We start from the raw sequence: 57,671 nt of genomic DNA on the forward strand, positions 1-57,671 counted from the left end.
CACCCCCCAGGTCATGCCTTCGACAGGGGGCAACAGTCATGCCGGGCCCGGAGGCCAGCGGCCCTCTTGCAGGACCGCGAAAAACATAACGGGGCAGTCCGCCCCGGGCTCGCCGGGCGCCGAGGCCCCGCCGAGGACCGGGCCCGGTGCTCCGTGGGCGGTCGGACCCGCCGAGGACCGGGCCGGTGCTCCGTGGGCGGTCAGACCCGCAGTGCCTGCATGTGTCCTTCCAGGCGGCTCAGCAGGTCCCCGAGCAGCCCCGCCAGCTCACCCTGCCGGTCGGCGTCGAGGGCGGACAGGACGGCGGTCTCGTAGGCGAGCTGCTCGGGCATGATGCCGTCGACCAGGTCACGGCCGGCGTCGGTGAGGCGGACGTGGGCGACGCGGCGGTCTCGGGTGTCGCCCCGGCGCTCCACGAGGCCGCGTTCGGTCAGCTGCTTGAGGCGCTTGGTGACGGCCGCGCCCGACGAGAAGGTCTCGCGGGCCAGGTCGCCCGGCGTCAGCTCGTGACCGGTGCGGCGCAGCGCGCCGAGCAGGTCGAACTCGGCACGGCTCAGACCCGCCCGGCGCAGGGGGGCGTCCTCGGCCTGCTGGAGCAGGGCCGCGCAGCGGTTGACGCGCCCGATGATCTCCATGGGGGCGGTGTCGAGGTCCGGGCGGACGGACCGCCACTGCCGTACGACCGCGGCGACGGTGTCGCCGCCGGCCGGGTCGCCGGTTCCCCCGTGGCGGACGGCGGCGGACCGTCCCCGTGCTGCGCCGTCCCCGCCGGCAGGCCGTCCCTGCGTCGCCGTCATGGCCGTACGCCCTCCGCTCTCGTGCTGGTGTCCCGGGCCGGGAGGAGTCCCTGGCGCCGTACCGTCGCGGCGAGCGTACGGTGTCCGGACTGTTCGGCCGCGACGACCCTCTCCTGGGGCAGCGCCCGCTGCCACCATTCACCGGAGGCCGCGTCGGCGGTGGCGCGCAGGTCGACCAGGGCGGCGGCCAGAGAGCGGCGGGCGGACTCCAGGGCGCCGGGGGCGGGACTCGGCTCGGCCAGCAGGCGGGCGGCCCGTTCGCGGGCGCGTTCGGCGGCCGTCAGGGCGTGTCCGAGGCGGTCGCCGGCGCGGCGGTTGGTGACGACGACCGCGGCGGCGAAGCCGACCAGGGCACCGACGACGGTGTCCACGACCCGCTCGGTGATCAGCGTGCCCGCGTCCTGGTAGTGGGCGAACTCGGTGATGAGCAGGGCCATCGGGGTCACGCAGACGCTGCCGAGCCAGTAGTTGCGGCCGATCAGCGCCTCCGCGCCGAAGTTGAGCGCGAGGCAGACGACGACCAGGGCCGCCTGGTGGAGATGGGCGAGCGGGACGAGCACGGCGAAGGCGAGCACCCCGACGAGGTTGCCGACGACGCGCTGGACGCCGCGGCTCCAGGTGAGGCTGAGGTTCGCCTGGTAGAGGGAGGCGGCGGTGACCAGGGCCCAGTAGGGACGGCCGATACCGAGGGCGAGGGAGGCGTATCCGGCGAGGGCGCAGCCGAGGGCGGTGCGCACGGCGAGCGGGGTGAGCGACCAGAGGCGGCTCCACAACGGGGGCCGCCCGGCGGCCCGCTCGACGTCGACGCCGAGCAGTTCGTCGTCTTCCCCGAGGCCGCCGTTCCCGCGGCTGCCGCCGGGGCCGTCGTGCCCGGGGCGGCCGTCGGGGGACGCGAGGTCGTCGGGGCACGGGACGCGGCCGGTGCCGCGCAGTGCGCGCGCCCAGGTGCGCAGGCGCTCCGGGTCGGTGTCCGCGGGGGCCGCGAGGGCCACCTCGGCGCCGATGACGAGCCTCTCCAGGGAGCGGTTCGTCTCCCCCTCACGGGCCGACAGCAGGGTCTGCCAGGCGGCCTGGACCGCGGCCGCCGCGGCGGCGCGGGCCCGGGTGTGTCCGTCGCCGGTGCCGCGGGTGGCGGCGTACGCGGCGGCCGCGTCCAGGGCCTGGGCGGTGGCCCGGCGCTCGGGGCCGTGCGGGCGCAGCAGCCCGGGTGCCATGCCGATGAGCCAGGACCAGGCGCCCGCGGCGAGGGCCAGCCCCAGATGGCCGGGGATCTGTCCCGGAGTCTGGGGGACGAACAGCGACGCGGAGGTGATGAAGGTGAGCACGACGTTGCCGGGCGGGCCGAGGCGGGTGACGTCGCAGAGCACCTTCTGCGCGGCGGCGAGCAGGGCGCCGACGGTGACCAGGACGACGGCGTCCGTGGTGAGCGCGGCGGCGAGCAGGGCGACGGCCAGTCCGCCGGTCATGCCCAGCACGACCCAGGCGAGGACACGGGCGCGTACGGCGTAGGGACGGTTGTGGGCGTACAGCGCGCACAGGGATCCGGCCATCGTGTACATCGCCAGGTCGAGGCGGCCGAGCGCCAGCAGGATCAGGTTCGGCGGGGCGACCGCGGCGACCACGCTGAGGGCGGGCTTGAACCAGATGTCGGACGGCCGGCCGAGGCGCAGCACACCGGCGAGCGGGAGTCGGGTCGCACTTCTCATAGCCACTAATTTAGCATGTGTTTTACTCGTAAAACATCAGTCGTGACGTCCGTCACCCGGCGGCGTGCTCCGCCGAACGCTCCCCGCGTACCCCCTTGCGCTCGCGTGCGCACCGCGTGTCCTGGGCATCGCATCCCTCGACCGACCGTCGAGCGGGGAGGTGCGCGTGCACGGACCGGCTTCGCCCGGCTGGCTGCTGGTCGCGCTGTGTGCGGCGACCGGCGCCTACTGCCTGCTGCGGATGCGCAGCAGCGACGACGAGCAGCGCCGGGCCGCGGGCGGCGAGGCGCTCATGGGCTTCGGCATGGCGGTGATGGCGGTGCCCGCGGCGGCGTTCACCCCGCCGGAGTGGGCGTGGGGGGCGTACACGGCGGTCTTCGGCGCGGCCGCGCTGCACGCCCTGTGGGCGGCCCGCAGCGGCGTCCACCATCTGCACCACCTGGTGGGCGCCTCGGCCATGGTCTACATGGCGGTCGTGATGGCCGCCGCCCCCGCGGCCTCCCCCGGCGCCGGCGGCCACGTCCACGGCGGCGCCGGGAGCCCGCTGCTGACGGGCGTGCTGCTGCTGTACTTCGCCGGGTACGTCCTGGTCTCCGGGGTGCGGCTGCTGCCGGCCGGGGCGGCGGCGGGAGGGACCGTCGCCTGGAGCGACCGGCCCGAACTGGCGCGGGCCTGCCGGCTGTCGATGGGGATCGGGATGCTCGCCATGCTGCTGACCATGTGAGGGACCATGTGAGGTCCGGCCCGTCCGGCGGACTCCGGGGGGTGTCCCCGGCCCGGTGATCCATGCCGGGTCCGGGCCGGGGGCGGGCGGTGGTGGCCTGCGTCACCTGACGGTGGCCTGCGTCACTTGACGTGACAAGCCGTACCGCTGAGCGGTGCGCCGCTCATAGGGTGCTGCCCATGATGGTCCCCGCGGTCCTGCTGCTGCTCGGCGTTCTGACCGCTGTCGTCGCTCCCCGGCCGCTCGCCCGGGCCGACTGGCCGGACCGGGAACCGGTCGTCGCGCTGTGGATGTGGCAGTGCGTGGTGGCGGCGGTGCTGCTGTGCTGCGCGCTGTCGATGACGCTCAGCGCGGCGGCGGCATGGCAGGCGGTGCGCGGGCACGTCTTCGCGCCGGCCCCGCGCGCGGTCGTCGAGGCGTACGCCCTGGGCCCGTCGGGTCCCTGGGCGGCGGCGACCGCGGTGGCCCTGGCGAGCGCCGGGCTGTGGAGCGGGGCGATGCTGGCGCGGGAAGTCGCGCGGGCAGGCTCCCGGCGTCGGCGCCGACGGGCCGAACTGCACGCGCGGGCACCGCTGTTGCCGGGCGAGGAGCCCGCGGCGGGACGGCTCGTGGTCCTGGAGGGCGAACGGCCCGACGCCTGGTGGCTGCCGGGCGGGGCGCCCCGGCTGGTGGTCACCACCGCCGCGCTGCGCCGCCTCAGAGGCCGTCAGCTCGACGCGGTCCTCGCGCACGAGCAGGGGCACGCCCGGGCCCGGCACGACTGGCTGCTGCACTGCTCGTCCGCGCTGGCCAACGGGTTTCCGCAGGTGCCGGTGTTCGCCGCGTTCCGGGACGAGATGCACCGGCTGGTCGAGCTCGCCGCCGACGACACGGCCTCCCGGCGCTTCGGCCGGCTGACGACCGCGCTGGCGCTGGTGGAACTCAACGAGGACCGGGGCGTGTTCGGCCCCTCCCCCGCTCCGCGGGCGCACGTCCCGCAGCGCGTGCACCGCCTGCTCACGCCCCCGGACCGGCTCACCGCGGCCCGTCGGCTGCGGCTGACGGCGGCGGCCTCGCTGGTCCCCGTGATCCCGGTGCTGGTGACGCTGGTGCCGGCGCTGCGGGCGCTCGGCTGACCCGGCCCGGGGCCACGGGCCGCTTTCCGGGTTGGCTTCGATCGCCGCTGTTCGGCAAGGATCACCTCATGCACGACCCGTCCGACGACTCCCCGCCCGCCCCGTCGCCCTTGCGCACCGCCGTCCGCGCCGGCCTCGCCCTGGGGCTGTGCTCCCTGCTGCTCCTGGTCCCGGTGTGGGCCGAGTGGCACCCCCTGCTCTCCGCCGACCGCGACATCTCGCGCACGACACACCGCTGGGCCGTCACCGAGCACGGCTTCACCCACGTCTGCCGCGTCCTCAGCGACTGGGTCTGGGACCCGGTGACGATGCGGCTGCTGTGCGCGGCGGTCGCGGCATGGCTGGTGTGGCGGCGGTCGGCGTGGTGGACGGCGGCGTGGCTGGTCACGGTGTCGGCCGTGGGCACCGCCCTCCAGCAGGGCCTCAAGGCCGCCGTCGGCCGCGAACGCCCCCGCTGGCCCGACCCGGTCGACTCCGCCCACTACGCGGCCTTCCCCTCCGGACACGCCCTCACGGCCACGGTCGTCCTCGGCCTCCTGCTGTGGCTCCTGCACCGCCACGGCGTCCGCACCGCCGTGTGGCGTACGGCGGTGGCGGTGGCCGTGGTCTCGGTGGCGGGCGTGGGACTGACCCGCGTGTGGCTCGGGGTCCACTGGCCCTCGGACGTCCTCGGCGGCTGGCTCCTGGGCATGACACTGGTGGCACTGGCGATCGCGGCCCACCTGCGCTGGCGGCCGTGAGCCCCTACCGGGTCGACGGTCCCTGCGTGTTCCGCGACGCCGGGCTGCCCCGTCCGTGGAACGTCGACGCGGGGCGTCCGTAGGATCCGTGCCATGACCTCCGCCGTGCTGTTCGACTTCTCCGGGACCCTCTTCCGCATCGAGTCCGCGGAGTCGTGGCTGCGGGCCGTGCTCGACGCGGCGGGTGCCGAACTGACCGCGGCGCACCTGGCCGCCGCGGCGCGGGCGCTCGAAGCCGCCGGTGCGCTGCCGGGTGGCGCGCCGCCCGGCCGGGTGCCCGAGGAACTGGCCGGGCTGTGGCGGGTGCGGGACGCGAGCGCCGAGGCGCACCGGGCCGCGTACACCGGGCTCTCCCGTCAGGTCCCGCTGCCCGATCCGACGCTCCACGACGCGTTGTACGACCGGCACATGACACCGGCCGCCTGGGCGCCGTACCCCGACGCCCGGCCCGTACTGGGCGCGTTGCGCGAGCGCGGGATCCGGGTGGGCGTGGTGAGCAACATCGGCTGGGACCTCAGGCCGGTGTTCCGCGAGCACCGCCTCGACCCGTTCGTCGACACGTACGTGCTGTCGTACGAGCACGGCGTGCAGAAGCCGCACCCGCGGCTGTTCGCGACGGCGTGCGACGCACTCGGTGTCGATCCGCGGACGACGCTGATGGTGGGCGACGACCGGCGCGCGGACGGCGGGGCGGCGGCGCTCGGCTGCGCGGTCCACTTCGTGGACCACCTGCCGGCGGCGGAACGGCCGGACGGGCTGCGTCCGGTGCTGGATCTGGTCGGCTGAGACCGCGGGGCCGGCGTCCGCCGTGGGCCCGGAGCCCCGGGCCCACGGCCCCTCGGCGGGAGCACGCCGACTCTGGACGATCCCCCGTGTCGCCCAGAGCAGGCGGCCGCCCGGCCCGGCTCGCACACGGAACCGGCGGGGATGCGCTGAGTATAGTTGGCTGTCGGCCAGTCAACGCAGGAGTTACAGCATGTCCCCGCGCAGCGCCTCGGTCAATGAAGAATTGCGGCGGCGTTCCCGGGAGCGACTGCTGCACGCCGCCGTCGAGTTGGTGAGCGAGCGGGGGTACGAGGCGACGACGCTCGGCGACATAGCGGACCGGGCGGGCTCGGCGCGTGGACTGGTGTCGTACTACTTCCCCGGCAAGCGCCGGCTGGTGCAGTCGGCGGTGCACCGGCTGATGCACCGCACGCTGGAGGAGGCGCTGGAACGGGAGCCGCGCGCGGAGGACGGCCGGGATCGCATGGCGCGGGCCATCGACGCCGTCCTGGGCCTGGCGCGGGACCGGACGGTGCTGATGCGCCAGCACATGGCGGGGCTGCTCCAGGCGGAGGGTTTCGTCCCGTGCACGGAGCAGCGGCGGCTCGCGGACCTGCTGCGGGACACCGTGGCACGGCACGGATCACGGGACGTCGACACCGACTACCCCGTGCTGCGCGCCCTGCTGATGGGCTCCGTCTACGCGATGGTGCTGCCCGCCGCGGGGATACCGCTCGCCCGGGTGCGGGCCGAGTTGTTCGCCCGCTACCGGCTCGACTGGGAGCAGGGGTTCCCGCCGGACGCCGAGGCGCCCGGCGGGAACGGTGACGGCGACCTGTCCCGCTTCTTCGCGACGGGCCGACCCGTCGGCGATCAGCCGAAGTAGTCCGGCTGTGTCTGCACGTTGAGCTCGGGCAGGCGGACCCGCTGGGCCGGATCCGTGCGCCGGTCGTCGATCCTCAGCACGTCGAGGCCCTTGGCGATGTCGTTCGAGTAGATGTAGCCGTTGTAGTAGTACGCCGACCAGGAGCCGGCGGTGGTCAGTTGCTCGGTGTCCACCGGGCCGCGCTCGAAGTAGGCGATCTCCTTCGGGTGGGCGGAGTCGGTGAAGTCCCAGACGGAGATGCCGCCCTGGTACCAGGCCTGGACCATGAGGTCCCTGCCCTTGACCGGGATCAGTGAGCCGTTGTGCGCCACGCAGACCTCGGTGGCCGCCTGGGGCCGGTCGATCTTGAAGTAGCTGCGGAAGACGAGCTTGCGGTGGTCGCCCTTGCCGACGATGTCGTAGATGCCGTCGGCGCCCTTCTCCGGGCCGATCTCCGGGGTGCAGGTGGCCGCGCCGCCGCCGCCCAGTTCATCGGTGAACACGACCTTGTCCGCCGTCTGGTTGAAGGTCGCCGAGTGCCAGAACGCGAAGTTCACGTTGTCCTGGACCTGGTCGATGACCTTCGGGTTCTCCGGGTCCTTGATGGAGAACAGGATGCCGTCGCCCATGCAGGCGCCGGCCGCGAGGTCCTTTTCCGGGAGCACCGTGATGTCGTGGCAGCCGGTCGTCTTGGAGACGCCCGGGTTGGTGGGCCCACCCGGGTTGCCGCCGCCGTCCGGCCCCTCACCGGGGAAGAGGACGGGGAAGTTCACGATCGCGGCCTGCTCCGGCGCCTTGCGCGGCACCTTGATGATCGAGATGCCGTCGTGCGGGGGCTGGCAGTCGGGGTAGGCGGCGTTGGGCGAGTACGAGGAGACGTACACGTAGACGTTCTTGCGCTCGGGCACCAGGGTGTGGGTGTGCGAGCCGCAGGCGGTCTCGACGGCGGCGACGTACTGCGGGTTCCGCTTGTCGCTGATGTCGAAGATCTTCATGCCCTCCCAGGAGGACTTCTCGGTCGCGGGCTGCGTGGTGCTGTTGCAACTGCTGTCGCTGCGCGAGGAGTCGGTGGACAGGAAGAGCAGGTTCCCGGAGACGGAGATGTCGTTCTGCGAGCCCGGGCAGAGCACCTGGGCGACGGTCTTCGGGGACTTCGGGTCACTGATGTCGAAGACGCGGAAGCCGTCGAAGTTGCCGGCGAAGGCGTACCTGCCCTGGAAGGCGATGTCCGAGTTGATGCTGCTGAGCGCGTCCTTGGGCACGTTGGCGAGGTGCTCGATGTTGGCGGAGTGGACGATCTCGTCCTGTCCCGGCACCTCTCCCGCGGCTATCGCCTCGGCCACCTCGGTCCGTACGTCCTGGGACACCTCGGGCTCCGCGGCCGGGCCGTCCCCCGGGTCGGGGGTCGCGGCCGCCGGGACCGCCGTGAGCAGTGCGGCCAGGATGCCGGCACAGGCCGCGACGGCCGCCGTCCGTCTGCGCCGCCTTCGGGGATCGTTCAACAGGGTCACTGCTTCTTCCTCCCTTGCTGCCGTTCACGGGGAACGATTCACGGTCCTCCGAAGTATCGTCTTCATCATGCACATATCAAGAGTTGGAAACACACTCGTCACGAAGGTCCGCGGTCGACCGGGACAGGAATCGTGCTAGGACGGTCACACAGGCCCCTGCCCGCTTCCGACAGGGCGTCAGACCCGCCACGACAGGAGGTCGTTGTGCTCTTCCGCCGCGCGTCCCTCACCAGTGCCTCGCTGCCGGCGCTCCTCCTCGCGGGCTGTCTCGTCCTCGCGGGCTGCGACTCCGGGACGGACAGCACGCCCAAAGCGGCGGGCGGACCCTCGGTGATCGTGCCGGGGAAGCCGGGCGAGGAGAACCGGACGCTGTCCGCCGAGGACGCCGCGGAGCAGCGCGCCGAGGACGACACCCCGAACTCGGCGGACGTCTCCTTCGCCCGCATGATGATCGAGCACCACGGCCAGGCCCTGGAGATGACCGCACTCGCACCGAAGCAGGCGAACTCGGCGCAGGTCAAGGCCCTCGCCTCCCGCATCGCCGCCACCCAGGGGCCGGAGATCGAGGCCCTGCGGAGCTGGCTGTCGGCCCACGGCGAGGACGACGGGAGCACGGCGGACGGCGCCAGTGCGGGGAGCACGGCCGACGGCACGAGTGCGGGGAGCACGGCGGGGAGCGGAAGCACGGCGGACGGCGGGCACGATCACGCCGCGATGCCCGGGATGGCCACGGAGGCGCAGATGGGCAAGTTGCGGGCGGCCCGCGGCAAGGCCTTCGACGAGCTCTTCCTCACCCTGATGATCACCCACCACGAGGGCGCGCTCACCATGGCCGCGGACGTCAAGGCGCAGGGGAACAACATCCGCGTCGAGGAGATGGCGGACGACGTGGTGGCGGAGCAGACGACGGAGATCACGCGGATGAGGGCGATGCTGTGACCCGCCGGCCCGGCCGGACCGACGGAGGACGGGACCGGCCGGGCCCGCACGCCCTCGCCGAAGACTCGTGCCCCTCATGGCCCAGCGGTCCCCCCAGCGGTCCCCCTCATGGCCCAGCGGTCCCCCCAGCGGTCCCCCTCATGGCCCAGCGGTCCCCCTTATGGCCCAGCGGCCCGCGCCGCCACGGGCCCGTGGCCTGCGGCCCAGCGGCCCAGCGGCCCGTGCCGCACGCCACACGCCACACGCCACACGCCGCACGCCGCACGCCGCACGCCGCACGCCGCACGCCGCGCAGAAACGACCTGACCAGCCCGCACGCAGCGTGACCGCGCGATCGTTCCCCCCTCCCGACCGGCATGCACGCGTCCTCGGCGTCCGGCACCTGTCAGCGCGGCGGCAGCGGTGCCATGCTGGAAGCGTCAGCGCTCTCCTGCGCCTGCCGGGGGTAAGGAGTTCTGCCGTGCTCCGTGTCGCCGTCGTCGGCTCCGGGCCGAGTGGGGTCTACACCGCCCAGAGCCTGGTCCAGCGGGACCCCGAGGTGCTCGTGGACGTCCTGGACCGGCTGCCGTGCCCGTACGGGCTGGTGCGGTACGGCGTCGCCCCGGACCACGAGAAGATCAAATCGCTCCAGCAGAACCTGCGCACGGTGCTGGAGCACGAACGGGTGCGCTTCCTCGGCGGAGTGCGGGTCGGGGCGGGCGGGGTGCCCGTCGAGCGGCTGCGGGAGGTGTACCACGCGGTCGTGTACTGCGTCGGCGCCGCGGCGGACCGGCGGCTGGGGATCCCCGGGGAGGATCTGGCGGGCAGCTGGTCGGCGACCGACTTCGTGGCCTGGTACAGCGCCCACCCGGACGCCGTCGTCGACGGCTGCCTGTCGGGTGCCCGCTCGGCCGTGGTGATCGGCGTGGGGAACGTCGCGGTGGACGTCACGCGCATCCTGGCCCGGGGCGCGGCGGAGCTGACCGCCACCGACATGCCGCAGGCGGCGCTGACGGCCCTGGCCGCGAGCGAGGTGACCGAGATCCACATGGTCGGGCGGCGCGGCCCCTCGCAGGCACGGTTCACCACCAAGGAGTTGCGGGAGCTGGGCGGTCTGCCGGACACCGACGTGGTGGTCGACGAGGCGGAGCTGGCGCTGGACCCCGCGTACCGCGACCCGTCCGCCCTGCCGGCGGCGCAACGCCGCAACATCGAGGTGCTGCGCGGCTGGGCGGCCGCGCCGCCACGGGGCCTGCGGCGCCGGATCCGCCTGCGCTTCTTCCTGCGGCCCGTCGAACTCCTCGCCGCCGGCGGCCGGGTGCGCGCGGTGCGCTGCGAACGGACCGCCCTCGACGGGCTCGGCGGGGTGACGGGAACCGGCGTGCACGAGGACGTCGACGCCCAGTTGGTGCTGCGGTCGGTGGGCTACCGCGGAGTGCCGCTGGAGGGGCTGCCGTTCGACGCGGAGCGCGGTACGGTGCCGCATCTCGCCGGACGGGTGCTGCGCGACGGCGCCGTGGCGCCGGGCGAGTACGTGGCCGGCTGGATCAAGCGGGGCCCGACGGGTGTCATCGGCACCAACCGGCCGTGCGCGAAGGAGACGGTGACGTCCCTGGTGGAGGACGCCCCCGTCCTGCTGCGGCGGGAACTCGGGGAGCCCCTCGCCCTGTTGCGGGCCGCCGGCGCCGAGCCGGTCGCGTGGGCGGGATGGCTGGCCATCGAGCGCGCCGAGGCGGAGCTGGGGGCCTCCCTGGGGCGGGGCGTGGTGAAGCTGCCGGACTGGGCGGCCCTGCGGGCGGCGGCGGGCACGGCCGGGCCCGGTGGGCAGGACACACACCGGCAACACCCGTGAAATCAACAAACTGTTTAAGGCTCGTACGGTCTCGTGCTGTCCGGATGTCGCCACCCCCTCAAGCCCGCCCTCCCTCGCCGCCTTGGAGTGCCCATGCCCACGCCCCCACCCGTACACCCCGTCGACGAAGTGCCCCCCGCACGGCAGTTGGCCGCCTTCGGCCTGCAGCACGTGCTCGCGATGTACGCCGGCGCGGTGGCCGTACCGCTGATCGTGGGCGGGGCGATGAAGCTGTCGCCCGCCGACCTGGCGTACCTGATCACCGCGGACCTGCTGATCTGCGGCATCGCCACGCTCATCCAGTGCGTGGGGTTCTGGCGCTTCGGCGTACGGCTGCCGATCATGCAGGGCTGTACGTTCGCGGCCGTGTCGCCGATGGTGCTGATCGGAACGACGGGCGGCGGACTGCCCGCGATCTACGGCTCGGTGATCGTCGCGGGGCTCGCGATCGCACTGCTGGCACCGGTGTTCGGCCGACTCCTCCGGTTCTTCCCGCCCCTCGTCACCGGCACGGTGATCCTGGTCATCGGCATCTCGCTGCTGCCGGTCGCGGGCAACTGGGTGGCGGGCGGCGCCGGTTCGGAGGACTTCGGGGAGCCGAGGAACATCGCGCTCGCCGCGTTCGTGCTGGCGGTGGTGCTCGGGGTGCAGCGGTTCGCGCCCGCCTTCCTCAGCCGGGTGGCGGTGCTGATCGGCATAGCGGTGGGCCTCGCGGTCGCCGTCCCCTTCGGCTTCACGGACTTCGGCGGGGTCTCGGACGCCGACTGGGTCGGGATCAGCACGCCGTTCCACTTCGGGGCACCCGTCTTCGAGGCGTCGGCGATCATCTCGATGCTGGTGGTGGCCCTGGTGACCGTGTGTGTTCAGTTACACCATGATCCCTAAAAATCATCCGCTTGCCGCCTGACCAGCGCGAACTTCAAGGCCCCTGCCCCGGCGGGGGCCTTCGTCATGGGAGGAACCATGTCCGAGCCCGCCTGGACGGCCGAGCTGCCCGGAACCTTGGAGGCCCGTCACCGAGCGAGCCGCGGTCAGCGGCGCCGGCCTCACCGAGGCCGGGATGGATCTCGTCCTGGTCTACATCGAGGCCGCCTACCAGCGCGGCCTCATGGCCGGGCGCAGCCAGTCCGGCTACGCCGCCCGCCGCACGACGACGGAGGAGGGCTGATGGTCTGCCCGTTCTGCAAGAGGGCTTACCCCTGCATCCGCCCTCCCCGGAGGAGGCCGTGAACCTGCCGACCTCACACAAGGTGATCATCCTGGCCGCCCTCGTGGCGGCCTTCGTCATGAACGGGGTGTCGCATTGGCGGATCTGATCAAGCGCCTCAAGAAGGCGCTCCCGAGCTTCGCGGTCTGGCTCTTCTGGGCCACCGTCCAGGCCCTCGTCGGTGGCCTCGTCGGCATCCTGCTCGTCTCGCTGTACCTGCGAGGCCGGTGATGCTGTACGACCCGCACCGGCGCTGGGCGCCGCGTGGCATCTGCCGCTGGGAGGAGGCAGACACCTCTTCTTCTCGCCCGGCGGCCAGCCCAACCGCAAGCCGGTCAAAAGCACGCAGCAGCGCTGGGACCAGGCCAAGGAGATCTGCGCCATGTGCCCGGTCCGCACGCAGTGCGCCCGGGACACGCTGGGCGAGGAGTACGGCGTCTACGGCGGACTGGATGAGCACCAGCGCTACCTGATCCGCCGCAAGCTGCCCAGGGTCATCGGCAAGTGGCCCTGGGCACGGCGCCTCGCCTGAGGAAGGGAGATCCACTCCCTCCGCGAGGTCGGGATGCTCTGGACGCAGATCATGACTCGCACGGGCATCCCCGCGACCGCGGCGGAGCAGCTCGCCCGGGTCTGGGCCGAGCAGCTGGATGAGGAGAAGAAGGAGACCGTCGGCAAGGTCGTCGACCTGGAGCTGCCGGAGCCGGCGAGCGAGAGGCTGCCCGCCTTCCCCGACCGGCCCGGCTGGCGCAACTGCTGGGTGCGCCACCGCGGCTCATCTCCGACGCCTGGTACCGGGGCGAGACCCCGGACGGCAAGCATCCCGGCCAGTTCCTTCGGCGTAATCCCGAGCTCCTCGTCGCTTCCGGCGGCCGAGCACTTGAATCAGTCGTTGATCACCCGATGAAAGATCTCGGAGAACTCGCCGTTCTCGATCAGTCCGGCGATCACGTCGGTCATGCTGTCGATGCCGGGATCCCTGACGATCAGGCCGTCCGAGACCCAGAAGTACCGGCCCCCGAGGGCCTCCTCGGTCCCTGCCCAGAGTTTCATCAGGCGCTCGACTTCCGCGACGGTGAATACGGTCGCGGTCCAACGAGATCCATCCTTCAGCGTCACGAAGACATCGACGTTGCAGACCTCGTCCAAGTCCTCACCGTCGCTGGGCAGGAACGACGCCTGGAAGTCCGCCATGCGGACCCGATACCAGGGCACGTCCCACCCTCGCTCGATCGGTTCAGACGAAGTGCTGTGACTCATCGCGCGAGTGTCCCTGGTCGGGGCATCGATCTCAACCGAGATCCTCTGCCGTGCTGCCGCTGCCTGCGGTCAGAGCTGGGGACGTTCGTCCGTACGCAACTGGGGAGAAAAGTGGCCCCGGCAAGATTTCCGTGAAGCAGGCGCATGCCACCGTGCGCCGGTGACGCTCCGTCGCGGGTAGCAGCACTGTCAGCGAGTGTGATGACCTAGTACGGATCTTGTCTCCGCACCTGGACGCGGTGCGGGTGGAACGAGTGTGGGTGGCGGGCGGTGTGGTCCGCATCGCGGCCTGCACCCGCGAGTTGACGGTGGCGTGTCCGGACTGCGGTCGCGGTTCTGCGCGGGTGCACAGTCGCTATGACCGCACGCTGGCCGATGTCGCTGCTGGTGGGCGCCCGGTGCTGATTGGGCTGTCGGTGCGGCGGTTGTTCTGTGACAGCCCGGGCTGCGGCCGGCGGACGTTTGCCGAGCAGGTCGAGGGGTTGACGGTGCGCTATCAGCGTCGCAGCCCTTTGCTGCAGCACCTGGTGGAGATGGCAGGGGTGCTACTCGCCGGCCGGGGCGGCGCCCGTCTGCTGCAGATCCTGAAGGTGCCCCTGTCGCGGACCAGCGTGCTGTTCCACTTGATGCGCTTGCCGCTTCCCCCGGCAGCGACCCCGCGGGTGCTGGGCGTGGACGACTTCGCGCTGTATGCGGACGTCTACGGAACCCTGCTGGTGGACGCCGACACCCGGCTGCCGATCGAGCTGTGGGCCGGGCGCGACGCCGAGCAACTGGCTGCCTGGCTGCGGACGCATCCCGGTGTTGAGGTGGTCTGCCGGGACGGCTCGCTGGTCTACCGCCAGGGCATCACCGACGGCGCCCCGGCCGCGGTGCAGGTCAGCGACCGCTTCCATCTGTGGCAGGGGTTGTCGAAACGGATCGGGGATATCGCCGCCACGCACCGCGGCTGCCTGGTTGTGGCAGTACCCGAGCCTGACCCGGCACCGCCACCAGCGAACGCAGCGGGACCGTTTCACCAGGCCGACACCCCAGCCCGGCGCCATGCGCAGCGGTTGTTCGAGGCGGTGCACGCGGTGACCGACACCGGTTGCTCGCTCAGCGCGGCAGCCCGTGAGCTGGGCTTGAACCGGCGCACCGTGGCCAAGTACGCCCGGGCCGCCACCTGGCAGGATTGCGTACGGCGCACCCGGCCCCGCCGACCCGCCGGCCTCGATCCATACCTGGACTACCTTCGGCAGCGGTGGGAGGAAGGCGAGCACACCGCGACGGTGCTGCACCAGGAGATCGCCGCCAAGGGCTACAGCGGCCACTACCAACGGGTCAAGATGGCCATCGCACCGCTACGCCGTGGCCTGCCGATCAACACGCCGCGCGAGCGGCCGCCTTCGCCCCGCGAAGTCGCGCGCTGGATCACGACCGCGCCATCCCGCCGCAGCCTGCGCGCAGCCGAGGCACTCCCGCGGCTGTTCGAGCACTGCCCAGAACTGAACCGCGCCCACGATCTGGTGCGTCAGTTCGCTGCCATGCTCGACACCCGTGACGCCGCCCCGCTGCCGGACTGGCTGGAGCAACTCACGACCGCCGGCCTCCCGGCCCTGGCCAGCCTGGCCAAAGCCATCCGTGAGGACCAGCCCGCAGTCGTGCAGGGCATCACCACCCGGTTCAACTCGGGAGTCAACGAAGGCCGCATCACCGATCTGAAGCTCCAGAAGCGGATCATGGCCGGACGCGCGGGGGTCCCGCTGCTCCGCCACCGCGTCATCCTCATGGCCCTGCTCCGACGCCGCTACCCGTGACGGAGCGTCACCGGCGCACGGTGGCATGCGCCTGCTTCACGGAAATCTTGCCGGGGCCAGAAAAGTCCGTACGCCGACAGTCAAGGACCCCGCGTTCTTCATCTCCCTCACCGGCAAGCGGCTCATCTATGCCTGCGTGCATCCGGTGTTCCGGGCCCTGGTCGACACCGCCGCTGTCGGCCTCGACGCCCCACACCCACCCCGGCTGCACGAACTGCGGCACACCTTCGCCGTCCGCACCCTGTTGCACTGGTATCGCACCGGAGCCAACATCCAGGCGAGGATCCCATCGCTGTCGACTTACATGGGACACCGCGAACCGGCCTGCACCTACTGGTATTTGTCGGCGGCGCCGGAACTGCTCGCCCTGGCCGCCGCCCGCCGCGACGGCCTCCGGAAGGCGCCCCGCTCATGACCCTGATCGCACCCACGCTCCAGGCGTTCTTCACCGAACGGCTCGCCCGCCAGCGCCAGGCCAGTCCCCGCACGATCGCTGCCTACCGCGACGCGCTCCGCCTTCTGCTCGGCTTCGTCCAGCAGCGGACCGGGACCACTCCGGCGAAATTGGACTGGAACGACCTGAACGCGGACGTCATCTCTGCGTTCTTGAACCATCTGGAGGACGAGCGCGGCAACAGCACTCGGACCCGCAACGTCCGCCTGACGGCGATCCGGTCCCTGTTCTCCTACGCCGCCCTCCAGCACCCCGAACACGCCCTCCTCATCCAGCGGGTCCTCGACATCCCGCCCAAGCGGTTCGACAAGAGGACCGTCACGTTCCTGACCGCCGGCGAGGTCGACGCCCTGCTGGCGGCACCGGACCCGAAACGCTGGGAAGGACGACGGGACAAGGCCATGCTGGCGCTGGCCGTCCAGACCGGCCTGCGCGTCTCCGAACTCACCAGCTTGAACTGCGACGACATCACCCTCGGCGACTGCGCCGCCGTCCGCTGCGAGGGGAAAGGGCGCAAACAGCGCACCGTCCCGCTCGACCGCCCCATCCAGAGCCTGCTGGGCTCCTGGCTGAACGAGCGCGTCGGACGTCGCGGCGACCCTCTGTTCTGCACCCGGGCCGGGCGGCGCCTCAGTCGCGACGCCGTTGCACAGCGTCTGAGCATTCACGCGCAGGCTGCCGCGCGAGCCTGCCCGTCCCTCCTGAACAAGAGCATCCACCCGCACGTCCTGCGGCATATTGCGCGATGTCGCTGCTGCAGGCCGGCGTCGACACCACAGTCATCGCGCTCTGGCTCGGCCACGCCGGCGTCCGCTCCACCGACGCCTACGTCCACGCCGACATGACCATCAAGGAGAAGGCACTCGCGCTGACCGCACCGGTCACCACCCGGCCGGGCCGCTACCGGCCCACCGACAAGGTCTTGGCCTTCCTCGACCGCTTGTGACTATGCCGAGGAAACTCAAATGGTTTGCTTCCCCGAGGGCGGGCTGGGAGTGTCGGAGCGACACTACGGGCAGTCGAAGGAGCAGACGGTGGCGCTGGTCAAGAAGGGTTCCCGGCGCATCGTCGTGGACGGCGTCACCTACCGCTGGCGCGTCCGCCACAAGCCGACCTACTGCCAGTCAAACGGGTGGGGTCCGCTGACGTTCGCGGTCGAGGACGCCACCGTCCCGGGAACCGTTCTCGTCGTCGAGACCGGCTGGCACCACCCCGAGAACTGGTTCGGTCTGACGACCAAGCCGGTCGTTCCCGCTGATGTCGCCCAGGCCATCCGGACCGCCCTCGCGCAGGGATGGACGCCACTCGCCAACGGATCGCCCTTCCATCTCGACGTCTCAAACGCAGGCCAGACAGGCGAGGACGCAACCCTCGCCAGCGGATTGTCGGCATAGTCGCGGTCTCGGCATAGATCAACCTATGCCGATATCCGCATAGATTGATGACATCGGCCTCCTCCCGGTCAGCCCCGACGCCGCCGAAGGCTTCTACCGGCTGGTCGACGCCGCCTACGAACGGCGCGCAATCGCGGTCAGCAGCAACCTGCACCCCTCCGGGTTCGACGAGATCATGCCGAAGACCCTGGCCACCGCCACCGTCGACCGGCTCATGCACCACGCCCACATCGTCGTCACCCAGGGTGACAGCTTCCGGCTCGCCCAGGCCACCTCCGGCCAGGGCGTCAAGCCCTTCAGCTGACCACGACACCACCCACGGCGGGGAGATAACTGGCCGCCGTTGGGGAGATCCTCAGGCCGCCAGCGGGGAGAACTCCTGGCCGCCTACGGGGAGAACTTCAAGGCCATTGAACAATCTTCCTGAAGTACATCGCCAAGGCGCCCAAGAGGCCTCCCCTGTGGTCCGTGGGCGGCTCCGCCGTGCACGAGGCGACGGAGCACTACGACCTCATGTCGGTCGTCGGCAACGCGGACCTCTTCAAGGCCAGTGAGATCTGGGAGGCGCACTTCGACGCCCAGCTGCACAAGGCCCGGGAGAAGGGCTCTGACCGGCCGGGTGGCTTGCCCGTCGACGCACCGGAAGCTGGGTGGAGCTCCACCCAGCTTCCATATCGGCAAGCCGTGGTGGGGCATCATGCGTGCGGCGTGATCCCGGCCGTTTGCCTCGCCCATCGTCTCGGGGGTAGAGCCGGGTGATCGTCACAGCGCTGGCGACCTTGGGGGTCTGCGCGGGCGGGCGGCCTTGGTGTGCCGCCGGCAGGACAGGCGAGCATAGGCAGGGCCGGTCACTCGAGGGGGACGTCGATCAGTCCTCATCGAAGGGTAGCGCCGGCCCGTCGTCCCCGAGGTCCTCGTCGTCGTAGACGGCTTCGGAAGCGACTCTGTCATATGCATCAGCGAGGTCTGCGCCACTTGCCCCGAGGATGCTCTCCCAGTCTGTTCCCATGGGTGCGACTCTATTCGTGCTTTTGGAGGAGTTTGGCGATGTGGGTGTTGATTTCGTCGCCCCAGGCGAAGATCCGCTCCTCCTCTTCAGGGGCGATGCGCGAGAGCGCCGACGGGTGAGGATGGCACTCTCGCGTATCGGCTCGACGAGCATGCTGGGCGGCGTTGACGCGGCGCGAGACTCATCGAGCTAGCACCTGGCCTCGTCCGTTCTCCACGCTGGGGGGCGACGTACCTCAATAGAGGGGACGCCCGAGTTCACGAGATGAGTGTGCGCGGCGACGCGCTGCACACGGGCATGGGGGAGGTCCTTGAGGATGGATCCGTCGGCGTACAGCTCCCACAGTCTGCGAGTTAGTCACGTCACTCTGGCAAGGCGGTACGGCGCGAGGACCGAGGCGATCATGCGGGCTGACCGGTGACGGAAGCCGAGACGGTGAACGTCTACGACCGGGAGTTCGACCCGGCCGCCCGCAACAGCGTCATGCGCCTGGGTCTGTGACCTCTCGGGCCGACTTGTTGCGGACGTCACGCATCCGGGCGTCGAGAGCGGCCTGCGTTTCAGGGTCGAGCTCGTAGTTGCCAGCGGTTTCAGGGTTGACGTCCAGCGCGTGAGAGCGGAAGGCCTCCTGCTCGGCGGAGAGCTGCTGGATGGTCTGGGTGATCCGGTGGATCTTCTGGCGCAGCCTCTCCCATTCCTGCTCGGCGAGGGCGAGCTCGGCGAGCAGGTTCTGGATCTCGGCTTCGTTTTCGCGAGCGTAGTTGTCGCTGACCAGTGTGATCAGGGGGACTCCGAGAGCCTTGGCAGCGGTGACCGCCTCGTCGAGCCTGACCGCGCGGGTCTGCTGCTCGATGCGTGTGATGGCGGTGGAGTCGACGTTCGTGCCGAGCAGTGCGGCCATACGGCGTGCTAGCTCTGCCTGGCTGATGCCGAGGCGTTCGCGTTCTTGACGAAGTCGGCGGGCGAAAAGGTCCCCAGGCAGCGGGTTCATGGCGGTTTGGTTCTTCCTGGTCGAGATCGCGATCGACGGGGTGTGCAAGGGGGGCCCGCCTCGAGATCGAGCAGGCCAGCGTCACGGCGGTGCTGGAGCGGCACATTACACATCTGGCGCTGCGGATTCCACAGGCGTCCGCCACGGCCCTGCGGTCGCGCGTCGCGGCGCCGATCAGCCTCGCTTCCGAGTCCCTTTCAGCTCCCTATTGATTGACTCTGTCGCACACCTCTATCAATAGCCATCCCAATGGGATAGATTAGCCACTGCTGATGCGCGCGCATACGAGCCAGCGGGGTGATCCGACAGCACGCCACCGATCACGCCGGCTTCTATCACTACCCGTCCGGGTGGGCCGCCTTGTGACTCACTGTCATGCAACCGAATGATGCGAAAGGCGAGAGGAAAGAACGTGACAAAGATCTACGAGGCAGCCGTCCTCACACAGGCCTCCCTGCCGAGCGCAGCCTGGGACCTGACCAGCTTCCTGCAGAACGCCAAGTCCCAGATCCAACTCTGGGGCGGTCTTCTGCTCATGCTGCTCGGTGCTGTCGGCCTGGTCTGGGGCGGCGTGCTCCTGATCAAGAAGCTGATGGCCAACCCGCAGTCCGCGGGTCAGCAGCAGGGCTGGGGCACAGTCGCGCTCCTCATTCTCGTCGGCGGAGCCCTGGGCACTGGCGGGTGGTCGCTGATCTCGACGGTCGGTTCCGGCGGCCAGCAGACCATCACGGACCTCGGCGGCGGCACGGTGATCGTCCAGACCGTCGATCAGTTCAGCGGGTTCCTGAGCGGCCCTTCCAAGTAAGAGGCCGTCACAGACCGTGCACACGACCGGGGACAGAGGCGTCGAGCGAACCGGGTCGGTTGAGGTGCAAGGCCTCCTCCGGCCCGGTTCGCCGTATCCGGGCCCGCAGCACGAAAGAGAGCAGAACATGGGGATCAAGGACAAGGCACTGGCCTTCAGCAGGAAGTTCAAGCTCGACTCGCACCACGCGATCGAGCGTTTTGGGGTGTTCTTCGGCATCTTCGCGGTCACGGGCGCGATCGTGATCAGCGCATCGGGGGCCTCGGCGTACCAGACGGAGCGTGACTCGCTGTCGCAGACGGCGCTGTACACCAGCGACTTCAAGACGTCGAAGACGAATCTCGACGGCACCGTCGACGGGATCTACACCAACAAGAGCGGCAACAAGGCGCTCGTGATGATGCACTTCAGTCCGACCGCTCAGATCTCGTACAACGCCGCGGACTACAGGGCGTTCCTGCTCGGGTCGGACACCTCGCTGAACAGCGAGCCGGTCAGCACCAGCGGGATCAAGGGCTCCTTCTACGCCTTCGGCTCAACCGGCTACATCGGGGTCCTCCTGAACGCCGACCGCCCCTTCGACCGCCAGGTGTTGAACCTGACGGTCCGTGCGAACGCCGAGCTCACCACGCCCGGAGCGGAGCAGACGCAGAGCAGCGGCAAGCTGGCCGGCGACGAGACCTTCTCCAAGTACGACCAGTGGCGGGTCTTCTTCAACCCCGGCGCATCCGGAGTCCAGAAGATCGCGGCGCTCGACGCCCTGACCTTCGACCCGGCGCAGGCCTACTACGAGGTCGCGCTCAAGGAGAAGGAGGCCGAGGCCAGGGACGCCCTGGACCAGAAGCTCGTCGAGATGCGCACGAACCTGACGCAGATTCAGTCGTACACCTCCGACCTGCAGACGACGAAGATCGACGGCCTGTTCCTGCGTCCGCCGACCGTTCCGGTCTCGATCGCCACCGACAAGATCACGGGCGTCTCCGCGGCCGAGGCCAAAGATGGCGTCTCGACGCTGGCACTGCAGACCAAGCACGTCGTCCCGGGCGGCTTCGACCTCAACTGGCGTGCAGGTAACGTCTACGACGGCTACCTCGACACCCTGGTGCCGGCCGGTCAGAGCTACGCCCAGTTCTTCACCAAGAAGCGTGACGAGGGCTCGGATCCGACGAGCCAGCAGATCTCGGACATGCAGTGGATCCTCTCGGACGGCACCAGCCTCACCAGGGACTACCAGTCCTCTGACGTGACGATGCGCCCGCTCATGAACATCATGAACAACCTTTCACAGGCGTATCAGAACTACTCCCGGAACAAGTCGCAGTACGAGTCTGATCTGTCGCTCGACCTGCTCCGACTGGACATGAATCTGCGGGACGTGCAGTCCAACAGCACCGTTCGCGACGACAAGGACTTCCTCACCACTTTCCATTGAGTGCGGCAATGAAGTGACGCATCCCGCTACCTGGTATTGAGCCTGAAAGGAAAACGAGATGGCCACCGACAAGCCGAATCGGAGTCCCAGGAAGGGGACGACGAAGGACCAGCCGAGCACGTCGGTGAGTCAGGGGATGCCCCGGCAGGGGCGCGGGACCAAGAGCCTCGGCCCTGAGGAGGACATCAAGAAGCCTCCCGAAGGCAGGGCCACCGTGCCCAAGCAGCTCCCGGGGCCGGGGGCTGATTCTTCTGGTCCTTCTGGCGCGGCGAACACTGCGCCGAAGATGCCGGACACCGCGGAGACCGCGGGCAAGGCGGCCGGTGCCGCGAGTACCGGGTCGGAGATCAAGCAGGGCATGAACGGCGTCGCCGGGAACATGGCCGGAGGTGCGGCCCAGAAGGCGATCGAGGGAGACGGCAGCAGCGCGACCCGCCGTAACGCCGGACGTTACGCAGGAGCTGCCGTCTCCGGTGCCGTGGCCGGCGCACAGGCTGGCGGGCTTCCGGGAGCCGCCGTTGGCGCAGCGAAGAACGTCGGCGTCGAGGGGGCCCAGGACACGGTCAAGGGCGTGTCCAAGGTCACCGGCGGCAGCCCGGACGCCAAGCCGGCCGACCAGCGCGAGCTGGGTGCCGGCGGCACGGGCTACGAGCGCGGTGCGTCGAAAGACGACGAGGGCCTGGGCTTGAAGGCGGCCAAGGGCGTCACCGTCGGCGGTGGCGCGGCTGCTGCCCCGTCGGCCATGGGCGTGGTCATGGCCATGGCCTTCCTGAACTGGCTGAAGTCCATGTTCTTTGCGGCCATGGCGATGGCCGTCAACGCCGGGAAGCTGCTGTGGACACTGATCGTCAACATCGTCAAGGCGGTTGGTCATGCGATCGCTGCGCCGTTCATGGCGATCGGCAGCTTCATAGCCAAGGGGGCCGGCGCGGTCCTGGGCGTCACTGTCACAGCGACGATGGCCCCAGTTGCCGCAGCGATGTCGGGTGCGGTCGCGGTGACCGCCACCGTGGCCCTGCTGGGCACGGTCTTGACCGGCGTCCTCAACTCGACTGCGCTGACCGAGGGCCGCATCAATGCGAACGGGACGGCGTGTGTCGTCAACGCGGGTAGCGTCGGCAACGGTTCCGGGGCCACCGTCCCGGCGGGCGTGGAGAAGAACGCCAAGGAGATCTACTCAGTACTCAGCAGCTGGGGGATGCCGAAGGAGAACATCGCGGGCATCCTCGGCAACTGGTCGCAGGAGTCCGGGATCGACCCGACGAGCGTGCAGAACTTCCCCACGGGGGCGTATGCCATGACCACCGGGAAGGCCAGCGCCGCACAGAACACGGACAACGGCATCGGTCTCGGGCAGTGGACGTTCGGCCGCAACACGTTGCTGCGCCAGTACGCGAAGAGCAAGAACATCGACTGGTACACCATCAAGGCCCAGCTGGCCTTCATCGTCGATGGGGACAATCCGAGCGATGTCACGGTCTTCAAGGACATGCTCAGGACGTCGCAGGGCTCCCCGCGTGCTGCGGCGCTGCACTTCCACGAGAAGTGGGAGCGCTCCGCTGATGACGCGGCCGGGCTCACCGCACGAGGCGACAACGCCGAGATGTGGTTCGGCAAGATGAGCGGCTGGTCGGTCGACAACTCGATCGTGGACGGCGTCAAGAACATCGTCGGCGGGATCATCGAGAACATCGTCAACGGCATCAACACGATCCTGGGCAACTGCAGCACCAAGGGCGGTACTTCTGTCTCATTGAAGGACGGCGGGATGGCCCAGGAAGAGGCTCAGGCCCTCGTCGACCTCTTCAACAAGGAGGGTGACAAGTTCCTCGACGACCGCTACGGCGACCAGGGCGGTCCTGGCTCGTGCGGGAGCAACCATGCTGAGAACTGCGTGTCGTTCTCGACCTACTTCGTGAACAAGTACACGACGTTCCAGACCTACCCGGCCGGTGACGGCAAGGAGACGGCATACACGATCGCGAGGGAGACCGGCAAGCAGTTGTCCTCGATTCCGGCGGCGTATTCGGTGGGTTCCGGCCCGGGCTCCGGTCCCGCCGGCCACACCCTCGTGGTGCTCGGCGTCCAGGGCGACAAGGTCATCCTCGGCGAGGCCGGCTATTGCGCCTTCATGGGCCGGGTCCGTGTCGACAGCGCGGCGCGGATGGCGGCCGAGGGCTGGAAGTTCGTGGACATGTCGGATTCGATGCTCCCCTCCGGCAAGATCAAGACGGTCTGATGCACTGCATCTGATCTGGGAGTGAGAAGCCGGTGCCGGGTGATCCGGGCACCGGCTTCTTCATGTCCGGCGTAGGCCCTGCGTGCCGCTCCGCTTTTCGGAGCCTTTATCGAACGGATTCAGAGTCGGCCTCGAATTCCTTTATAGATAGACTTGAGTCGTTTATGAGAGCAACGTGGAGTGAGGAGTGTGTTCCGTGACGACAGTCCATGACGAGTCCGAGAGCACGGGCCCCGAGCAGGAGACCGGGTCGATGCCCGAGGAGAAGCCCGCGGCACCGCAGACACGCAAGAAGGTCACCGGAGCTGAGCTCGAAGAGCGCTTCGCGGGCTGGACGATGCGCCAGCGCGAACGGGTCCAGGCACGCAGCCCGGAGGGCAACGCGCGCCTGATCCGGCGCGGCGTGACCGCGGTGATGGGGGTCGGGATCCTCGCCCTGGTCGTCGCCACAGGCGTGGCCGGCGAGAGCTTCAAGGCAAGCACGGCGGACAACGAGGCCCAGATCATCCAGCTCACAGGGCAGCTGGATAATGCCCAGTCCACGCCCGTAAAGGCGGACGCCGGCGCGCAGTTGTCCAAGCTCACCGAGGCGGCAGCCGCCGACGCGCAGAAGGTCGCGACCGGGGAGCAGACCTTCGCCACGTTGTACCACCAGGCCGGCGTCCAGCCCAGCCCGAACAACGGGGCCCCGAACCAGGCCACGCTGGAGATCATCAAGCACCGCCGGGACATGGCACCGCTGTTCAGCAAGGACTCCTTCCTGGTCAGCGACAAGGAGGCGTACAGCACCTCGTCGCTGACGCCGTTCGATGCGACCACCGAGATCGATCCGCGCCACGCCTGGTACATCCGCTACGACGGCCAGAACGCAGCTGCCCCGAGCACGTACGCGTGGAAGGTCGAGACGGTGATGCCCGACCTGAGCGTGAAGGACGGCTCGGGCGCGACGAACCAGGCGAAGGTCGTCTGGCTGTGCCGGGACACGAAGAGCGGCGAGGTGCTCGCCTGGGCGAGCGCACGCTACGTGCGCAACGCCACGGCGGGGGCCTTCGGCCACGTGGCGCTCGTGGTGACCGCCGCCGGTGCGCAGTACGAGAACCCCGCGATCAAGATGCCGGCCGGGTCCGGAGTCCCTGAACTCAGCGGCACGGGCGCACAGGAGAAGGGCGGGAAGCGATGACGGAGCAGACGGCCGCATCCACCCGGCAGGGATTCTTCCGGCGCAACCTCTCGGTCCTGGTGACGGCAGCGGTCCTCGCGGTCGTCGCGACGGCTGCCGGTGTGACCTGGAGCGGCCAGCACGCGGCCCTGGCTGAGCAGGAAGCCCAGATCAACGACGTCGAGGGACAGCTGGCAGACATCCAGAAGAAGAACGCCGAGCAGGTGAACGCGGACGTGATGGCGGCCCTGGGTGTCAGCCAGAACCGGCTGAGCACCGAGGGTGAGCGCATCAAGTCGCTGCTTTCGATGGCCTTCACGTGGGACTCGGGACAGAGCTACGAGGCGGCGCGCGAGAGCCTGAAGAGCCGGTTCGGCCTCACCGAGAACGAGACGTTCCTGAAGTCGTTCATGCCTCCGTCGAGGTTCAACGAGGATTCCCAGGGGCGACGTTACTACTACATCGACACGGTCGGCCTGAACTCGGCCCTCGGCGCGGATCCGGACATCGAGGTCGTCGACGTCAAGGCGGGCCTCTACACCTACGCCGCCCTGGCCGACGTCGAGGTCACCTCCGACGCGGTGACCCAGAACAAGGCGAGCAAAGCCAGCGTCACGGCGCACCGGCGCGCGCTGCTCTTCGTCACGGTCGACGCCCAGGGCAAGGTCTCGAATCTCTCCGGTGTCCCGGCGAGTGGCGAGACTCGCTATTCCGGATGACTCACACCCCCTTTCAACTCACCTCATTGATAGAGTTGTCTTGACATTCGAGTGGAATGGCGAGTTGAGGGCTAATGGAATCGACACAGACCGATGAGTCGGGTGGGGGCGCAGTGCGCAAGACGCGCTTCGTCGCGACGCCCGCGTCCTCGCAGAAGGGCACGGACGCTCCTGGGCAGACGGAGCCCGCGGGCGGCCTGCGCAAGCGCACCCTCGTGGCCGGCGTGAGCATGGGTGTGGGCGCACTGCTGTGCTTCGTACTCTCCGCGGGGTTCTCCGGCGGTCAGAGCGCGGTGAGCGATACGGCTGCGCCGGAGATCTCCTCTCTGCAGGAGCAGATCAGGATCACCGAGGCGAAGACGGCGGCGCTGCCGAAGGCGGACGACGCCGAACGTGGTCTGCCCGCGGCCCTGACGGCGGCTGGTCAGGTCGCGAAGCTGCAGAACGACTACCGCCACCTGACGCCCAGCGTGGCGGCAGACGGCGGCACGCTCGACACGGCGACGTCTCAGTCGACGCTGCGCAACCTCATCCCCTACTTCGCTCCCTCGGTGCACCAGGCGGACCTGGGGCCGTGGTACCTGCTCGCCGGTGACAAGGACGTGGCGGCCGGCGTCGGGATCCCGATGAGCTTCAACTCCGGCTTTGAGTGGGTCGTCCAGGTGCCCTACCTGGTCAACGACGACAGCACCATCACGGTGACCTGGCTGGCGATGGAGACCAGGCCGGGTGTGGGTGAGAGGCCGGCGGTGCTGGCCTGGACCCGCGCCGATTACGACCTGGTCCGCAAGGCGTTCGTGAACATCCAGACCGGCACGACGGCCACCGGCGAGGCCTTGAAGCAGGAGGTGAAGACACCGTGAACGAGGAGATCAAGGACAGGCTGCGCCAGCACGCCGGGAAGATCCTGCTCAGCGGCACCGGGGCGCTGCTCGCGCTCTCGGTGGTCACGCTCGGAGCCAGCCTGCTCAGCGACGGCCCGGCCGCGTCGGACACCCAGGCCGATGCGGTTATTCACAAGCTCGAAGGCAACCTCGGCGACGCCTGGGCCAAACTCGCAACGCAGCACACGGCGCTGCTGGCTCAGCTGCCGGGCATGGACATCGAGCGGGTGAACCGTGACCGGGCGACGGGCCGGTCCCTCCTGCTCAGCCTCACCGACAGCTCGGCGTCGACCCGGACCGTCAAGGAGCAGCAGGTACTGCTCGACGCGCGCTACGGCTTCCTCGACCACAAGTCCCGGGTGCTCACCGAGTTCGTGCCGGAGTGGATGACGGCGACCAGAGCCACGAAGGGCGCTGGGACGACGTACACGCTCGCTGATCTGGACATCGATGTGAGCCGGGTGCAGGGCCTGAACTACTCCTACACCGGGGTGGCCCAGCTCGATCCGGTCCGCGTCGGACCGGATCAGAACAGCGCTGCCAAGAGCGAGTTCGTGGTCTTCACCTACTCCACCTCTCAGGACGGCACGGTGACGTCGCTGGACGCCTATCGGGCCTCCAGCAAGACCCGCGACGCCCTCGCTGCCGCCAGCGAGGAACAGCCCTCCCCCAAGCCGACCGGGTGAGCGAAGCGCCCACCGCTTCAGCACGCACCTAAGAAGACCCCGACGAGACGTAAGGACACGAACATGTCGACCCAGACCCTGGAGAAAACCGAGACGACCGCCCCGACGAGCACGGCCGCGACGGCGAAGAAGACCACGGCGAAGCCCGGGAAGGAGCAGAAGGACTCGAAGCTGCGCACGGGATGGCGGCGCCTGGCCCCGAAGAAGGAGGCCGGCAGGTTCTCCGTCGTGGTGTGGGCGGGTTTCTTCCGGGCCATCGTCCTTCTCGCCGACTGCCTGCTGGCGTTCATCACGGCCACGGTCATCATCCCGCTGCTGGGCGCATGGCTGCACCAGCAGTCGGGCGCATCCCGGGGTGCGCTCAGTGCGGACGGAGCCATCGCCATGTGGCTGATGCCGCTCCTCTTCCTGGTCGCACTGCTCGCCGCGGGCGAGATCGTCGTGATGCGCGGCATGTGGCGCTGGGCAACGCGGATGATCGCGAAGATCCGGGACGCCCGGGGCGAGGCGACCGGCGCCGACGCCACACCGAAGTCCACGACCAGGACCACCAACCAGAGCAAGACCAACCGCAAGAGGAGCACGTGATGCGCACCGCAGGACTGACGATGAACGACGTATGGGCCCACCGTGTCCTGCGTGAACGAGGAGTGGAGACGTACCGGCTGGAGGGGGTGACCGCCGAACTCGGCGTCATGGTCGAATCGCTCGACCTCAAGCACCGGGGCAAGGAGGAGAACTACCGCCCGTATCTGCACATGACGGGCGAGCTGCGCTCGGTCACCCCGGCCAAGGCCCTGCCGTTCGGCATCTCCCAGGTGACCTACTCCCCCGGCCAGGGCGAGAAGGTAGACGCCTTCTACGAGTTCGACGACCAGCAGCTGGTCGTGCTCGCCAGCAAGGGCTACTTCACGAGCGGCTTCGCCGTGCCCGAGCAGGTCACCGGGATCGAGTGGGAGCTGCCGGCCACGGCGGACATGCTTGTCCTCGCTCCGTCGGGGGCGCAGACCGAAGACGATGCGCCCGTGGTCTTCACCCAGATCCACGACATCGGAGGCCTGGAGATCGATCTCGAGTCCAGCGGCTACGACCTCGCCGGCTACTTCGCCGACCACTCCAAGGACGGCGTCCCGCGGGCTGAGGCCGTAGTCGATGCGCGCGGGCTGAAGGCGCGTTCGGACGCGATCAACTCGCTGTTCACCGAGGACGAGCTGGGCCTGGACACCGAGGTCAAGCAGGTCGTCGGAGCGCCCGTGCCTGAGGCAGCGCCGGTCGCTGACGGCATGAGCGCGCGTCTGCAGCAGATCGAAGCGGAGATCGCCGCCGAACGGGAGCAGTACCAGACCGAGCGCGCGAGCACCGAGGGCACCACGGAGAACCTCTACCGGGAACGCGTGGCGGCAGCGTTGCAGACGGCTGAGGAGCAGGAGGCGCCGTTCGCTCCCCCGGTTCCGGCCCGTGAGGCGCAGCGCGACCTGAACCTGGATCTCGACCTGGAGCTGGAGGAGCAGGAGCAGGAGTCCCGGCGACGTGAGGTCAAGCCCGCTCCGAGTCTGGACGAGCGCAAGCGCCAGGTGTCCCAGCGTGCGGCGGATCTGGACTTCGGCGAGGACGGCGAGCAGAGCCTGGGGTCCTGAGGACGGATCAGGCATGACGAGCGCGGCCCCGGTTGCTGGCGAGCAGCAGCCGGGGCCGTAGTGCATCGGTACCGAGACAGGAAGGAGAGCGACGATGGGCCTGAAGCAGGACATCATCGTGGTCAACGAGTTCAGTGTGCCGCTGCCCGGCGGCAGGGGATCGCGCGGTGCGACGCCGGGTGACTACGTCACCCGGTACATGGCCCGCGAGCAGGCGACCGAGTCGCTGGCTCCGATCCAGCGCCTGCGCACCGACGACTTCATCATGCGCTACATGGCGCGGGAGTCCGCCGTCGAGCGCGCCGGCATCTCGCGGAGTGCGGCGAAGCATGAGATGCGCCAGGCCCAGGGTGACGGCGGCGTGGCCTTCGGCTACGGCTCGGTCTCACTCTCCGACGAGCAGCTGCGCGCGGCCGGCCACGACATCCAGCGGCACTTCGAGAACGGCAAGACCGCGCTCAAGACGGTGCTGTCCTTCGACGAGGAGTACCTGCGTAAGCGCAAGATCGTCGACGAGGACTTCCACTGCGAAGCCCGCGGCGACTACCGCGGCCACATCGACCAGATGAAGCTGCGCATGGCGATCATGCACGGTCTGGAGCGGATGAGTTCGGGCACCAGCGGCTTCGACGACCTGCGCTACGTCGGGGTCATCCAGGTCGACACCGAGCACGTGCACTGCCACCTGGCCATGGTCGACGGCGGCCGGGGCCAGGTGACGAAGAACGGTACGCAGCGCGGCAAGCTCCTGGACCGGCACAAGTCCAGGCTCCGCCGCGGTGTTGACGCCTGGCTCGATGAGAAGCAGGCGGTGGCTCATCTCTCCAGCGCCGTCGGCTACGAGCGGCGCAACGTCACCACCTTCATCAAGCGGTGGGCGCACGAGCGGATCCGCGCCGAGTCCCTGCCGCAGTTCCTGCTCGCCTGCCTGCCGGCAGACCGAACGTTGTGGCGCGCCGGCTCGAATGACGCCCGCATGCGCAAGGCGAACCAACTGGTGACCGAGCTCGTGAAGGAGCAACTCGACCGTGCCGGGTCCCCGATGCCGGAGGCCATGGAACGCATCGTCGACTACGCCAACGAGCGCCGTGCGAAAGAGTCTCTGAGCACGGAGGAATGGCAGAAGCTGGTCGAGCAGGGACGTACGCAGATCATGGAGCGCGCCGTCAACGGCATCTACCAGATGCTGCGGGCCATGCCGGAGTCGGAGCTGCGGGTGCGCACGCCGATGCTCGAAGTCATGGGGATGGACTACCAGCAGATGGCGGTGCTCGCCGCGGACCGGCAGGGCGAAGACGACAATGCTGAGGCCGACTTGGTCTCCTTCGGCTTCCGGCTGCGCAGCTACGCCTCACGCCTGCAGCATCACCGGGAGAAGGCCGGGATCTACCGCGACCTCACGCACCAGTGGGAACAGGCCGAGAACGCCGGCGTCGCCGCCGAGGACTCGCGCCCGCTCTACGACTTCTACCGCTTCGAGGAGAACTACCACCGGCGGCTGATGAACAAGTACCGGCACTTCCTGCCCTTCCCCGGGGACGCCCGCCAGTGGTACGAGCAGCAGCAGGACGTGGCGACCTACGGCCAGCGGCTGCTCTCGCTCATGGCGCTGCGCGCGGATGCCTCCCTGCAGCGGATGAAGGACCCCGAGGAGGCCGAGAACCTGGGCCGGACAATCTACGATCAGCCCGGCGGCAGGCTCCTGACCGAGGGCACGCGCGGCCGAGCGGTGCTGGACGCGCGCATCCGGACGATGAAGCAGTCCTACGACCAGAAGCTGGACAGCCTGCGGGCCGATCTCGCTTCCTCCGGCCTGGTGCTGCGCGTGGGGTTGAACGCCGAGGGTCAGGCGAGTACGGCGAGCGACGCGGTCAGCACGGATTTCAAGATCGTCGCCGGTGCCGCGTATGACTTCGACGAGGTCAAGGCCCTGGACCTGCACCACCTGGGATACGACTTCGTCACCGACGTCGAGATCGGGCCGCACGCACACCAGACCTTCGTCGAGACGACCAGAGACCGCCGGCGGCTGCTGCTGGCGGCGATGGACTACCTGGACCAGTCCGGCCAGGCCGAGGCAATTCCCGATCTGCCGGTGGACGATGTCGCGGTGATGACACGGGTCTCCCGGGAGCTGACACCTCAGCAGACGGACGAGGAAACCGGCACCCTCGTGTTGCGCTCCCGGATCGCGGAGCTGCGCGCCGGGTGCGAGCAGGCCGAGCGGATGCGGCGGTCCAAGGCTTCGTCACTGGACGCCGACCTCGTCGTGCGGGTCCAGGCCCAGGTCGATCAGGCCGTGACCACAGCGGACGCCGAAATGGCATTCGACTCGCAGCAACCTCCTATCACGACCGACTTTGAGCGCGAACAGAAAGACTAGTCCCGGTCTTGTCGAATGCTCTATGAGAGTATTAGCGTGAAGAGCGTTCGGCGGGACCTAATGCCTTGTCCGGACGATGCGTGACTGATCGCGGCCGACTTGTCAGAGGGCAGTCGGAACAAGCGGAAGGAAGAGATCATGGCACTCCTCAAGGGCAAGGGCGCGATGACCGGAGTCAACCTCATCGCGAAGGTCTACAAGAACGGCGTCACCAAGGACGGCAAGTCCCAGTACGCCGACGTCCAGATCGACGCTCGAGATCCGCGCGGTCCGGAGCAGACGAACCTGCATCTGAAGTCCGATCGGGTTCAGGGTGAGGACGGCAAGGTCCGCTACAACAACGGCGCTCCGTACTCCACCGGCCAGATGGAGGAGATCATCAAGGCCGCGGGTCCGAACACCGAGCCGATCCTGAACAAGGACGGCAACGAGGTCGGCACCATCTACGGCTTCAAGGGCAACGTGATGCCCGCGACGCGCGGCACTGGCCTGGTGGTCAACACCAAGTCCGTCGAGGTCTCCGAGTTCAAGGTCGACGACAAGACGCTGGACAACCAGTTCGCGTCCATGCGCGCCGCCCGCGAGGCACGGGCGGCGGCCAAGGAGGCGCAGGCTCAGGCCCCGGCCCCCGAGGCCAAGCAGGAGCAGGCAGCCGAGGTCGAGGTCGACGAGCCGGCGGTCGGCTGAGACCGAGACCGAGACCGAGTCAAGCCTGATTCGAAAGGCCCCTGGATGTCACTGGGCGAACTCGCCGTCGTCGCAAGCGGAATGCTCGCTGTCGGCCTCGCTGCCGTGGGTGCCTCGACGTACTCACGGCGCCGCTCCCGTCAGGGCGATCAGCCGGCTTCGCACGGCTGATCCACAGATCCCCAGCGCGTCCGCGCGCTGGGCGGGGGCCGCGCCTCGACGAGCACCTCCAACCGAAGGTTTCTTCTCATGCGATCCGCCATCCGCAATGCCGTCATGACGACGGCTGCCACTGCTCTCCTGTTCGGCGGTGTTGCCGCCGTGGCCTCGCCCGCGTCCGCGGTCGGGTCCAGCGCGTGCACCCGCAACGACCGCAACCACTCCGTATGGGGCCCCAACCTGGAGTGGCCGAACATCCGCACCGGCCCCGGCGTGGCCTACAAGTCCAAGGGCCACCTCGACTCCGCCGGCGAGTTCTGGGTGGAGTGCTCCGCCGTCAACAAGTACGGCAACCGCTGGTACTACGGGAAGAGTCTCTCCTCCAGCTCGTACGGCACGAAGGGCTGGGTCGCCGCCAGCTGGTTCTAGCACCACCGCGCGACGCCGACGCGACGCGCTCCCGGACCGCTCCCTCCCGGAGCGACCGGGCAGAAGCACCGTGACCTGACCACGGCCAGGCCCGCCTTCCAGGCCCCGGCGACACGGTGAGGCACCTGCGTCCAGTGCCTGCTCACTGACTTCTCGCCTAGGCACACCCCTACCCAACCGCACCCCTTTTATGGAGGTTTGTGTATGTCTGTACGTCGTATAGCCGTGCTCGCCGCCACCGCGGCCGCCGTCGCCCTGCCGCTGCTGTCCGCCCCGGCGGCCACCGCTGCACCGGTCAACGCCGTCCCGGCGTCGACCTAGTGGTCCTGCCCCGACAAGCCGCCGCTGCCGTACACGGTGCACACCAGCGCGGTGACCATCCGCTCCAAGGCCACCACCAAGTCGACCGCCGTCGGCGTCCTCTACAAGAGCCACAAGTTCACGGTGCACAAGAAGACCAAGGGCTGGCTGTACATCACCGACCGGACGACTGGCAAGAAGGGCTGGGTCTCCAGCCGGTACGTCTACCGCGACGTCCGCATGTGCCTGGACTGATCCGCCCCTGACCGTGGTGCCCCGGCAACCCGTGCTGCCGGGGCACCGCCCCCTCGTTCGGTGGTCGCCGGCCTTCCCCTCCGCTCCTTCTTCTCTTCCGCGCAGGTATCGCCATGCTCTCCTTCGCCGTTTCTGCGCCGATGACGCGCAGCTCGTGCCTGTGGCTCCACCGCGCCTCCTACACGCCGAGCCGAACAGCCGTCGATCCCGCGGGCACCGGCCACCCGGCCGCCGCCCAGGCCGACGCGCCGCGCACGGCCTGATCCCGCCTCCAACCCGCCCCGCCCGTCTCTCCCGGGAGTTCACCGTGTCCCACCCCATGCTCCTCGTCATTGGCTCCGGCCCGCGCCCCATGCGCGGCTACCTGCTGGAGCAGACCGCCACCCACTACCCGCTGCTGCTGATCAACGACGCGCCCCTGACCTGGCAGAAGCCCTACGTCATCGACCACGAAGTCGCCGATCTCAGCGACCCGATCGCGGTGAACACCGCCGCCGCCTCCCTCGCCGTGCGATGGCCCATCGCCGGCGTACTGACCTGGGACGAGTTCCACCTGATGGCCGCCGCCCGGCTCGCCCACAGCCTCGGCGGCCGGCCCAGCAACGCTCTCGCGGCCGTCGCCGCCGCCCGGGACAAGGCCACCTCCCGCCAGCGCTTCGCCGCCGCCGGTGTCCCCTCCGCCGCCTTCACCTGGGTGCACTCGCTGGACGCCGCGGCCTCAGCGGCCGAGCGCCTCGGCTACCCGGTTGTCCTCAAGCCCGCCGCCTACGCCGGCAGCATCGGCGTCATCCGCGTGGACACCATCACCGATCTGCCCGCAGCCTGGGCCATCGCCTCCGCCGGCGCCGCCTACCAGGGCCCGGAAGGAGACGGCGTCCTCGTGGAGGAGTACCTCCACGGAGACGAGATCTCCGTGGAGACCGTCACCCACCGCGGCGTCACGAGCGCCGTGGCCGTCACCCGCAAAGCGGTCGGCTTCGCCCCCTACTTCCTGGAGACCGGGCACAGCGTCAGCGCCGGCGACCCGCTCCTTTACGAGGTCGCCCCCGTCGCCGCGGCCGCCCTGGAGGCGCTCGGCATCACCCACGGCGTCAGCCACACCGAACTCCGCCTCACCCCAGAGGGGCCGAAAGTCATCGAGGTCAACGCCCGCCACGGCGGCGACCTCATCGGCGAACTCGTACGCCTGGCGACCGGGATCTCCCTGCCCCTGGCCGCCGCCGCCCTCGCCTGCGGCGAACTCCCCAACCTGCGTCCCACCCGGCAGCGAAGCGCCGCCATCGGCATGATCTACCCGCCCGCCGAGGGCATCGTCACCCACCGCGACCTGCGGCCCGGCAGCGACCAGCACCTGGAGCACTTCCAGTGGCTGTGCGATGTCGGTGACACCGCCACCCTCACCCCCTCCAGCACCACGCCGAACAACATCCGCGCCGGGTACGCGGTCGTCAGCGGCGACAGCGCGCACGACGTCCAGCAGCACCTTGCGGACGTCCTCGCCCGCGCCGACGTGAAGGTCACCTCCGCTGTCCCCCACACCGCGTGAGCAACTCCGGCCCGCCGCATGCCGCGCGAAGGGAACGCCTCCCCCATGACCCGCACCGCCCCCGACCGTCTTGCCGCCGCGCTCTCGCACCCCGACCCCGCCCTCGGGGTGTTCCTGTCGGCTAGCTTCCCCGCCCCCCGGCCTGGACCTCGAAGCCCTGCAGGCCTTCGTCGCCGCCGGCGCGACGATCCACGAGGTGGGTCTGCCGCACACCTTTTCCGAACGCCAGAGTGTCCGGATCGGCGGTGACCTGCGATGACGTCTGGCGTACATGTACGCGACGCAGTGTTGCGTCGTGCTGTCGATCTCGACAGGCAGCCAGAGAAGCGCCAGCCCATTCTCGGTGCCTTCTCGGTGGCGGGCTATCCGAATCTCCGCAGCGGTGTGGACGCCTTCGTCACCTTTGCGGAGAGCGGCGCGGGGATGCTGGAAGTGGGTGCGCCGACGGCGGATCCCTGGCTCGACGGTCCAGCTATCGCTGCGGCGCATGGCTGTGCTCTTCGTGCTGGTGATGGCGTGAGCGTCACGCTGGAAACGGTGCGGCGCATCTCTACTCGATGCGACACGCCTGTGGTCGTCATGAGCTACTGGTCGACGATCCAAGCTATTGGTCCGCAGCGAATGGCTGATGAACTGGCCTCCAGCGGTGTTTCGGGGTGCCTCGTCCCGGACGTTCCGCCGGAACGCGTTGAGGCGTGGGTGGCGGCAGCGGTAGAGGCCGGAATCAGCGCTCCGCTCCTCGCCAATCGCGATGCGTCGTATGCCGAGTTGGGCGACATATGCCGGGCCGCCACGGGGTTCGTCTATGCGCCCGCGGTCGGGGGCCAGCGGACGGGATACTCGGCTGGGATTGACCTGGACGGTCTCGCTGCCTTCGTTCGAGCAGTCCGAGGACTTGCTCCGTCGACCCCGATCATGACCGGCATCGGGGTCTCCACGCCTGAGCTTGCCTCCGCCATTGTCCGGCAGGTCGACGTTTCGGCTGTGGTGATCGGCTCACCGCTCGTCCGCGCTCTACACAGTGACACAGACGGCCTCCACCAAACGGCGGGCGTGGTCAAGGAGTTCGTTGCTGCGCTCGCCGCTGGCGGTGCCGCATGACACTCCACCTGGCGCCTGTCCGGTTCCGTGACGCTGCGGTCTTCGTCCGGGACTGGCACCGCCACCACCAGCCTCCCCCTGGCCAGGTCTTCGCTGTCGGCGCCGCGGACGAGGATGGAGTGCTGCGAGCTGTCGCGATCGTGGGACGTCCTGTCGCTCGCCACCTGGACGACGGAGCCACTCTCGAAGTCACACGCATATGCAGTGACGGAGCCCGGAACGCGAACTCGCTGTTGTACGGGGCCGCGTGGCGGGCGGCGAAGGCCTTGGGTTACACCCGCTTGATCACCTACACCCAAGACGGGGAGAGCGGCGCAAGTCTGCGCGGAGCCAACTGGCGGGTGGTCGCCCATCGGCCCCCTCGCCCCGGGTGGCACGCTCCGTCTCGTCCACGGGTTACCCGTGGCACTGACTGCGTCGCCCGCACCTTGTGGGAGGCGGTGGACGGACCCTGCGACACGCCCGGAGTCCCCTGGAACTTCAGGGGACTTTCTTGGTGCCAGCATACGGTCTGACCTGCGGATTCAAGCAGTCCGGCAGGGTTGCACCTGCCTTCAGCAAGCTGCGGGCTCCGGCGGCGAACTCGCAGGCCGGGCTCAGCACGCGCGGCGGGCCGCGTCACAGCTATCCGTCGGCGCCGGCATCAGGCGAGCCGGGATCGCGGTTCAACCTGGTGGTGCGTGAGCGCCAGCCGCAGACTCGGCAGCCGGCGGCTCCCGCTCCCGGGATGATCACCTCCGCGGACGCGCCGAAGGCTTCCCCCTCGTTCGGCGCGGACCTGGTCGGACGCATGGGCGCGTTGGTGGGTAAGGCCGGCGCGGAGGGGAGCAACACGGCCCCCGCCAGCGAGCGCTTCAACTACCAGTTCGAGCAGCCCCAGACGCCGGAGGGCAACGAGTCCGAATACGGCGGGTGAGCGACCCGCGACCAGTGCACGGAACGAAAGGCCTCGGAGTGGACTCTGGGGCCTTCTGCATTCCCCATTCAATGCCCTATCGAATGCTACCCGTGATAGGATTTCGACTGATTTTCCAGTTGAATCTTCAGTCCAGTCGAGAGGTATTGCGCGGCATGTTCCACGAGGCGCAGCTCAACGAACGCTACCCGCTCCTGTCCAAGCTCTCGGAGCCGCTGAAGAAGGCTGAGCGCGACATCGTCGGCCGTGAACACGAGACGATGCAGCTGCTGGCCTCGATGAGCCGTCCCGAGCTGTGCAATGCGCTCCTGCTGGCCGAAGCCGGAACGGGAAAGACCGCATTGGTCCAGGCCACGATGCTCGTAGATCCGGATCGCCTCTACCTGGAGGTGGACCCGGCGCGCATGATCTCCGAGGCGGGCAACGCCGAAAACATGGCCGCGAAGCTCAAGGGCTTCTTCGACGAGGCCGAGGACTTCGTCAAGGACGAGAAGCACGAACTGGTGCTCTTCATCGATGAGTTCCACCAGATCATCCAGCTCTCCGACGCCGCCGTCGAGGCGATCAAGCCGGTCCTCGCGGCCTCGGGAACCCGAGGCATCAGGATCATCGCGGCGACGACCTACGAGGAGTTCCACAAGCACATCTCGCCGAACCAGCCGCTCGTCGAGCGCCTGCAGCGCATCAACCTCAACCCGCCGGACCAGGCGACGACCATCAAGATCCTGCAGGGCATGGCCGAACGGTACGGGGTGGCCGACGAGTTCTACGACGACCACATCTTCCGGCAGATCTACGAGTACACCCAGCGCTACATGCCGGCCAGCGCCCAGCCGCGCAAGTCGATCCTCGTGCTCGACTCCATGGTCGGCTGGCATCGCCTGACGCACCGGCCGATGGACCGGGACCTGCTCTCGGACGTGCTCATGGAGTCCCTGAACGTGAACGTCGCATTCCGGGTCGACGGCGCGAAGATCAAGAAGCAGCTGGACGCCAAGGTGTTCAGCCAGGACTGGGCGACCAGCGCGGTGGCACGTCGTCTGCAGTTGACGGTGGCAGACCTCAACGACAAGGGAAAGCCGATGGCGAGCCTGCTGTTCACGGGCTCCACGGGTGTGGGGAAATTCTGCATCGACTCGACGCGGGTTCCTGTCTACTCGAGCGACGGCGAGACCGCCTGGAAGCTGCACGGCGACCTGGTCCCGGGCGACAGAGTGTTCGGTCGCCACGGTCACCCGGTCGAGGTGCTCGGACACTTCCCGCAGGGCATGCAGGACGTCTACCGGGTCACGCTCTGGGACGGCCGGACTCTCGACGTTGGAGGACCGCACTTGTGGACGGTCTACACAGCCAAGCAGCGGTCGAAGAAGCATGCGGGCAAGGACGTCGCGCCGATGGTTCTGAGCACGCAGGAAATGGTCGAGCGCGGCGTCGTGCGGACCTACCCCGGCGACTCTCGGGAGCATCTGAAGTTCTTCATCCCGGCGAACGGACCGGTGCACTGGCCCGAGCAGGACTTCGACATCGACCCGTACGTCTTGGGCGTCCTCATCGGCAACGGGTGCCTCACTGAGACGCAGCTGACGCTCTCGTCTGACAGGGACGACGCCGACCACACCGTGTGGACGGTGGGCGAATGGCTGGGATCGGCACCGAAGTCGTACGGGCACAGCTACAGCTGGGTCTTCCCTGTCGGCGTTGGCCCGGTGGAGGACCGCCGCGATTCGCTGTACCAGACGAAGGACGTGCTTGCCTCGGTTCCCGAACTGATCGGTGCGCGCTCGGCGGAGCGCCGTATCCCGGAGAGGTACAAACACGGATCGGTACAGCAGCGGTGGGCGCTGGTGCAGGGCCTCTTCGACACCGACGGATCGATCGGCGGATCGAACGACCGCTTCAACGTCTCGTACTCGACGTTCTCCAAGGGGCTCGCGGAGGACCTCAGGGGGGTGCTGTTCTCGCTCGGCGTCTCGAACACGATCAAATCGTGGACACGCACGAAGGAGGACGGGCGCGAACTGGCCGAGTACGGCGTGCACGTGAAGGTCGGCAACGAGGATAAAGCCCGGTTCTTCTCCCTCCCCCGCAAGCACGAGATCGCACGGCGGTCGGTCATCGAGACCTTGGGTCGTCAGCGCGTGAAGAAGTTCGACATGGTCGGCATCGCCTCGATCGAGAAGCTGCCGGAGCAGCAGAGCTCGTCGTGCATCTACGTCAACGACGAGGAGCACCTCTACCAGGCTGGTCAGTTCGTGGTCACGCACAACACTGAGTTGACGAAGCAGCTGGCGCGACTGCTGTTCGGCGATGACCAGCGGCACCTGATCCGGTTCGACATGACGGAGTACGCCGAGGACTCGTCGTTCGCGGCGTTCCGTTCCGAGCTCACCAAGCGCGTGTGGGACCTCTCCCACGCCGTACTGCTTTTCGACGAGGTCGAGAAGGCCTCGGCGATGGTCACGCGCGTGCTGCTGCAGGTGCTCGACGACGGCCGGCTCAACGACGACAACAACCGCGAGGTGAGCTTCCTCAACACCTACATCGTGCTGACGACGAACGCCGGCTCGGAGATCTACAAGGACATCTCGCAGTACGCGGCGGACGACACCGGGTCGGGCAAGCATCTGATGCAGTACGACAAGCTCATCCGCCGCTCGATCTCCTCGACGACGGGCGACAACCGGTTTCCGCCCGAGTTGCTGGGCCGTATCGACGCGATCGTGCCTTTCCAGCCGCTGTCGCTGCCGACGCAGCAAAAGATCGTGCGGAAGAAGCTGCGCCAGATGGTGCAGGAGGTGTTCGTCAAGCACAACGTGCACATCGACGTCGATGCGAGGGTCCTGCAGTACCTCATCGAGGACAAGGGCGACACCGACTCCGATGCCGGCGGTGCGCGTGCGGCTGTGGCGAAACTGACCGACGAGGTCACCACCACGGTGGCGACCTTCCTCAATGAGCACACCTCGGAACGACGGATCCGCATCGACGTCGTCGGCGACCTGGTCAGCGACGACAAGAACCTGCTGAGTTCCGACGCCTACGTCGAGGTCAGCGCGGTGCGATGAACCGGTCGAGGACGACGGGAACTAGTCGACTCATGAGTCGACAGCCCATTCGCGCCCTATGATTGCCTACCGCGATAGGGGGGAGCGATAAGATACCCATAAACCAGATGAACTGTGTTTTATTAGTGGAGGGATGGCGCATCAATGGGCATTCTGGGTACGGCAACGGGAAGCCACAGGAAGGAGCGGAAGAAGAAGCCCGACGAGCTTCTGGCCTCCGTGGTAAGAGAGACGGCGATCCCGGCGGCGGTCGAGCTGCTGCGGTCGAACACGCAGTTCGTCTTTCCCAGCGGTACGGCCTGGGTGATGCTCGTGCTCGCAGCCGACTCGATCGGCGGCTTGAGCAGGCGGCACGGTCGGGACGAGGCGAAGGGCTCGATCATCGAGCTCATCAGCTCCGACCAGATCCGCACGGTGGCCACGGCGGAGATGCTCGAAGAGGAGGTCTTCGGCATCATCCCCACCGACGAGACTCTCGCGCGCATGGAGGAGTACTCGCTGCTCACCGGTGCCACCTACGCCTGGGCCGTCGTGTGGCAGAAGCCCAGCGGCGATCTGCTCGTCGATCTGGTGAACGATGCGACCTTCGCGCAGGCGCGCTTTGTCGCTGCAGGTACCACGAGCCTCGAAGAAGCCGTGGGCAAGAAGGCGTGGGAAGAGCACAGCGGCCTGGTCGCCGAGGCTGGAGCCACTGGCCCCGTCCCGGCGGTCCTCGGGGAGGACGAGGGTGATGCGATCTTCGACGGGATCCCCGGTGTCGAGGGGGCTGACGAGGGCCTGGACGACGAGCCGCTCTTCAGCGACGCCGCCGACGAGGATGAAGGGGCGGACGCACCCATGTCCGGCGAGGACGCCGCAGGTATCGACGCCGCGGGCACCGTCCCGGTCGAGCCGGTGCCGGACTACGACGGCGACGAGGTGGCCGGCTACGAAGGTTTCGACGAGACCGACGCCGGCTACGGCGTCGAGGGCGACTACCAGGAGGCCGGCGACACTGTGCTGCTGACCGATCAGGCCCAGGTGCGCGACGTCATCGCCCGCCGGTTCCTCTCCGAGGAGCTGGACCTGGACGTCCGGCTCGATGAGTTCAACGCGACCTTCGCCATCGGCGCGCCGGTCGTGCAGATCGCTGTGCCCGAGGGCGCGACGGAGTGGCTCGGGGACCAGGTCGCCCAGCTCAACCGGCAGGCCAACGCAGACCTGATGCAGCTCCGTTCGGCGCACGAGGATGAGCTGCGTGCGCTCTACGTCAACCTCATGTCGGCGCACACCGAGCAGGTCATCCGCGATGTGGCCACCGACCGCGCGGGCTCCCGTTACAAGCTGCTGAAGGACGCCGCCGAGGCCGAGCACCAGCAGCGGCAGACGGAGAAGGACGAGAAGATCCGGGCCCGCCGGGCGGAGATCGCCAAGGACTACGAGTCGCAGGCCTCCAAGGTGGCCCAGCAGGCGGCGCTCTCGGCGGAACTGCAGTACAAGGAGCGCAACCGCTCGAAGATGGAGCGCGAGCAGATCGACTCCGCCGCCGAGATCGAGCGGGACATCGAGGATACCCACGCGCACAACCAGCAGGAGATCCTGCGGGTCCGGCGTTCGGACGCGACGCTGAAGATGCAGACCGGGCAGACGCGGATCTTCGAGGTGCTGGCCGAGCGGCAGTCGGAGTACCTGGCGGCCGAGGAAGAGCGCCTGAACCAGTGGAAGTCCGAGATCCAGCGGATCGTCGACGACAACCGCAAGGCCGACATCGCCCAGTCCGAGGCGCTGGCCGAGCACCTGCGGACCACGGACGAGATCGGCGTCCTGCGGCGGGAGCAGCAGGACCTCCTGGAGTCGGTGCGCTCTGAGCACGCCGACCGGATCCGCCGGATGGAGGACGAGCTCGAACGCAACCGCAAGGACGCCATCACGCAGATGACGGCTCGGGACGCCGAGTGGCAGCACAACCTCGACCTGGAGAAGGAGAAGACCAACTCCCAGGTGGCGCGGGTCACCGACCTGCTCCAGCAGCTGTCGACGGTCGAGGATTCAGTGGCCAAGCGGTACGAGGCGCGCCTGGCGGAGATGCAGGCCGACAAGGAGTCCTACGCCAACGAGCTGGCGCGGGCCTCCGAGATGCAGAGCCGCTCGAACAAGATCCTCGTCGTCATGATCGTCACGCTCTCGCTCCTGATGGGCGCGGCCGGCTTCATCGTCGGGGTGGTCTTGACCCGTTGAGCGGACCGGTCATAACCGGCGGGGTGATCTGACGGCGCATGGGGCGCGTTCCCCATGCGCCGTCGTCGTCTGCGCAGGCAGACGCACTGGACAGCAGGACAGCAAAGCGAGCGAGGCTCGAGAGTAAGGAATCACGATGGCCACGAACAGGCGGAAGGCGGCACGGCCGAAGGCGAGCAGCTGGGACAAGATCTCGGCACGGGCGCCCGGCGAGACGCTGACGAACCGGGACGTCTACGACAACCAGCAGCTGGACCGCAGCAAGTTCCTGACCCTGAGGTCGACCAGACCGGGCATCGTCGTCGCGGTGATGACCGGCGCGCTGGTGACGATCATCGCCTGGGTCTTCTACTCGCTCATCGCCGCAGCCGTGCTCTCGGCGGACGCGTCCGTGGGTTCAGCCGTGCCCGGCAGCAGCACGGGCACGCCGGGCGCGTACTACGTCCAGGACACCACGACGGGTGCGGGCGGCTCGGTCGTGAAGTGTTACCGGCCCCTGACCAGGGACGGCGACCCGGACGTGAAGGCGAAGTGCTACCCCAGCGCTGAGGCTGTTCCGGTCCCCAGCTGGTACACCGCGGCGAAGGACGGCAAGCCCAGCGCCGAGAGGCCGGCTGAGCCCAAGAAGAGCGCGACGACGGTCGGCGGGCAGCTGGCCGACGTCTCGGGATTCAAGCTCTTCATCACGCTCGGCTCGGGTCTGATGGTCGCCCTCATCATCGGTACGTGGTTCTCGCGGAAGGTCGCCGCGGCGAACCTGATGAACACCACGAGCGACATCAACCAGTACCAGAACGACCAGCACATCGCCCTGCCGGAAGAGATCCAGCAGAACTACGACTGGTTCCCCGACGCCGGTGCTCACTCGAGCGTGCAGGTCAGCTCGATGCTCAGCCACATGATGCTCAAGAAGAAGGGCCTGGGCACCGTCGAGGTCGCCCAGCGCGCCAAGAAGGACGTCATCGATGAGGAGAGGAACCTCGTCTACTACGCCGGTGAGGTCATGGACGACGACGAGGGCAATCCGCTGACGCAGACCCTGCCGATCATCGACGAGGACTTCGGCGACGAGCTGTTCGAGGCATCCGGGCTCCCCGATGACAAGACGCTGCGTCAGAAGTACGACACGACGCGGATCCCGTACAACCCTGACGGCAAGAACCGGGACAAGCTCGGCTTCGGGTCGGACACGTACAAGACCGTCGCTGACCTGATCAAGGAGGACTGGACGTTCCCGGCGTACGAGGTCCAGCGCCCGGCCGGGGCGTACGTGGTCGATACCGCGCCGGTGAACACCATGGTACTGGCCATCACCCGAGCCGGTAAGGGCCAGACGTACATCGAGCCGGTCATCGACATGTGGTCGCGGGAGAAGAAGCCCTCGAACATGGTCATCAACGACCCCAAGGGCGAGTTGCTGGTGAAGAACTACGTGCCCCTGGCCACACGCGGGTTCGAGCCGGTGCAGTTCAACCTGATCAACTCCATGAAGACCGACATCTACAACCCCCTGGGACTGGCGGCCGACGCGGCGCGTGAGGGCAACTTCACCAAGTGCGCGCTGTACGTGGAGAACATCGCCGGGATCTTCTTTCCGCTCGACGGCGGCGAGGACCCGGTCTGGCCCAATGCCGCCAACAACGCCTTCAAGCGCGCGGCCTACGGACTCATCGACTTCTACCTGGAGGAGGAGCGGGAGCTGCGCAGCGCCGCAGCCGTGCTGAATATGGACCCGGCGCTGCTGGAGCAGAAGCTCGATGACCTCTGGGGCAAGGTCACGCTCTACAACTGCTACCAGCTCTTCGTACAGATGAGCTCGAAGAAGATCAAAAACCCTGAGGCCGAGCTGGAGAAGCGGGTCAAGGCCGGCGAGTTCGAGAACAACGAGGACGCCCTGGCCGAGGAGCAGGAGAAGGCGGCGGCCCAGGCCTTCATGTGGGAGGGCAAGGCCGATCAGGACATGCTCAGCCTGTACTTCAACGCGAGCGAGGAGCTGCCCCGCAACAACATGCGCACGCTGGTGGGCAACGCCCACAACGCGCTGCGCTCGATGGCCGGCGCGGAGAAGATGCTGGCCTCGGTGTACGGCATCGCGATCACCGCCATGTCGTTCTTCACCGACCCCACGATCTCGACGCTGACCTCGGGCAAGCCCTCGCAGAACACCGACCTGGCCGGCCTGAGCTTCCCGCGTCGCCTCGGCGTGCGCTTCGCGCCGAACTACGTCAAGCGCGACCACCTCGTCGGTCAGCAGGCCGTGTGGTCGGCCTACGCGGACCCAATGTTCACCGAGAACCTAGGTGAGGACTTCGAGCACGAGGAGATCGTCGGCCGCGAGGGTTGGGCCCGGTACAACTTCAAGGGCAAGTTCCCCGGCGACGAGGCCTGGCTCAAGCTGGAGCTGGTCAACCCGCAGACGAAGATGCTGGTGCGCACCTTCTACTTCAGCTTCACGAAGAACTACCAGGTCTCGCTCAACGGCCGGCACTACGTGTTCGAGCCGGTGACGGGCAAGAAGATCGTGAAGAACGGCGTGATGCGTGAGCTGAAGCCGGTACGTGAGGGCGGCGCCCGGGACGGGAAGATCCTGTCCTTCCAGCCCGGGGACACGCTCTACCCGGACACGCGACTCGACTTCTCCGGCGGCGGCAACCCGGAGAAGGTGTCGTACCAGGCACGGGCGATCACGCAGACACTGTCGCGCTACTCGGAGTCCCCGAAGGCGCTGTTCCTGGTGACTCCGCCTCACCTGATGAAGTACGCGAAGCTGATCCTGATCCTGGTCAAGCAGCTGTTCGACGTGAGCGCCGACCAGGCGTACATGACGAAGTCGAACCAGAAGCCGCTCTACCGCACGCGGTTCATGCTCGACGAGCTCGGTAACCTGCAGTCGGAGGGCAAGGGCATCGACGGCTTCGAGACGATGCTCTCCATCGGCCTGGGCCAGGAGCAGCAGTTCACGCTCATCCTGCAGACCCTGCAGCAGCTGCGCGACGTCTACGGCGAGAGCGTCGACAAGATCGTGCAGGGCAATGCTGCCCCACTCCACTCTCTCATCGCCACCCCTACGGGATGGAAGCGCATGGGCGACATTAAGGTCGGCGACGAGGTGCTCACGCCGTTCGGCACGGTCACCACGGTGACCGGGGTCTATCCGCGAGGTATACGTCCGGTCTACCGGCTCACCCTGCGTGACGGCTCTTCGGCCGAGTCGTGCAACGAGCATCTGTGGCCGATCGAGCGCTGGAAGTCCAGCGTGAAGTACCTGGGAGGGAAGACCGAGGACGGCAAGAGGGCGTACGTCGGCGGCAATGACGGCAAGACCGCCGAGCGTGTCACCGAGATCGTCACCACCGATGAGCTGAAGTCGCGCGTCGACAAGGGTCGTCAGGTCGACCTGCCTCGAATCATGCCGGTGGCCTACCCGGAGGCCGACCTTCCGATCGACCCATACGTTCTGGGTGCTCTCATCGGGGACGGGCATATCGGCAAGGCTGGTTTCTCCTGGCTCTTGTGCAACGACGAAGAGATCGTGGAGGAGATTCGTCGTCGCGGCCACACGGTCTCGGAGTACAAGGTCAGGGACGGACACTGCTTGACGTACAGCGTCCTTGGAGTCAGCAAGCACCTGCGCGAGCTCGGCATCGCGGGTAAGCGCTCGTGGGAGAAGTCGATCCCGGCGGCTTACCTGTTCGGTTCGGTGCAGCAGCGGACCGACCTTCTGCGCGGCCTCATGGACACCGACGGCACGATCAGCCGCAAGGGCGAGATGGAGTTCACCTCCGCGAGCCGCGAGCTGGCTGAGGACGTCCAGAAGCTCGTGCGCTCCTTGGGCGGTCGTGTGGCGATCAACGTCAAGACGAACGTCAAGTACACCTCGCCGAACCAGCCGACGCCGAAGGAGGCCAGGGACGCCTACCGCGTGCAGAACATCCGGCTGCCCGAGATCAACCCCTTCCTGCTCTCGCGCAAGGCGGAGCGCTGGCGCGACCGTACACGCGGATTCAATCGTGTCGTCAGCGTCGAGTACGCACGAGACGAGGAGGTGCAGTGCATCCGGGTCGCCGACGAGCGGCATCTCTACCTCACCGACGACTTCATCCCGACGCACAACACCTCGAACATCGTCTTCTTGAAGTCCACGGACGATTCGATGATCGAGACGCTGGAGAAGATGAGCGGCAAGACGCACCGGTCGTACAGGGACAGCAAGCAGATCAGCCAGGATCTCGACAAGGTCATCGGCGGCAAGACCGAGGGCCGGGTCACCTACACGATGAACACCAAGGAGGAGCCGCTGATCAGCTACAACGACATGGCATTCCTCTCGCCGCGCAACTCGATCGTCTTCCGGGCCGGCGACGCGCCGATCTGGAACCGCAACCAGACGATCCTGCCGATGTCGTTCCGGCTGCTGGGGAACACGATCAAGCACCCGGGGCACACGTACTCGCTGCAGACGATCCCGACCCTGTCCAGTGCCATGGATTTCGATGTGCGGATGAACCAGCCGGACTTCGTGAAGATGCTGGAGAAGCGCATGCGGCAGGCGGTCAAGGCCGCGGACGCAAAGGCGCAGTACAAGGAGATCTACGGCTACCAGGAGGTCGACATCGAGCGCCTGGACCCGGATGTCTACGCCGACGAGGTCATGGAGGTCATCACGACGATGACCACGGCCAGCGAGGGTCAGGACCCCAACGCTCCGGTGGTCGTCGACCCCGACGAGTACGAGGGGATGAGCATGTTCGACGAGGACCAGTTCATCGAGAACGTCGAGGTCGGGGTTGCGGTCGCCGAGAGTCAGGCGGTCAGCGCCGAGCGGCAGCGTCTGCTCTACGCCGAGGGGACGATCAGCAAGGAGATGCTGGTCAACCCCGACGGCTCGGCGAAGGTCAAGAGCCTGGACATCGAGATCGGTGAGGCCTACAAGTCGGCGCAGACCGAGTTGGAACAGGATCGCAAGCACTTCTCGGTCGGCGGCGACGGCGAGCTGCGCAGCGCCGATGGGTCTCAGACGTACATCAGCCAGATCCGCTCGGACGCGTACGCCCATGCGGCCCGCCGGATCAACGGCCATGTGAACGACGAGGACTCGCGGGTGTTCGCCGGGGAGGACGTCACTGAGGAGGACCTGAAGTCGCTGGCGACGGTGCAGGTCCACTCGGCCTTCTACCAGTACCTGGCCTCACTGCCGAGCTGGGAGGTGCTGGCCGACGGCCGGTTCGACCGGGCCATGGCCATCGAGATGAACTCGAAGTAGTCGGCGCCCACTTGGGGGCCAGCCAAGGATCACGACCAGCGCCGAGGTCGTCTCTCGACTAAGGGAGACTGCCTCGGCACTGGCCTTTCCGGATGACTTCTCACCTCCTTTCGATAGGCGGGGTAGGCTCTATACATACTTATGCAACCCCGAGCGTCCACAGGAGGCTGATTGGCTATGAAGAAGGCACACGGACTGCGCAGGTACTTCTACGAGTACGTCTACTACAAGGCAGTCGAGCAGGCCCGGGAGCAGACCGGACAGGTCGTTCCGATCTCCCAGGCCAAGGCGATCCGCGCCCGGGTCGACGAGATCCTCGGCCAGCGGGGCACCGCGCTGGCCGACCCGTGGCTGGGCGTCACGGACTGCCTCACCGCCATCGACCAGGCGTTTGCGGAGAAGGTGTCCGACTACGAGCCGCAGTTCGGCGACCATTCCCCGCAGAACGAGCGCTACCAGCAGTCGCAGCGGGAGTTCACCCGTGCCACCGGCGTCGGTGCCCAGGCCGACCCGAAGTCGGCCCGCCTGCCGATCAGCCCCTACGCCCCCGACTGGTCCGAACGCGCGACCGTGAAGCGCGCCGGGACCGCGCTGGTGTACCTGCCGGACGAGACGATCGCACGCGTGGCCAGCGGCGAGGTGGAGACCCTGGCAGATCCCCGGCGCGGGAACATGGTGCTCTGGCGCATCGACGACGATGGCAAGCCGTTCGAGGCCGGCCGCGCGATGACGAACGACGACGCCGCTGGGCTCACCGCGCTGATGGACAAGATGAGCCAGCAGGAGTACGACCAGGTCCGCGAGTGGGTCATCGACGGCGGCCGGGATCCCCGGACGAACCGTGTCGACCGCAACCGCTTCATGTCCCGGCGCGCCGTGGCGCGCTCGGTAGCACTGCTCGAAGAGCTGAAGGCCCAGGGCGTGTCCTACGAGGTGATGCGCGACCGCGAGCCCGGTCAGATCAAGGCGAAGATCGCTGGGACCGGCATGGAGATCCGTCTCACCGACACGCGCCAGGAGGAGTACGCCGGAGCCCGGATCTATGACAACGGCACCGTGCTGCGTTACTCGACGAACTACCGGGTCCCGGGCGGCATGGCGGTCTACTCCCCCTCGCCGGCGGAGGCCGTTCAGCTGCTGCGTTTCGCCCAGGGCCACCGCATCGAGCGCACGGATCTGCCGGGGCACGCCGCCGGCGAGACCGGCACGACGCACCAGGAGCGCGGCCGTGGCCGCACGCTGGTGGATGTGCCCGACAGCTACCACGTCGACCGGGAGTCGATGTTCGTGGTCGGCGACTACGTGGCCCCCGGTGAGTCCAGTCCCCGGCCCGGGGCGAAGGTGATGCTGCGCCGGGACGCGAAGAACCGCTCCCTGCCGGCCTTCTTCGTCGACGCCGAGCCCGCTGAGGCCTACGCGAAGGCCGCCGTCGAGAGCGCGCGGGAGAATCTGCAGGCAGCTCTTGGCGTCGAGGACCTGATCGCCCGCGCTGAGGCCGAGCTGGAGCGAACGGGCGGAGATCTGGATGCGATCGAGCCGCCGGAGTACTCGGCTGACTCTGAGGTCGCTGCGATCCAGCGCTCGTACTGGGACGTGCTCACCGGCGCGCACAGCGATCTGCTGCGCCCGGGTGCGACCGAGGAGATGTACCAGGAACGGCTGGAGGAGATCGGCGAGTTGCAGGCCGAGGAGGTGCCCGAGATGGGCAACCTCGTCTACGGCGGCACCGCCGTCGAGAAGGTCCGGCAGCACGCCGAGGACGTCCCCTTCGAGCTCATCGGGACCTGGGAGGCGGAGCCTCACGACGTCGACGGCGAGTGGGTCGATCAGCGCTTCAACCCGGACCGGGTGGCGCGGTACATGACCAGCCCCACCGGGCAGTGGTCGAACCTCGACAACCTCGCCTCGGCGCTTCGTCGTTGCGGGGTCTCCCCCGACGAGATGATGGGCTCGACCTTTCAGACGACCCGGTTCAAGGACCGGCTCGTCCGCTTCGACGCCGAGCGCTCCGTGCCGATCGCCGATCACGAATCTGCGTTCATGCGGCGCATCGGGGCCACCGTGCGCGAGAGCATCGAGCGCAACGCGGCGACGGTCTCCGAGATCCTGGTCGACGAGCAGGGCGTCATCCGCTGGAGCGGCGAGAAGCTGTGCCGTGACGGCAAGGGGGCTGCGATCTCGGGTGAGATCGGCCAGGTCTTCGATGTCGGCGAGTACGGCGAGATCACCACCGCCTTCGCCAGCGGGGAGAACGTTCTGGTCGTGCCGGGCTACGAGGCCACGATCACGGCCCAGACTCCGGGCGAGGCTCCGACCTCGGTCGAGGAACGCACGCGCCTGCGCGGCTACGAGCAGCTCATGCATGAGCGCATCCAGTACCAGATCGCCGGTGACCTCATCGCCGGGCGCAGCGAGACCGGCGAGCCCTCTTCGCTCAACTCGGTCTACTCGCAGCTGTACGGCACGAAGCACCCGATCGACTTCATCGAGCGCGCCACCACGTACCAGCTCGACGAGTCCACCGGCGAGATCAAGGAGCACCTGGACGAGTGGACGGCCGCGATCCTGCAGACCGAGGCGCGCCGTGTGCGCTACTCCAACGAGATCAAGGCCGGCTCGACGATCTACGCCGAGTACCGGGCCCAGCGCGACCGGACTGACCCGGCTGACGACAACCGCTTCGACGCCTGGCGGCTCACGGGCGGGCGGAACATGACGGTGCTCACCGGCAAGGACCGGAACAACGTCGCTGCGCCCAGCGGCTACTTCGACCCGGTGATGACCGGAGGCGCGACCAATCAGGGCATCGTGCGGTACCTGACTACTCAGGCCCAGGTCGACGCCGACGGCCGGATCGTGCCGGGCGACGAGAGCGTGGCCGGACAGCGTGCGCCGCTCATGGCTCTCCCCGAGCTCGAGACGCTGCGGTACGACCCGTTCGACCGCCAGCAGATGACGGCCTCGACGATCATGCAGTCTTCTGAGGTCACCGCGCCGGCGAAGACGGCGCTGATGACCTTCGGCGGCTGGACGGCTGATGACCCGATCGTGGTGTCGAAGGAGTTCGCCGAGCGCCACCGCATCCGCGGGGCCGGTGGCCAGGAGCGCGATCTCGTCGTGGGCGACAAGATCTCGGATCTGCACGGCAACAAGGGCGTGATCTCGCTGATCGTCGACCGGGACATGCCGCTGCAGGACGCGCAGGAGCAGGATGTCGTCGAAGAGGTCAACTGGTTCCGGACCAACCCGGGCCTGGACGTGGTGATGAGCCCGTTCAGCCTGATCTCCCGGCGCAACGCGGGCTCGGCGCGCGAGCTGATGAGCGGGAACGTCTCCGACCTGCGCTCCCCCAACGGAGAACTGCGGCCGAGTGCCCTGGGTGAGATGCGCTTCGTGGTCACACACATGGCCGTCGACGAGAAGACGAAGATCTACGACGACGAGCAGGTGCGTGCTGGCAAGGGCCGTAAGGCCTCCTCGCAGCTGGCCTGGGCGCTGCAGTCTCAGGAGTGCCCGGCGATCATGCGCGAGTTCTACGGCCACAACAGCGGGGCCGAGTCGAACCTGCGCGAGTACCTGCTGGTGACCGGCATGGACATGGAGGCTGACGGCACGCTGCGGGTGGTCGGTCAGGCCGAGGGCCTCGACGAGCGCCCCGAGCGCCGGTTCATCCCGATGCCCGAGCTGCTGCGCACTCAGCCGCGCAAGGAGGGCCAGCTCCCGGGACTGAACACCACGGCGATGCGCAAGTTCTTCGGCGGTCTCATCGGCGACCGCGGCGGCGACATGGAGATTCCGTTCCCGCTCACGTATCCGACCGGTGAGCAGACCGAGACGGTGAGCGCGAGCTCGTGGAAGCTGCCGGTGATGTCCTCGCATCTGCGCAGTGGCCAGGAGTTCGAGGACGGGTCCTCCGTCACGCACGACTACACCCGCAGCTACCAGGACGTCTTCGTCGAGGCCTGCCGCTACCGCTACATGGCCGAGCAGCTGGACAGCCAGGGTCTGTCCGCGGAGAAGCGCGCCGAGGTGCGTCGCGGCATGAGCGACTCGGTCTCGCGCGCTCAGCGCGCCTTCGAGGCGATCACGACCGACGTGCAGAACCGGGTGCTCACGGGCAGAAACAACATCTTCAAGAACGGGCTGATGGCCTCGCGGCTGAGCAACTCGGCGACGATGGTGTGGACTGCGGACCCGCGGCTGGACGTCGACCAGGTTGCGCTCAGCTCGGTCAAGGCCGAGCAGCTGGGGCTGGCCGAGGGCGACCACGCACTGGTGTGGCGTGACCCGGTGCTCCGTGACGCCGGCGTGCGCTACATGCGGGTAGCGATCGACGACCGGCTCACCGGTGCCGCGATCAACCCCGTGATGGACGCCTGCTTCGACGGCGACTTCGACGGCGACGCGGTCGCCGTGGTGAAGCTGCACAGCGAGGCCGCCAAGGCGGAAGCCCTGGCGAAGCTCTCGGTGCCGGCCAACCTGCTGGACACCGGCGTGGTCAAGAGCGACGGCTCGCACCCGCTGGCCATGCAGGTCTCGCTGGACACCCAGGTCGCGCTCTCCAAGAACGCCGGACTGGCCGAGGAACTGGAGAGCTCGCAGAGCGAGGCGAACCGGCTCAGCCTGCAGGCGCTCACGGGCGCAGAGTCGCCTGAGGACATCAAGCTCGGCCAGCAGGTCGTGACGGAGGAGCTGAGCGCGCTGTACCGCCAGGCTCAGCGTGGCGAGTTCGGAGCGGCACTGACGTTCTCGGACCGCGAAGCGCACCTGCGCAGCGTGCGCGAGGTCTGTGTCGAGACCGGTGCCAAGGGCAGCGAGAAGAAGCTCGCCGACTACGCCCGGAACCTGGGGGATGCGCAGGGTACGCCCGGTATCACGCAGGCCGACCAGGAAGCCTCAATGTTCGCCACGGCGATCAAGGCCCACGGCACCGGCCTGGGCGGCTCGTTCAGCCAGCGCGCCGTGCGCGCGCTACGCGGCGAAGACCTCAAGGCCGTCCTGGAGGTCACCTACCCGGTGACCCAGTCGATCCTGCAGGCCAAGCACGACGCCGCCGAGGCCCGGCACAAGTACGAGATGCTCCAGGGCCCCGGCCGCGAGCTCTGGAGGGGCCGCAGCATCGAACACGTCGGCCCGGGCCAGTGGCGCACGGCGTTCCTCGACGGTGAGCCGGTCCAGGCCACGGCCGAGGAGTGGGAGAAGCAGTTCATCGAGTTCTACGAGTCCAAGGAGGGCTTCGGCGTCACGGTCAACCCGGACTACGTGGCCCGTGTGGCCAGTGCGCTGGAGGACCCGAAAACCGGGCTCATCCGAAACCTCGAAGAGGACCCGTCGCTGGCCGGCACCGTGATGGACCGGATGGCCTACGGCGGTGGCTTCGAGGCGCTCGTGCAGGCGGCCAAGAACCGCGAGAGCGTCTACGACGGCGAGAAGAACGAGCAGTTCGCGTCCTCGGGGACCCGGAAGGCCCGGGCGGAGATGTCCCGGCAGCTCGATCAGCTGGGCTCCGCCGAAGCGCATGGTCTGGACAGCGCTGCGATTGCCGTCGACGACTCGGTGGTCAAGCGCGACGTGATCTCTCAGGACGCGGGGACCTCCCGCACCCCCCGCACCCGCGGCTCGCATCGCCGCTCTGCGCACGCCGTGGGCGTGGGCGCGACGCGCCCGGTCTACAGGCCGAGCATCGAGATCGATCAGCCGCAGGGCGACGACGACTACGGGATGGGGTACTGAGATGGCACAGCGCAAGCAATTGAGAACGGGCTCTGCGGGCCGCCGGCGCGCGACCAAGGAGCTTCCGGTTGACGACGATCGGCAGCAGGCCGACGAGCCGCAGGGCAACGCGTACGCCTACCGGGACTCGTGTTCGGACGAGCCGATCGACGCCGAGGTGATCGACGAGCCGGGACCGGAGGACGCAGACGGTTCGCGCGCCTGGCGCGAGCGGCTCCGGGACCGCGCCCGCGGGTTCTTCGGCGCGAAGACCCAGGAGCGGATGGCCGACCGCGAGCGCGTGCACCGGATCGACGTCGACCGGGCCGAGGACGAGACCGAGGGCCTGGACCAGCGCGATCAGCTGCTCAAGCTCCGGGCACAGACGCGGCTGGCCGGCGAGAAGTACATGGCCTCGCTGCGGGACTCGAAGCTGCTGGTGCCCGGCTTCAACGACGAGGAGCGGACGCAGGAGCTCGACGTCATGCACCACGTCTACATGCAGATGATGATGCAGTCGTGCCTCAAGCCGCTCTCGCGAGGCGTGAATGCCAACTCGATCATCCAGGCCGTCGGCATGGTGATGGCGATGCGGATGCTCGCCCCGGACTTCAAGAAGGAGATGGACAGCTACCTCCAGCCCCTCAAGGACAAGATCCAGGAGCGCATCGACACCCGGACCCGCGGCATGATCGCCTCTGCCGAGCGCGGCATCGCGCACCGGCAGAGGATCTTCAAGGACGTGCCGAGCGACGCCCGGCGCGAGCGCCTCATCGGCAGCACCGACCCGCGTGATCACCTGACGAAGAAGTGGCGCAAGCGCTTCGACGCCATGCAGCGCCGTGAGCGCGGCCATCGGGAGATGTTCACTCCGGACTCGGCAGCCATGACCGAGGTCGCGCTCATGGAGAACGCCTTCTGGAAGATGCGTGAGCCGGGCGCGGACGCCGGCCTGATCCGCGACAGCTACCGGGCGATGCGCAAGCGGCTGCACGAGCAGATGAGCGCAGACGGCCTGGAGCGCCAGGAGGTCGTCCAGCGCGCGCGGATGATCATCGGCGAGCGGATGGAGCAGGAGCCCGAGCTGCGCACGATGTTCAACGGCGTGGCCCACGGCCGGATCGTCAAGGCCCCCGCGCACGAGGAGCGGATCGCGGGCTCGGACAGAGTCCGCACGGTCTGGAGCGGGGAGTTCGACGACCAGCTGGGCCAGCGTCTGCCCGAGGACGGGATGTTCACGCTGCGCCGGCCCATGGACGCGGACGCCCACCAGGTCCAGCTCGCCGAGACGATGAAGACCTCGATGCTCGACGCGCTGGGCCGCGGCGACCAAGAGGGCTACGGGGGCAACATGCTGGGCTACCTGGTCGGCTTCGCGGCGCAGAAGCAGGGTCTGGACACCAGCGGGCTGCCCGACATGCTCCAGCACCGCCTGGACCAGTCCGAGGTGATGATCGCGAGCATGGACATCGACGGTCTTTCGCCCGAGGAGCAGCAGCGGGTCTATTCCAACGCCTACGTCGACGCGATGGAGGCGGTGAACGAGAAGTACCCGGATCTCGAGGCCGAGTTGAAGCGGAGCCTCGGGGAGAACTGGCAGCAGACGCTGCAGACGGCGGTCGACGACCCGGGTGCCTTCTTCGAGGAGCAGCGGCTCAAGCCGCGGTCGCGCCCTACAGGCCCGTCGTCCGAGCGGGAGGCCGACCCGCAGAACGACGGCCTGAACGCTGAGGCCTATGCCGAGGACTACCAGCCCGCCTGAGGGCGATCCAAGAACACGAACAAGGAGCAGGAGGAGGGGTCATGAGCCAGGAACAGAATGAGGGACAGCAGACCAGGTTCGGCTCGCGTTTCGCGCGGATGTTCGGCTACGTCACGCCGGAGGACAGGAGCCGATGGGAGCAGCAGCGGGCACAGAACAAGCCGAACGTCAACGCGATCAAGCAGGGCACGAAGTCATTGCTGGGCTCGATGATGGAGTTCGGGGAGCGCAACATCGGCGCGAAGCTCGACGCGGCCCACCGTGTGGCGGCGCAGCAGCGGTTCGAGGAGTCCCACGACAGGGTCGTGAACCAGCGCCGCGATCCGAACACGCGGAACATCATCGAGTCGGTCGACTACGAGCCCAAGGACGACCGGGAGGAGATCGAACCAGACCTGCTCTAGTCGAATGGGTCACAATAAGCCTAGCGAGCGGCACTCGATAAGATCGCCCCTTCTTCTCGACTCGCGACCATCTTCGATAGACTGGTTTCTAAGCGAAGCCGCGGCATGATGGACGACAGGACAGGGTGTGGGCATGGAGACGACGACGAATCCGCGTGTCAGTAAGCGCGAGTTCATCTCGCGGGTCGCGACTCGCAGCGAGTTGCCGGTCCGGGTAGTGAACAAGGTGTACGAGTCGTTGCTCGGTGAACTCACTGGCGCGGTCAGCTGCGGGGAGACGGTCGTGCTCACGAGCTTCGGCCGCTTCTACCGGCAGGATCACAAGGGCCACAAGGTGCGCTTCGGTAAGAGCGACGTCGACGACTACGTGGTGCTGAAGTTCTCCGCGTCGAGCAGCTTCAACCGCCGACTCGGGGGCAACGAGGACGAGATCTCACCGGAGACCTACGGGATGATCGAGGATGCCGACGAGTTCGAGGACGTCATTGAGGATCGTGAGCTACGGGCCGCATCGTAGGCAACGAGGAGCCAGCAGGAAAAGAGAACCCCCGCGATGCACAGGCATCACGGGGGTTCTTTCGTGGTGGGACGAGCCCAGTTGCGAGGCTCAGCCGTCGGCGATGGCGAAGATCAGCACGAGCACGATGACCGGGACGAAGAGCACGCCGGCCCGGCGAGGAGGTGCTCCCATCCCAGCGGCGAGTTAATCCAGCCCATGAAGTTGTTCCACAGACCGGAGACAGTGGTCGCGATCGAGACGAAGAAACCAGTGACCCATCCGACGATGACCGCCAGGCCGACACCGCCGATCAGACCGAGGGCGATGATGGCACGAGCACTCTTGAACATGGTCCTGAACATGACGCCCCGCCCTACTTCCGGTCCTCGAAGAGCAGGTAGTACAGCCCGATGTGCGGGATGACGAGGGCCGCCAGCGCGATCCAGGCCCGCCCCGGGTCCTCGACCACCCAGCCGATGAAGTCCCTGACGGGTCCGACGTAGGCCAGCACGGGGGCGAGCACCTCAGTGCGGAAGATGACGTGGAAGATTCCGTAGGCCATGCCGAGGGCGATCGCCAGTCCGATGCCGCGCCGTACGAAGATCGCGGAACGAGGACCGATCCGTCGGCGGCGTCCCGCGGCTGTGCTGGACTGGGGTTCGGCATCCAGAGCTGCCGCCTGGGTCACTGGCTCGTAGTCGTACGTCGTCACCATCTCGCCCTTACCAAATCACCATTGCCTCCATTTTACGAGAAGCTCTCAATGAGGAACAGAATCGCGGACTACAGGTCACTCGAACTGGAGGTCAGGCTCATCCGCGGATGGCGTGTCGAAGCTGCCGATCGAGCGCTGTCGGGGTCGCGAGGGACTCGCGATCGGCTCGCGCTGCGCAGCCAGTTCGGCGAGAGTGAAGCCCACAGGGCGCCCCAGACGCTGGCCGGCCATGTAGTAGGCCTGCCCGTTCGCGCGTTCACCCAGGGCGATGATCTCGCGGGTGACGGGCTCGCCCGGGCGCTGGGGCGCGCGCTCCCGCCAGACGATCCGGTGCGAGGGCTTCGCATTCGGATCCGCGCCGACGTACGTGGTCTCGCAATCAGAGAGGTCGGGATAACTGGGCATGTATTCCAGCGGGTGCGTGCTCGGCGCGCCCTGTCTGATCCGGCCCAGCTGATTGAGAGCCACGCGCAGGAGCCGGTCCTCCGGTCCATGAGGGTGCATCACCGCGGCGTCGTGGAGCGTCTGGAGGTCCTGCTTGAGACCGGCCGTCGGCAGGAGGCGGATGGGAGGCCGACGCTCACTCATCACGCTTCTCCTGCTGGGCAGCACGATGCTCATCCGCCCACTGCCGACCGAGCGGGCCGAGGCTCTCAGCGAGCTCTTCGATGGTCATGCTCGCCTCGCCGGAGGCATCGGATTCCTGGATGCGGCGGGAGAGCTCGGCCTGGAAAGCAGCCTCAGCGTGGACGTGGGCCGCGTGGTCGTACTTCATGAGGCGCACGAACGCGGCGAAGGGGATGATCGCGGCCTCGGGCTTGTTGTCGTCCCCGAAGATCAGTGGCGTGATCTCGCCGCGGCGATAGAGGTTCAGCATCGTGGCAAGGTCCTCGCGCCTGAGCTGGTCGGTCGGGACGACATTGACGGAGAACTTCGGGAGCTCGGCGTCGGGAGTGCCGTTGTCGTGAGAGTTGCTGTTGTGAGTCATAGCTTCAGCCTAATCAGTCGGGAATAGCTTGTCATCGACTCGCATACGACATTGTTCGCCGAGTCGATAAGGGCATCGAATGGTCGATCGCTCCGCCTCTCAGAGGCGGAGCGGTTAGGAGAAAGAAGAGGCCCGTGCCCCAGTCCCGCACGGTGCGGAGCCGGGGCACGGGCCCTGACGGATGGACGGTTGCGACTTCAGAACTTCCCCTCGTCGGTGAGGGCGACGGTGAGGTCAGCGCCCTCGTCGGGGCGCAGCAGCGCGAGGGTACCGAGCGCCGCGGACAGAACCTCGTCATCCAGGTCGGCAGTCTCGGCCGGGGGTAGGGGTCAAGGGCGGGCGGCCTGCTCGTCGCGGACGGCGATGGGAAGCATGGCGGCGGCCTGCGACACGTGGGCGTTGGTGGTCGTGTCCACCTGGAGGCCCTTGACCTCCATCGCCTGGCCGTCGACCACCACCAGGTCGCCGCCCTTGGCGTGGCAGGCCAGGCCCCGGGGGCGCGGCGGGTTGTGGAAGACGGCCGTGGTGTCGCGCATGGTCAGCTCCTCGCGGCTGCCGCGGCCGGGGCGGCAGCTCCCCGGGCACCCCCACATGACGCCCTG

50 protein-coding genes and 3 pseudogenes (1 of these 53 running past the window's edge) are annotated in these 57,671 nt (G+C 68.3%); 42 read left to right on the forward strand and 11 right to left on the reverse strand.

Annotation, left to right across the window (positions count from 1 at the left end; genetic code table 11):
* Positions 1-200: 200 nt before the first annotated feature.
* Positions 201-797: a MarR family winged helix-turn-helix transcriptional regulator gene (locus ACIP67_RS29320; protein WP_401695878.1), complete on the reverse strand. Its 597-nt coding sequence runs from the start codon at positions 795-797 to the stop codon at positions 201-203.
* Positions 794-2,503 carry an FUSC family protein gene (locus ACIP67_RS29325; protein ID WP_401695879.1) on the reverse strand — a complete coding sequence of 570 codons (1,710 nt, stop codon included), beginning with the start codon at positions 2,501-2,503 and terminating at the stop codon, positions 794-796. Before ACIP67_RS29325 ends, ACIP67_RS29320 begins: the two co-directional genes overlap by 4 nt.
* 166 nt (positions 2,504-2,669) lie before the next feature.
* On the opposite strand from ACIP67_RS29325, the gene ACIP67_RS29330 reads away from it, so the two are divergent.
* From ACIP67_RS29330 to ACIP67_RS29350, 5 genes are all read left to right on the forward strand, one after another.
* Positions 2,670-3,227, forward strand: coding sequence for a DUF5134 domain-containing protein (locus ACIP67_RS29330; protein WP_401695880.1), 558 nt, complete (start codon positions 2,670-2,672; stop codon positions 3,225-3,227).
* Between the two features lie 179 nt (positions 3,228-3,406).
* Positions 3,407-4,342, forward strand: coding sequence for a M56 family metallopeptidase (locus ACIP67_RS29335; RefSeq protein ID WP_401695881.1), 936 nt, complete (start codon positions 3,407-3,409; stop codon positions 4,340-4,342).
* Positions 4,343-4,410: 68 nt separating this feature from the next.
* Positions 4,411-5,082 (forward strand): phosphatase PAP2 family protein, encoded by a 672-nt coding sequence (locus tag ACIP67_RS29340; protein WP_401695882.1) that lies wholly within the window; start codon positions 4,411-4,413, stop codon positions 5,080-5,082.
* Positions 5,083-5,175: 93 nt separating this feature from the next.
* A complete protein-coding gene (locus tag ACIP67_RS29345) occupies positions 5,176-5,868 on the forward strand; it encodes an HAD family hydrolase (protein ID WP_401695883.1) in 693 nt (230 codons plus the stop codon).
* Positions 5,869-6,058: 190 nt separating this feature from the next.
* Entirely contained in the window at positions 6,059-6,733 is a 675-nt protein-coding gene (locus tag ACIP67_RS29350) for a TetR/AcrR family transcriptional regulator (protein WP_401695884.1), read from the forward strand.
* On the opposite strand, the gene ACIP67_RS29355 is transcribed toward ACIP67_RS29350, so the two are convergent.
* Positions 6,721-8,223 carry an LVIVD repeat-containing protein gene (locus ACIP67_RS29355; protein WP_401695885.1) on the reverse strand — a complete coding sequence of 501 codons (1,503 nt, stop codon included), beginning with the start codon at positions 8,221-8,223 and terminating at the stop codon, positions 6,721-6,723. The genes ACIP67_RS29350 and ACIP67_RS29355 overlap by 13 nt on opposite strands.
* Before the next feature lie 204 nt (positions 8,224-8,427).
* On the opposite strand from ACIP67_RS29355, the gene ACIP67_RS29360 reads away from it, so the two are divergent.
* The 6 genes and pseudogenes from ACIP67_RS29360 to ACIP67_RS29385 all read left to right on the forward strand — a co-directional run bounded on the left by ACIP67_RS29360 (position 8,428) and on the right by ACIP67_RS29385 (position 13,107).
* On the forward strand, positions 8,428-9,162 hold the full coding sequence (locus tag ACIP67_RS29360) for a DUF305 domain-containing protein (RefSeq protein WP_401695886.1): 735 nt from the start codon (positions 8,428-8,430) through the stop codon (positions 9,160-9,162).
* A gap of 460 nt (positions 9,163-9,622) precedes the next feature.
* Positions 9,623-10,993 carry an FAD-dependent oxidoreductase gene (locus tag ACIP67_RS29365; protein WP_401695888.1) on the forward strand — a complete coding sequence of 457 codons (1,371 nt, stop codon included), beginning with the start codon at positions 9,623-9,625 and terminating at the stop codon, positions 10,991-10,993.
* Positions 10,994-11,086: 93 nt separating this feature from the next.
* Positions 11,087-11,851: pseudogene (locus tag ACIP67_RS29370) on the forward strand (solute carrier family 23 protein); the annotation flags it as partial.
* 445 nt (positions 11,852-12,296) lie between these two features.
* Positions 12,297-12,431 (forward strand): hypothetical protein, encoded by a 135-nt coding sequence (locus ACIP67_RS29375; protein WP_401695889.1) that lies wholly within the window; start codon positions 12,297-12,299, stop codon positions 12,429-12,431.
* Positions 12,382-12,732, forward strand: coding sequence for a WhiB family transcriptional regulator (locus tag ACIP67_RS29380; RefSeq protein ID WP_401695890.1), 351 nt, complete (start codon positions 12,382-12,384; stop codon positions 12,730-12,732). The genes ACIP67_RS29375 and ACIP67_RS29380 overlap by 50 nt, the downstream gene beginning before the upstream one ends.
* Before the next feature lie 51 nt (positions 12,733-12,783).
* Complete coding sequence (locus ACIP67_RS29385; RefSeq protein ID WP_401695891.1) at positions 12,784-13,107, forward strand: hypothetical protein; 324 nt, start codon at positions 12,784-12,786, stop codon at positions 13,105-13,107.
* On the opposite strand, the gene ACIP67_RS29390 is transcribed toward ACIP67_RS29385, so the two are convergent.
* On the reverse strand, positions 13,086-13,460 hold the full coding sequence (locus ACIP67_RS29390; protein ID WP_401695892.1) for a hypothetical protein: 375 nt from the start codon (positions 13,458-13,460) through the stop codon (positions 13,086-13,088). The genes ACIP67_RS29385 and ACIP67_RS29390 overlap by 22 nt on opposite strands.
* Before the next feature lie 218 nt (positions 13,461-13,678).
* On the opposite strand from ACIP67_RS29390, the gene ACIP67_RS29395 reads away from it, so the two are divergent.
* From ACIP67_RS29395 to ACIP67_RS29420, 6 genes and pseudogenes are all read left to right on the forward strand, one after another.
* Positions 13,679-15,259, forward strand: coding sequence for an ISL3 family transposase (locus tag ACIP67_RS29395; protein ID WP_401695893.1), 1,581 nt, complete (start codon positions 13,679-13,681; stop codon positions 15,257-15,259).
* A gap of 25 nt (positions 15,260-15,284) precedes the next feature.
* The gene (locus tag ACIP67_RS29400) at positions 15,285-15,674 is read left to right on the forward strand and encodes a hypothetical protein (protein WP_401695894.1); all 390 of its coding nucleotides are present in this window, start codon (positions 15,285-15,287) and stop codon (positions 15,672-15,674) included.
* Complete coding sequence (locus ACIP67_RS29405) at positions 15,671-16,558, forward strand: tyrosine-type recombinase/integrase (RefSeq protein ID WP_401695895.1); 888 nt, start codon at positions 15,671-15,673, stop codon at positions 16,556-16,558. The genes ACIP67_RS29400 and ACIP67_RS29405 overlap by 4 nt, the downstream gene beginning before the upstream one ends.
* Before the next feature lie 120 nt (positions 16,559-16,678).
* Positions 16,679-17,107 carry a hypothetical protein gene (locus tag ACIP67_RS29410; RefSeq protein ID WP_401695896.1) on the forward strand — a complete coding sequence of 143 codons (429 nt, stop codon included), beginning with the start codon at positions 16,679-16,681 and terminating at the stop codon, positions 17,105-17,107.
* Positions 17,108-17,150: 43 nt separating this feature from the next.
* A pseudogene (locus tag ACIP67_RS29415) lies at positions 17,151-17,411 on the forward strand (ATP-binding protein); the annotation flags it as partial.
* A gap of 164 nt (positions 17,412-17,575) precedes the next feature.
* Positions 17,576-17,866, forward strand: a complete 291-nt coding sequence (locus tag ACIP67_RS29420) for a hypothetical protein (protein WP_401695897.1) — start codon at positions 17,576-17,578, stop codon at positions 17,864-17,866.
* A 109-nt stretch (positions 17,867-17,975) separates the two neighbouring features.
* On the opposite strand, the gene ACIP67_RS29425 is transcribed toward ACIP67_RS29420, so the two are convergent.
* Entirely contained in the window at positions 17,976-18,116 is a 141-nt protein-coding gene (locus tag ACIP67_RS29425; protein ID WP_401695898.1) for a hypothetical protein, read from the reverse strand.
* Positions 18,117-18,597: 481 nt separating this feature from the next.
* Positions 18,598-19,107 carry a helix-turn-helix domain-containing protein gene (locus tag ACIP67_RS29430; RefSeq protein ID WP_401695899.1) on the reverse strand — a complete coding sequence of 170 codons (510 nt, stop codon included), beginning with the start codon at positions 19,105-19,107 and terminating at the stop codon, positions 18,598-18,600.
* 412 nt (positions 19,108-19,519) lie between these two features.
* On the opposite strand from ACIP67_RS29430, the gene ACIP67_RS29435 reads away from it, so the two are divergent.
* The 25 genes and pseudogenes from ACIP67_RS29435 (at position 19,520) to ACIP67_RS29555 (ending at position 55,384) form a co-directional block, all read left to right on the forward strand.
* Positions 19,520-19,912: a hypothetical protein gene (locus ACIP67_RS29435; RefSeq protein WP_401695900.1), complete on the forward strand. Its 393-nt coding sequence runs from the start codon at positions 19,520-19,522 to the stop codon at positions 19,910-19,912.
* A 127-nt stretch (positions 19,913-20,039) separates the two neighbouring features.
* Positions 20,040-21,344 carry a hypothetical protein gene (locus ACIP67_RS29440; protein ID WP_401695902.1) on the forward strand — a complete coding sequence of 435 codons (1,305 nt, stop codon included), beginning with the start codon at positions 20,040-20,042 and terminating at the stop codon, positions 21,342-21,344.
* 58 nt (positions 21,345-21,402) lie between these two features.
* On the forward strand, positions 21,403-23,583 hold the full coding sequence (locus tag ACIP67_RS29445) for a phage tail tip lysozyme (RefSeq protein ID WP_401695903.1): 2,181 nt from the start codon (positions 21,403-21,405) through the stop codon (positions 23,581-23,583).
* A 196-nt stretch (positions 23,584-23,779) separates the two neighbouring features.
* On the forward strand, positions 23,780-24,763 hold the full coding sequence (locus ACIP67_RS29450) for a hypothetical protein (protein ID WP_401695904.1): 984 nt from the start codon (positions 23,780-23,782) through the stop codon (positions 24,761-24,763).
* Positions 24,760-25,461, forward strand: a complete 702-nt coding sequence (locus tag ACIP67_RS29455; RefSeq protein ID WP_401695905.1) for a hypothetical protein — start codon at positions 24,760-24,762, stop codon at positions 25,459-25,461. The genes ACIP67_RS29450 and ACIP67_RS29455 overlap by 4 nt, the downstream gene beginning before the upstream one ends.
* A gap of 113 nt (positions 25,462-25,574) precedes the next feature.
* Positions 25,575-26,324, forward strand: a complete 750-nt coding sequence (locus ACIP67_RS29460; RefSeq protein ID WP_401695906.1) for a hypothetical protein — start codon at positions 25,575-25,577, stop codon at positions 26,322-26,324.
* Positions 26,321-27,031, forward strand: coding sequence for a hypothetical protein (locus ACIP67_RS29465; protein ID WP_401695907.1), 711 nt, complete (start codon positions 26,321-26,323; stop codon positions 27,029-27,031). The genes ACIP67_RS29460 and ACIP67_RS29465 overlap by 4 nt, the downstream gene beginning before the upstream one ends.
* A 63-nt stretch (positions 27,032-27,094) precedes the next feature.
* Positions 27,095-27,619 carry a hypothetical protein gene (locus ACIP67_RS29470; protein ID WP_401695908.1) on the forward strand — a complete coding sequence of 175 codons (525 nt, stop codon included), beginning with the start codon at positions 27,095-27,097 and terminating at the stop codon, positions 27,617-27,619.
* Positions 27,619-28,668, forward strand: coding sequence for a hypothetical protein (locus ACIP67_RS29475; RefSeq protein ID WP_401695909.1), 1,050 nt, complete (start codon positions 27,619-27,621; stop codon positions 28,666-28,668). The genes ACIP67_RS29470 and ACIP67_RS29475 overlap by 1 nt, the downstream gene beginning before the upstream one ends.
* 94 nt (positions 28,669-28,762) lie before the next feature.
* Positions 28,763-31,051, forward strand: a complete 2,289-nt coding sequence (mobL, locus tag ACIP67_RS29480) for a relaxase MobL (protein WP_401695910.1) — start codon at positions 28,763-28,765, stop codon at positions 31,049-31,051.
* A 138-nt stretch (positions 31,052-31,189) separates the two neighbouring features.
* A complete protein-coding gene (locus ACIP67_RS29485; RefSeq protein ID WP_401695911.1) occupies positions 31,190-31,738 on the forward strand; it encodes a hypothetical protein in 549 nt (182 codons plus the stop codon).
* Between the two features lie 249 nt (positions 31,739-31,987).
* Positions 31,988-32,326: a hypothetical protein gene (locus ACIP67_RS29490; protein WP_401695913.1), complete on the forward strand. Its 339-nt coding sequence runs from the start codon at positions 31,988-31,990 to the stop codon at positions 32,324-32,326.
* 204 nt (positions 32,327-32,530) lie between these two features.
* Positions 32,531-32,881 (forward strand): annotated as a pseudogene (locus ACIP67_RS29495) (SH3 domain-containing protein).
* A gap of 140 nt (positions 32,882-33,021) precedes the next feature.
* Entirely contained in the window at positions 33,022-33,144 is a 123-nt protein-coding gene (locus tag ACIP67_RS29500) for a hypothetical protein (protein ID WP_401695914.1), read from the forward strand.
* Positions 33,145-33,200: 56 nt separating this feature from the next.
* Positions 33,201-34,427 carry an ATP-grasp domain-containing protein gene (locus ACIP67_RS29505; protein WP_401695915.1) on the forward strand — a complete coding sequence of 409 codons (1,227 nt, stop codon included), beginning with the start codon at positions 33,201-33,203 and terminating at the stop codon, positions 34,425-34,427.
* Positions 34,428-34,682: 255 nt separating this feature from the next.
* A complete protein-coding gene (trpA, locus tag ACIP67_RS29510) occupies positions 34,683-35,528 on the forward strand; it encodes a tryptophan synthase subunit alpha (RefSeq protein WP_401695916.1) in 846 nt (281 codons plus the stop codon).
* A complete protein-coding gene (locus ACIP67_RS29515; RefSeq protein WP_401695917.1) occupies positions 35,525-36,043 on the forward strand; it encodes an XF1762 family protein in 519 nt (172 codons plus the stop codon). The genes trpA and ACIP67_RS29515 overlap by 4 nt, the downstream gene beginning before the upstream one ends.
* Positions 36,022-36,444, forward strand: a complete 423-nt coding sequence (locus ACIP67_RS29520; protein ID WP_401696094.1) for a hypothetical protein — start codon at positions 36,022-36,024, stop codon at positions 36,442-36,444. Before ACIP67_RS29515 ends, ACIP67_RS29520 begins: the two co-directional genes overlap by 22 nt.
* 155 nt (positions 36,445-36,599) lie before the next feature.
* Positions 36,600-39,509 (forward strand): AAA family ATPase, encoded by a 2,910-nt coding sequence (locus ACIP67_RS29525; protein ID WP_401695918.1) that lies wholly within the window; start codon positions 36,600-36,602, stop codon positions 39,507-39,509.
* Positions 39,510-39,653: 144 nt separating this feature from the next.
* Positions 39,654-41,726, forward strand: a complete 2,073-nt coding sequence (locus tag ACIP67_RS29530) for a hypothetical protein (protein ID WP_401695919.1) — start codon at positions 39,654-39,656, stop codon at positions 41,724-41,726.
* Between the two features lie 136 nt (positions 41,727-41,862).
* On the forward strand, positions 41,863-46,989 hold the full coding sequence (locus ACIP67_RS29535) for a type IV secretory system conjugative DNA transfer family protein (protein WP_401695920.1): 5,127 nt from the start codon (positions 41,863-41,865) through the stop codon (positions 46,987-46,989).
* Positions 46,990-47,166: 177 nt separating this feature from the next.
* Positions 47,167-52,722 (forward strand): hypothetical protein, encoded by a 5,556-nt coding sequence (locus ACIP67_RS29540; RefSeq protein ID WP_401695921.1) that lies wholly within the window; start codon positions 47,167-47,169, stop codon positions 52,720-52,722.
* A 1-nt stretch (position 52,723) separates the two neighbouring features.
* Complete coding sequence (locus tag ACIP67_RS29545; protein WP_401695922.1) at positions 52,724-54,463, forward strand: hypothetical protein; 1,740 nt, start codon at positions 52,724-52,726, stop codon at positions 54,461-54,463.
* Positions 54,464-54,504: 41 nt separating this feature from the next.
* Complete coding sequence (locus ACIP67_RS29550) at positions 54,505-54,867, forward strand: hypothetical protein (protein ID WP_401695923.1); 363 nt, start codon at positions 54,505-54,507, stop codon at positions 54,865-54,867.
* A gap of 133 nt (positions 54,868-55,000) precedes the next feature.
* Positions 55,001-55,384, forward strand: a complete 384-nt coding sequence (locus tag ACIP67_RS29555; RefSeq protein ID WP_401695924.1) for an HU family DNA-binding protein — start codon at positions 55,001-55,003, stop codon at positions 55,382-55,384.
* Between the two features lie 113 nt (positions 55,385-55,497).
* On the opposite strand, the gene ACIP67_RS29560 is transcribed toward ACIP67_RS29555, so the two are convergent.
* The 5 genes from ACIP67_RS29560 to ACIP67_RS29580 form a co-directional block, all read right to left on the reverse strand.
* A complete protein-coding gene (locus ACIP67_RS29560) occupies positions 55,498-55,716 on the reverse strand; it encodes a hypothetical protein (RefSeq protein ID WP_401695925.1) in 219 nt (72 codons plus the stop codon).
* A 23-nt stretch (positions 55,717-55,739) separates the two neighbouring features.
* The gene (locus ACIP67_RS29565) at positions 55,740-56,081 is read right to left on the reverse strand and encodes a hypothetical protein (RefSeq protein ID WP_401695926.1); all 342 of its coding nucleotides are present in this window, start codon (positions 56,079-56,081) and stop codon (positions 55,740-55,742) included.
* Positions 56,082-56,156: 75 nt separating this feature from the next.
* Positions 56,157-56,702, reverse strand: a complete 546-nt coding sequence (locus tag ACIP67_RS29570) for a hypothetical protein (protein WP_401695927.1) — start codon at positions 56,700-56,702, stop codon at positions 56,157-56,159.
* On the reverse strand, positions 56,662-57,069 hold the full coding sequence (locus tag ACIP67_RS29575; protein WP_401695929.1) for a hypothetical protein: 408 nt from the start codon (positions 57,067-57,069) through the stop codon (positions 56,662-56,664). Before ACIP67_RS29575 ends, ACIP67_RS29570 begins: the two co-directional genes overlap by 41 nt.
* Positions 57,070-57,398: 329 nt before the next feature.
* Positions 57,399-57,671, reverse strand: partial view of a hypothetical protein gene (locus tag ACIP67_RS29580; protein ID WP_401695930.1) — the final stretch only. Its footprint extends 1,380 nt past the window's final position; 273 of the gene's 1,653 nt are visible here — the last part of the coding sequence; the start codon falls outside the window, past its right edge; its stop codon occupies positions 57,399-57,401.

Source organism: Streptomyces sp. NPDC088812, assembly GCF_044750285.1.
Lineage (GTDB): Bacteria > Actinomycetota > Actinomycetes > Streptomycetales > Streptomycetaceae > Streptomyces.

Bases quoted from the DNA above. Each gene is read 5' to 3' on its own strand.
- ACIP67_RS29320 (WP_401695878.1), bottom strand. From the start codon at position 797: ATGACGGCGACGCAGGGACGGCCTGCCGGCGGGGACGGCGCAGCACGG.
- ACIP67_RS29325 (WP_401695879.1), bottom strand. From the start codon at position 2,503: ATGAGAAGTGCGACCCGACTCCCGCTCGCCGGTGTGCTGCGCCTCGGC.
- ACIP67_RS29335 (WP_401695881.1), top strand. From the start codon at position 3,407: ATGATGGTCCCCGCGGTCCTGCTGCTGCTCGGCGTTCTGACCGCTGTC.
- ACIP67_RS29340 (WP_401695882.1), top strand. From the start codon at position 4,411: ATGCACGACCCGTCCGACGACTCCCCGCCCGCCCCGTCGCCCTTGCGC.
- ACIP67_RS29345 (WP_401695883.1), top strand. From the start codon at position 5,176: ATGACCTCCGCCGTGCTGTTCGACTTCTCCGGGACCCTCTTCCGCATC.
- ACIP67_RS29350 (WP_401695884.1), top strand. From the start codon at position 6,059: ATGTCCCCGCGCAGCGCCTCGGTCAATGAAGAATTGCGGCGGCGTTCC.
- ACIP67_RS29385 (WP_401695891.1), top strand. From the start codon at position 12,784: ATGACTCGCACGGGCATCCCCGCGACCGCGGCGGAGCAGCTCGCCCGG.
- ACIP67_RS29390 (WP_401695892.1), bottom strand. From the start codon at position 13,460: ATGAGTCACAGCACTTCGTCTGAACCGATCGAGCGAGGGTGGGACGTG.
- ACIP67_RS29400 (WP_401695894.1), top strand. From the start codon at position 15,285: ATGCGCCTGCTTCACGGAAATCTTGCCGGGGCCAGAAAAGTCCGTACG.
- ACIP67_RS29405 (WP_401695895.1), top strand. From the start codon at position 15,671: ATGACCCTGATCGCACCCACGCTCCAGGCGTTCTTCACCGAACGGCTC.
- ACIP67_RS29410 (WP_401695896.1), top strand. From the start codon at position 16,679: ATGGTTTGCTTCCCCGAGGGCGGGCTGGGAGTGTCGGAGCGACACTAC.
- ACIP67_RS29425 (WP_401695898.1), bottom strand. From the start codon at position 18,116: ATGGGAACAGACTGGGAGAGCATCCTCGGGGCAAGTGGCGCAGACCTC.
- ACIP67_RS29430 (WP_401695899.1), bottom strand. From the start codon at position 19,107: ATGAACCCGCTGCCTGGGGACCTTTTCGCCCGCCGACTTCGTCAAGAA.
- ACIP67_RS29440 (WP_401695902.1), top strand. From the start codon at position 20,040: ATGGGGATCAAGGACAAGGCACTGGCCTTCAGCAGGAAGTTCAAGCTC.
- ACIP67_RS29445 (WP_401695903.1), top strand. From the start codon at position 21,403: ATGGCCACCGACAAGCCGAATCGGAGTCCCAGGAAGGGGACGACGAAG.
- ACIP67_RS29455 (WP_401695905.1), top strand. From the start codon at position 24,760: ATGACGGAGCAGACGGCCGCATCCACCCGGCAGGGATTCTTCCGGCGC.
- ACIP67_RS29470 (WP_401695908.1), top strand. From the start codon at position 27,095: ATGTCGACCCAGACCCTGGAGAAAACCGAGACGACCGCCCCGACGAGC.
- ACIP67_RS29475 (WP_401695909.1), top strand. From the start codon at position 27,619: ATGCGCACCGCAGGACTGACGATGAACGACGTATGGGCCCACCGTGTC.
- mobL (WP_401695910.1), top strand. From the start codon at position 28,763: ATGGGCCTGAAGCAGGACATCATCGTGGTCAACGAGTTCAGTGTGCCG.
- ACIP67_RS29485 (WP_401695911.1), top strand. From the start codon at position 31,190: ATGGCACTCCTCAAGGGCAAGGGCGCGATGACCGGAGTCAACCTCATC.
- ACIP67_RS29490 (WP_401695913.1), top strand. From the start codon at position 31,988: ATGCGATCCGCCATCCGCAATGCCGTCATGACGACGGCTGCCACTGCT.
- ACIP67_RS29500 (WP_401695914.1), top strand. From the start codon at position 33,022: ATGACGCGCAGCTCGTGCCTGTGGCTCCACCGCGCCTCCTACACGCCG.
- ACIP67_RS29505 (WP_401695915.1), top strand. From the start codon at position 33,201: ATGCTCCTCGTCATTGGCTCCGGCCCGCGCCCCATGCGCGGCTACCTG.
- trpA (WP_401695916.1), top strand. From the start codon at position 34,683: ATGACGTCTGGCGTACATGTACGCGACGCAGTGTTGCGTCGTGCTGTC.
- ACIP67_RS29515 (WP_401695917.1), top strand. From the start codon at position 35,525: ATGACACTCCACCTGGCGCCTGTCCGGTTCCGTGACGCTGCGGTCTTC.
- ACIP67_RS29525 (WP_401695918.1), top strand. From the start codon at position 36,600: ATGTTCCACGAGGCGCAGCTCAACGAACGCTACCCGCTCCTGTCCAAG.
- ACIP67_RS29530 (WP_401695919.1), top strand. From the start codon at position 39,654: ATGGGCATTCTGGGTACGGCAACGGGAAGCCACAGGAAGGAGCGGAAG.
- ACIP67_RS29535 (WP_401695920.1), top strand. From the start codon at position 41,863: ATGGCCACGAACAGGCGGAAGGCGGCACGGCCGAAGGCGAGCAGCTGG.
- ACIP67_RS29540 (WP_401695921.1), top strand. From the start codon at position 47,167: ATGAAGAAGGCACACGGACTGCGCAGGTACTTCTACGAGTACGTCTAC.
- ACIP67_RS29545 (WP_401695922.1), top strand. From the start codon at position 52,724: ATGGCACAGCGCAAGCAATTGAGAACGGGCTCTGCGGGCCGCCGGCGC.
- ACIP67_RS29550 (WP_401695923.1), top strand. From the start codon at position 54,505: ATGAGCCAGGAACAGAATGAGGGACAGCAGACCAGGTTCGGCTCGCGT.
- ACIP67_RS29555 (WP_401695924.1), top strand. From the start codon at position 55,001: ATGGAGACGACGACGAATCCGCGTGTCAGTAAGCGCGAGTTCATCTCG.
- ACIP67_RS29560 (WP_401695925.1), bottom strand. From the start codon at position 55,716: ATGTTCAAGAGTGCTCGTGCCATCATCGCCCTCGGTCTGATCGGCGGT.
- ACIP67_RS29565 (WP_401695926.1), bottom strand. From the start codon at position 56,081: ATGGTGACGACGTACGACTACGAGCCAGTGACCCAGGCGGCAGCTCTG.
- ACIP67_RS29570 (WP_401695927.1), bottom strand. From the start codon at position 56,702: ATGAGCATCGTGCTGCCCAGCAGGAGAAGCGTGATGAGTGAGCGTCGG.
- ACIP67_RS29575 (WP_401695929.1), bottom strand. From the start codon at position 57,069: ATGACTCACAACAGCAACTCTCACGACAACGGCACTCCCGACGCCGAG.